At 35.8% G+C, this 57671-nt stretch carries 52 protein-coding genes, 9 tRNA genes, 1 rRNA gene and 3 pseudogenes (1 of these 65 running past the window's edge); 51 read left to right on the forward strand and 14 right to left on the reverse strand.

The annotated features are described in order from the left end of the window. The first annotated feature begins 139 nt into the window (after positions 1 to 139). The 15 genes from rrf (at position 140) to glmM (ending at position 6210) form a co-directional block, all read left to right on the forward strand. Positions 140 to 255 (forward strand): 5S ribosomal RNA (gene rrf, locus D2K62_RS13510). Between the two features lie 57 nt (positions 256 to 312). Next, positions 313 to 387, forward strand: a tRNA-Asn gene (locus tag D2K62_RS13515). A 4-nt stretch (positions 388 to 391) separates the two neighbouring features. Beyond that, positions 392 to 463 (forward strand) — tRNA-Thr (locus D2K62_RS13520). Between the two features lie 20 nt (positions 464 to 483). Then, a tRNA-Glu gene (locus D2K62_RS13525) sits at positions 484 to 555 on the forward strand. Positions 556 to 560: 5 nt separating this feature from the next. Then, positions 561 to 636: transfer RNA gene (locus D2K62_RS13530), tRNA-Val, on the forward strand. A gap of 3 nt (positions 637 to 639) precedes the next feature. Beyond that, positions 640 to 715: transfer RNA gene (locus tag D2K62_RS13535), tRNA-Thr, on the forward strand. An 11-nt stretch (positions 716 to 726) separates the two neighbouring features. Further along, a tRNA-Tyr gene (locus D2K62_RS13540) sits at positions 727 to 812 on the forward strand. Positions 813 to 863: 51 nt separating this feature from the next. After that, positions 864 to 938, forward strand: a tRNA-Gln gene (locus D2K62_RS13545). Positions 939 to 952: 14 nt separating this feature from the next. Continuing rightward, positions 953 to 1028, forward strand: a tRNA-Lys gene (locus D2K62_RS13550). A 30-nt stretch (positions 1029 to 1058) separates the two neighbouring features. Then, positions 1059 to 1131 (forward strand) — tRNA-Ala (locus D2K62_RS13555). Positions 1132 to 1333: 202 nt separating this feature from the next. Further along, the gene (sigW, locus tag D2K62_RS13560) at positions 1334 to 1897 is read left to right on the forward strand and encodes an RNA polymerase sigma factor SigW (RefSeq protein ID WP_117161623.1); all 564 of its coding nucleotides are present in this window, start codon (positions 1334 to 1336) and stop codon (positions 1895 to 1897) included. Between the two features lie 14 nt (positions 1898 to 1911). Further along, positions 1912 to 2523 carry an anti-sigma factor family protein gene (locus D2K62_RS13565; RefSeq protein ID WP_112179344.1) on the forward strand — a complete coding sequence of 204 codons (612 nt, stop codon included), beginning with the start codon at positions 1912 to 1914 and terminating at the stop codon, positions 2521 to 2523. A gap of 175 nt (positions 2524 to 2698) precedes the next feature. Next, a complete protein-coding gene (cdaA, locus tag D2K62_RS13570) occupies positions 2699 to 3523 on the forward strand; it encodes a diadenylate cyclase CdaA (protein WP_112179346.1) in 825 nt (274 codons plus the stop codon). Further along, positions 3516 to 4763, forward strand: coding sequence for a CdaR family protein (locus D2K62_RS13575; protein WP_112179348.1), 1248 nt, complete (start codon positions 3516 to 3518; stop codon positions 4761 to 4763). The genes cdaA and D2K62_RS13575 overlap by 8 nt, the downstream gene beginning before the upstream one ends. Before the next feature lie 100 nt (positions 4764 to 4863). Continuing rightward, positions 4864 to 6210 (forward strand): phosphoglucosamine mutase, encoded by a 1347-nt coding sequence (gene glmM / locus D2K62_RS13580; protein WP_112179350.1) that lies wholly within the window; start codon positions 4864 to 4866, stop codon positions 6208 to 6210. A 49-nt stretch (positions 6211 to 6259) separates the two neighbouring features. Here the strand turns inward: glmM and D2K62_RS13585 are convergent, their stop codons facing one another. The 4 genes from D2K62_RS13585 to D2K62_RS13600 all read right to left on the reverse strand — a co-directional run bounded on the left by D2K62_RS13585 (position 6260) and on the right by D2K62_RS13600 (position 9893). Then, entirely contained in the window at positions 6260 to 6943 is a 684-nt protein-coding gene (locus D2K62_RS13585) for a DUF4956 domain-containing protein (RefSeq protein ID WP_198663183.1), read from the reverse strand. A gap of 36 nt (positions 6944 to 6979) precedes the next feature. Then, positions 6980 to 7687 (reverse strand): polyphosphate polymerase domain-containing protein, encoded by a 708-nt coding sequence (locus D2K62_RS13590; protein WP_117161609.1) that lies wholly within the window; start codon positions 7685 to 7687, stop codon positions 6980 to 6982. A 225-nt stretch (positions 7688 to 7912) separates the two neighbouring features. Then, positions 7913 to 9214, reverse strand: coding sequence for a sensor histidine kinase (locus tag D2K62_RS13595; protein WP_112179354.1), 1302 nt, complete (start codon positions 9212 to 9214; stop codon positions 7913 to 7915). Then, complete coding sequence (locus D2K62_RS13600; RefSeq protein WP_112179356.1) at positions 9207 to 9893, reverse strand: response regulator transcription factor; 687 nt, start codon at positions 9891 to 9893, stop codon at positions 9207 to 9209. Before D2K62_RS13600 ends, D2K62_RS13595 begins: the two co-directional genes overlap by 8 nt. 508 nt (positions 9894 to 10401) lie before the next feature. Here D2K62_RS13600 and glmS point away from each other — a divergent pair. The 3 genes from glmS to D2K62_RS13615 all read left to right on the forward strand — a co-directional run bounded on the left by glmS (position 10402) and on the right by D2K62_RS13615 (position 15203). Further along, complete coding sequence (glmS, locus tag D2K62_RS13605) at positions 10402 to 12204, forward strand: glutamine--fructose-6-phosphate transaminase (isomerizing) (protein ID WP_112179357.1); 1803 nt, start codon at positions 10402 to 10404, stop codon at positions 12202 to 12204. A 291-nt stretch (positions 12205 to 12495) separates the two neighbouring features. Then, positions 12496 to 14127, forward strand: a complete 1632-nt coding sequence (locus D2K62_RS13610) for a TnsD family Tn7-like transposition protein (protein WP_117161610.1) — start codon at positions 12496 to 12498, stop codon at positions 14125 to 14127. Between the two features lie 245 nt (positions 14128 to 14372). Further along, on the forward strand, positions 14373 to 15203 hold the full coding sequence (locus D2K62_RS13615; protein ID WP_117161611.1) for a TnsA endonuclease N-terminal domain-containing protein: 831 nt from the start codon (positions 14373 to 14375) through the stop codon (positions 15201 to 15203). 54 nt (positions 15204 to 15257) lie between these two features. On the opposite strand, the pseudogene istB reads toward D2K62_RS13615, so the two are convergent. From istB to D2K62_RS13630, 3 genes and pseudogenes are all read right to left on the reverse strand, one after another. Beyond that, positions 15258 to 16009: pseudogene (gene istB / locus D2K62_RS13620) on the reverse strand (IS21-like element helper ATPase IstB). Then, positions 16002 to 16475 (reverse strand): annotated as a pseudogene (locus tag D2K62_RS13625) (Mu transposase domain-containing protein); the annotation flags it as partial. The pseudogenes istB and D2K62_RS13625, both read right to left, overlap by 8 nt. A 445-nt stretch (positions 16476 to 16920) precedes the next feature. Further along, positions 16921 to 17463 (reverse strand): CBO0543 family protein, encoded by a 543-nt coding sequence (locus tag D2K62_RS13630; protein WP_112179368.1) that lies wholly within the window; start codon positions 17461 to 17463, stop codon positions 16921 to 16923. A gap of 412 nt (positions 17464 to 17875) precedes the next feature. On the opposite strand from D2K62_RS13630, the gene D2K62_RS13635 reads away from it, so the two are divergent. Continuing rightward, positions 17876 to 18382, forward strand: a complete 507-nt coding sequence (locus tag D2K62_RS13635) for a CBO0543 family protein (protein WP_112179370.1) — start codon at positions 17876 to 17878, stop codon at positions 18380 to 18382. Positions 18383 to 18767: 385 nt separating this feature from the next. Then, positions 18768 to 19178: a CBO0543 family protein gene (locus D2K62_RS19485; RefSeq protein WP_369974653.1), complete on the forward strand. Its 411-nt coding sequence runs from the start codon at positions 18768 to 18770 to the stop codon at positions 19176 to 19178. 621 nt (positions 19179 to 19799) lie between these two features. Here D2K62_RS19485 and D2K62_RS13645 read toward each other — a convergent pair. Continuing rightward, positions 19800 to 20171, reverse strand: a complete 372-nt coding sequence (locus D2K62_RS13645; RefSeq protein ID WP_332871755.1) for a COX15/CtaA family protein — start codon at positions 20169 to 20171, stop codon at positions 19800 to 19802. 134 nt (positions 20172 to 20305) lie between these two features. On the opposite strand from D2K62_RS13645, the gene D2K62_RS13650 reads away from it, so the two are divergent. From D2K62_RS13650 to D2K62_RS19495, 3 genes and pseudogenes are all read left to right on the forward strand, one after another. Continuing rightward, positions 20306 to 20974, forward strand: coding sequence for a hypothetical protein (locus D2K62_RS13650; protein ID WP_112179374.1), 669 nt, complete (start codon positions 20306 to 20308; stop codon positions 20972 to 20974). Between the two features lie 43 nt (positions 20975 to 21017). Continuing rightward, complete coding sequence (locus tag D2K62_RS19490; protein WP_369974654.1) at positions 21018 to 21254, forward strand: alpha/beta hydrolase; 237 nt, start codon at positions 21018 to 21020, stop codon at positions 21252 to 21254. Further along, positions 21223 to 21462, forward strand: a pseudogene (locus D2K62_RS19495) (alpha/beta hydrolase); the annotation flags it as partial. The gene D2K62_RS19490 and the pseudogene D2K62_RS19495, both read left to right, overlap by 32 nt. Positions 21463 to 22382: 920 nt before the next feature. On the opposite strand, the gene D2K62_RS13665 reads toward D2K62_RS19495, so the two are convergent. Both D2K62_RS13665 and D2K62_RS13670 read right to left on the reverse strand, forming a co-directional pair. Continuing rightward, complete coding sequence (locus D2K62_RS13665; RefSeq protein WP_112179379.1) at positions 22383 to 23114, reverse strand: SDR family oxidoreductase; 732 nt, start codon at positions 23112 to 23114, stop codon at positions 22383 to 22385. A gap of 20 nt (positions 23115 to 23134) precedes the next feature. After that, positions 23135 to 23389 carry an Atu4866 domain-containing protein gene (locus D2K62_RS13670; protein WP_112179381.1) on the reverse strand — a complete coding sequence of 85 codons (255 nt, stop codon included), beginning with the start codon at positions 23387 to 23389 and terminating at the stop codon, positions 23135 to 23137. Between the two features lie 193 nt (positions 23390 to 23582). On the opposite strand from D2K62_RS13670, the gene D2K62_RS13675 reads away from it, so the two are divergent. The 3 genes from D2K62_RS13675 (at position 23583) to D2K62_RS13685 (ending at position 25363) form a co-directional block, all read left to right on the forward strand. Then, the gene (locus D2K62_RS13675) at positions 23583 to 24512 is read left to right on the forward strand and encodes an AraC family transcriptional regulator (RefSeq protein ID WP_117149380.1); all 930 of its coding nucleotides are present in this window, start codon (positions 23583 to 23585) and stop codon (positions 24510 to 24512) included. A gap of 131 nt (positions 24513 to 24643) precedes the next feature. Then, entirely contained in the window at positions 24644 to 24844 is a 201-nt protein-coding gene (locus D2K62_RS13680) for a CsbD family protein (RefSeq protein WP_112179385.1), read from the forward strand. 72 nt (positions 24845 to 24916) lie between these two features. Beyond that, positions 24917 to 25363 (forward strand): DUF1801 domain-containing protein, encoded by a 447-nt coding sequence (locus D2K62_RS13685; protein ID WP_112179386.1) that lies wholly within the window; start codon positions 24917 to 24919, stop codon positions 25361 to 25363. Positions 25364 to 25394: 31 nt separating this feature from the next. Here D2K62_RS13685 and D2K62_RS13690 read toward each other — a convergent pair whose 3' ends face one another. After that, a complete protein-coding gene (locus tag D2K62_RS13690) occupies positions 25395 to 25814 on the reverse strand; it encodes a VOC family protein (protein ID WP_112179387.1) in 420 nt (139 codons plus the stop codon). A gap of 248 nt (positions 25815 to 26062) precedes the next feature. Between D2K62_RS13690 and D2K62_RS13695 the strand changes: the two genes are divergently transcribed. The 10 genes from D2K62_RS13695 to D2K62_RS13740 all read left to right on the forward strand — a co-directional run bounded on the left by D2K62_RS13695 (position 26063) and on the right by D2K62_RS13740 (position 40148). Next, entirely contained in the window at positions 26063 to 27478 is a 1416-nt protein-coding gene (locus D2K62_RS13695) for a PTS mannitol transporter subunit IIBC (protein WP_117149381.1), read from the forward strand. Positions 27479 to 27694: 216 nt separating this feature from the next. Next, entirely contained in the window at positions 27695 to 29800 is a 2106-nt protein-coding gene (locus D2K62_RS13700) for a BglG family transcription antiterminator (RefSeq protein WP_232824268.1), read from the forward strand. 20 nt (positions 29801 to 29820) lie between these two features. Next, positions 29821 to 30255, forward strand: coding sequence for a PTS mannitol transporter subunit IIA (locus D2K62_RS13705; RefSeq protein ID WP_117161612.1), 435 nt, complete (start codon positions 29821 to 29823; stop codon positions 30253 to 30255). Further along, positions 30256 to 31419: a mannitol-1-phosphate 5-dehydrogenase gene (locus tag D2K62_RS13710; protein WP_112179390.1), complete on the forward strand. Its 1164-nt coding sequence runs from the start codon at positions 30256 to 30258 to the stop codon at positions 31417 to 31419. Between the two features lie 576 nt (positions 31420 to 31995). After that, a complete protein-coding gene (locus D2K62_RS13715; protein ID WP_112179391.1) occupies positions 31996 to 33645 on the forward strand; it encodes an AraC family transcriptional regulator in 1650 nt (549 codons plus the stop codon). Positions 33646 to 33758: 113 nt separating this feature from the next. Then, complete coding sequence (locus D2K62_RS13720; RefSeq protein WP_157967386.1) at positions 33759 to 34754, forward strand: ABC transporter substrate-binding protein; 996 nt, start codon at positions 33759 to 33761, stop codon at positions 34752 to 34754. A 769-nt stretch (positions 34755 to 35523) separates the two neighbouring features. Beyond that, a complete protein-coding gene (locus D2K62_RS13725; RefSeq protein ID WP_112179393.1) occupies positions 35524 to 36588 on the forward strand; it encodes a FecCD family ABC transporter permease in 1065 nt (354 codons plus the stop codon). After that, on the forward strand, positions 36588 to 37607 hold the full coding sequence (locus D2K62_RS13730) for a FecCD family ABC transporter permease (protein ID WP_117161613.1): 1020 nt from the start codon (positions 36588 to 36590) through the stop codon (positions 37605 to 37607). The genes D2K62_RS13725 and D2K62_RS13730 overlap by 1 nt, the downstream gene beginning before the upstream one ends. Before the next feature lie 521 nt (positions 37608 to 38128). Continuing rightward, positions 38129 to 39205, forward strand: a complete 1077-nt coding sequence (locus D2K62_RS13735; RefSeq protein ID WP_112179395.1) for a PstS family phosphate ABC transporter substrate-binding protein — start codon at positions 38129 to 38131, stop codon at positions 39203 to 39205. Next, positions 39198 to 40148, forward strand: a complete 951-nt coding sequence (locus D2K62_RS13740; protein WP_112179396.1) for a PstS family phosphate ABC transporter substrate-binding protein — start codon at positions 39198 to 39200, stop codon at positions 40146 to 40148. Before D2K62_RS13735 ends, D2K62_RS13740 begins: the two co-directional genes overlap by 8 nt. A 65-nt stretch (positions 40149 to 40213) precedes the next feature. Here D2K62_RS13740 and D2K62_RS13745 read toward each other — a convergent pair whose 3' ends face one another. After that, the gene (locus tag D2K62_RS13745) at positions 40214 to 41167 is read right to left on the reverse strand and encodes an aldolase catalytic domain-containing protein (RefSeq protein ID WP_112179397.1); all 954 of its coding nucleotides are present in this window, start codon (positions 41165 to 41167) and stop codon (positions 40214 to 40216) included. A 344-nt stretch (positions 41168 to 41511) separates the two neighbouring features. On the opposite strand from D2K62_RS13745, the gene D2K62_RS13750 reads away from it, so the two are divergent. From D2K62_RS13750 to D2K62_RS13775, 6 genes are all read left to right on the forward strand, one after another. Next, positions 41512 to 42603, forward strand: a complete 1092-nt coding sequence (locus D2K62_RS13750) for a metallophosphoesterase (RefSeq protein ID WP_112179399.1) — start codon at positions 41512 to 41514, stop codon at positions 42601 to 42603. 196 nt (positions 42604 to 42799) lie between these two features. Next, positions 42800 to 43339, forward strand: coding sequence for an RNA polymerase sigma factor (locus tag D2K62_RS13755; protein ID WP_338418775.1), 540 nt, complete (start codon positions 42800 to 42802; stop codon positions 43337 to 43339). After that, complete coding sequence (locus tag D2K62_RS13760) at positions 43320 to 44063, forward strand: anti-sigma factor (RefSeq protein ID WP_112179402.1); 744 nt, start codon at positions 43320 to 43322, stop codon at positions 44061 to 44063. Before D2K62_RS13755 ends, D2K62_RS13760 begins: the two co-directional genes overlap by 20 nt. A gap of 234 nt (positions 44064 to 44297) precedes the next feature. Further along, positions 44298 to 45644: a copper amine oxidase gene (locus D2K62_RS13765; protein ID WP_112179404.1), complete on the forward strand. Its 1347-nt coding sequence runs from the start codon at positions 44298 to 44300 to the stop codon at positions 45642 to 45644. Positions 45645 to 45704: 60 nt separating this feature from the next. Beyond that, positions 45705 to 46328: a class F sortase gene (locus D2K62_RS13770; protein ID WP_112179405.1), complete on the forward strand. Its 624-nt coding sequence runs from the start codon at positions 45705 to 45707 to the stop codon at positions 46326 to 46328. 209 nt (positions 46329 to 46537) lie between these two features. Then, on the forward strand, positions 46538 to 47734 hold the full coding sequence (locus D2K62_RS13775; protein WP_112179407.1) for a NupC/NupG family nucleoside CNT transporter: 1197 nt from the start codon (positions 46538 to 46540) through the stop codon (positions 47732 to 47734). A gap of 86 nt (positions 47735 to 47820) precedes the next feature. On the opposite strand, the gene D2K62_RS13780 is transcribed toward D2K62_RS13775, so the two are convergent. Both D2K62_RS13780 and D2K62_RS13785 read right to left on the reverse strand, forming a co-directional pair. Continuing rightward, a complete protein-coding gene (locus D2K62_RS13780; protein WP_117161614.1) occupies positions 47821 to 48276 on the reverse strand; it encodes a DUF2188 domain-containing protein in 456 nt (151 codons plus the stop codon). A gap of 172 nt (positions 48277 to 48448) precedes the next feature. Beyond that, positions 48449 to 49087, reverse strand: a complete 639-nt coding sequence (locus D2K62_RS13785) for an NAD(P)-dependent oxidoreductase (protein WP_117161615.1) — start codon at positions 49085 to 49087, stop codon at positions 48449 to 48451. A 264-nt stretch (positions 49088 to 49351) separates the two neighbouring features. Between D2K62_RS13785 and desA the strand changes: the two genes are divergently transcribed. The 9 genes from desA to D2K62_RS13830 form a co-directional block, all read left to right on the forward strand. Beyond that, a complete protein-coding gene (gene desA, locus D2K62_RS13790; protein ID WP_112179411.1) occupies positions 49352 to 50371 on the forward strand; it encodes a Delta(5) desaturase DesA in 1020 nt (339 codons plus the stop codon). 135 nt (positions 50372 to 50506) lie between these two features. After that, positions 50507 to 51625 (forward strand): sensor histidine kinase, encoded by a 1119-nt coding sequence (locus D2K62_RS13795; RefSeq protein WP_112179412.1) that lies wholly within the window; start codon positions 50507 to 50509, stop codon positions 51623 to 51625. A gap of 13 nt (positions 51626 to 51638) precedes the next feature. Next, positions 51639 to 52235: a response regulator transcription factor gene (locus D2K62_RS13800; RefSeq protein ID WP_112179414.1), complete on the forward strand. Its 597-nt coding sequence runs from the start codon at positions 51639 to 51641 to the stop codon at positions 52233 to 52235. A 290-nt stretch (positions 52236 to 52525) separates the two neighbouring features. Further along, positions 52526 to 52789: a hypothetical protein gene (locus tag D2K62_RS13805; protein WP_112179416.1), complete on the forward strand. Its 264-nt coding sequence runs from the start codon at positions 52526 to 52528 to the stop codon at positions 52787 to 52789. A 2-nt stretch (positions 52790 to 52791) separates the two neighbouring features. Then, positions 52792 to 54153 (forward strand): tripartite tricarboxylate transporter permease, encoded by a 1362-nt coding sequence (locus D2K62_RS13810; protein WP_117161616.1) that lies wholly within the window; start codon positions 52792 to 52794, stop codon positions 54151 to 54153. 72 nt (positions 54154 to 54225) lie between these two features. Continuing rightward, entirely contained in the window at positions 54226 to 55170 is a 945-nt protein-coding gene (gene mvk / locus D2K62_RS13815; RefSeq protein ID WP_117161617.1) for a mevalonate kinase, read from the forward strand. Positions 55171 to 55221: 51 nt separating this feature from the next. Continuing rightward, entirely contained in the window at positions 55222 to 56199 is a 978-nt protein-coding gene (gene mvaD, locus D2K62_RS13820) for a diphosphomevalonate decarboxylase (protein ID WP_117161618.1), read from the forward strand. Between the two features lie 42 nt (positions 56200 to 56241). Then, complete coding sequence (locus D2K62_RS13825; RefSeq protein ID WP_112179423.1) at positions 56242 to 57339, forward strand: phosphomevalonate kinase; 1098 nt, start codon at positions 56242 to 56244, stop codon at positions 57337 to 57339. A gap of 62 nt (positions 57340 to 57401) precedes the next feature. Then, on the forward strand, positions 57402 to 57671 hold the 5' portion of the coding sequence (locus tag D2K62_RS13830) for a hypothetical protein (protein ID WP_117161619.1). The gene runs 210 nt beyond the window's last position; only the first 270 of its 480 coding nucleotides appear in the window; the start codon lies at positions 57402 to 57404; its stop codon lies beyond the right edge, outside the window.

Below are 57671 nucleotides of genomic sequence, written 5' to 3' on the forward strand. Positions count from 1 at the left end.
GAACGTAAGTGAATCGATGATGACTTATCGTAGGGAAATTGATGAAGCCACCCAGTTGCTGGACGCTGGAGCTGGATTGATATATGATGTCTTGTTGTAATTCTTATCTAGTTTTGAAGGTACACTATCTTCAAAATGGTTTAGTGACAATAGCGAAGAGGTCACACCTGTTCCCATGCCGAACACAGCAGTTAAGCTCTTCAGCGCTCATGGTAGTTGGGGCTTTGCCCCTGCGAGAGTAGGACGTCGCTAAGCCAGAACTTTTTTAAAATGTTAGCTTTGTGAAGCAATAATTTTATTGTGTCATATTGTTCCACAGTAGCTCAGTGGTAGAGCAATCGGCTGTTAACCGATCGGTCGTAGGTTCGAGTCCTACCTGTGGAGCCATTTTGCTTCCATAGCTCAGCGGTAGAGCACTTCCATGGTAAGGAAGGGGTCGCCGGTTCAATTCCGGCTGGAAGCTCTGTAGCATTTTTATACAATGGCCCGTTGGTCAAGCGGTTAAGACACCGCCCTTTCACGGCGGTATCACGGGTTCGATTCCCGTACGGGTCATCAATGGAGGATTAGCTCAGCTGGGAGAGCACCTGCCTTACAAGCAGGGGGTCGCAGGTTCGAGCCCTGCATCCTCCACCATATGCCGGCCTAGCTCAACTGGTAGAGCAACTGACTTGTAATCAGTAGGTTGGGGGTTCAAGTCCTCTGGCCGGCACCATTTTTAAATCTGGAGGGATAGCGAAGTTGGCCAAACGCGGCGGACTGTAAATCCGCTCCCATCGGGTTCGTAGGTTCGAGTCCTACTCCCTCCACCATTATTCTGTTTCATAGAAATTATGTAGCAGTGTTTTTCACTGTTTTTTTATTGGGCTATAGCCAAGCGGTAAGGCAACGGTTTTTGGTATCGTCATGCGCTGGTTCGAATCCAGCTAGCCCAGCCATTTTCTTAATTAAAGAGCCATTAGCTCAGTCGGTAGAGCATCTGACTTTTAATCAGAGGGTCGAAGGTTCAAGTCCTTCATGGCTCACCATTTTATTAATGAGTATATTTTATTGTATCTGGGGCCTTAGCTCAGCTGGGAGAGCGCCTGCCTTGCACGCAGGAGGTCAGCGGTTCGATCCCGCTAGGCTCCATCATACGTACTAGTAATTAAAAAAAGACTAAATTATGTAAAAGATCCCTTTTTATTAAAAAAGGGATTTTTTTATTTCTATAAAATGGTATACTGATTTTTATAAGAAAATGTAAATTCAACAAAAACATAAAAAAGTGAAACCTTTTATATAGCTAGTTCGTACATAAATTGACCGCAATAAAAGCGGAGGTATTTAGATGATGGATGCAAAAATAAAACAAATAATAAAACAAGTTAAAAAGGGAGATCAATCCGCATTTGAGGATATCGTTATCCTTTTTCAAGATAAGGTGTATCAAATTTGCTATCGTATAATTGGTAATATGCATGAAGCTGAAGATTTGGCACAGGAAGCTTTTATTCGTGCTTATGTTAATATACACTCATTCGATGAAAATCGTAAATTTTCTACTTGGTTATTTCGAATAGCTACAAATTTAACTATTGACAGGATTCGTAAAAAGAAACCTGACTACTTTCTAGATGCTGAAATCAAAGGCACTGATGGTTTAGATATGTATTCACAACTTTCTGCAGACGAAGCACTACCAGAGGAAGAAGTGGAGAGTTTAGAACTGCAGTCTTATATTCAACAACAAATTATGGACCTGCCTACTAAATATCGAAGTGTAATAGCACTTCGTTTTGTTGATGAAATGTCTCTTGCAGAAATAAGTGAAATTCTAAATATCCCGGTTGGGACTGTAAAAACTAGAATTCATCGCGGGAGAGAAGCACTACGAAAGAGGCTTCGTCATGTATAAGGAGTGTGAAAGTTATGGGCTGTAATAAAGAAGTAGTTGCTTTAATGCATAACTATTTAGATGGTGATTTATCCAATCAAGAAGAAACAGAGTTAAGATATCATTTACAAACATGTCAAGCATGTCAAAAATATTTTCAAGAATTAACCCGAACTACAACTTTGTTGAAAAATTCAAATGAGATACAAGTTCCTACAAATTTTACAGCAAATGTGATGAAACAGTTACCAAAAGAAAAAATACGACATGGTTACAAGAGATGGTTTAAAAACCATCCACTTTTAACAGCAGCCGCAATATTTTTTATCTTTATGTTTGGTAGTGTTTTCTCGGTATGGGATGAAGATGGACAATTGTCTGTTTCTAAAGATAGTAATTTAATTATAAAGGAAGATACAGTTATTGTTCCTAAAAATGTAATTATAGAAGGGGATTTAGTTGTTAAAAATGGAGATTTAAAGATAGATGGTCAAGTTAATGGGAACGTTGTATTAATAAATGGAGAACAGTTAATGGCATCAGCTGGAAATATAACGGGAGAAATTGAACAGGTGAACCAAGTATTTGAATGGATGTGGTATCACATTAAAAAGGTGAGTAAAGGTGTATTCAATTTAACTGATTAAAAAGCAAAGGAGTGACTTACAATCATTTCTTTGCTTTTTTTTAAAGAAAACTGTTTTATTATGATAAAGGGATAAAAATTGTGATAGTATGGTAACAATAGAAAATATGTTATAATAAAGTACGTAATATTTTACAGATGGGAAGATAAATTCATGAATAGAAGGATGTGTGACCATGCTTGATGGGGGATTAAACATTTTTAATCTTTTGCGTATCGGAATTGATATTACCCTTATCTGGTATGTTTTATATAAACTTATTATGCTTATTAGAGGCACAAAAGCCATTCAATTATTAAAGGGTATTTTTGTTGTACTAGGTTTTTATCTCGTTAGTTATGCTCTAAATTTACAAACTGTTCAAGTACTCATTGAACAAGTTATTGTTTGGGGACCATTAGCAATCATCATTTTATTCCAACCTGAATTAAGACGTGCATTAGAACAAATTGGTAGAGGTAGTTTTTTCAGTAGAAATAAGAACTCTGAAGAAGAAATATTAAACGAAGTTATTGATGCAATAGTTAAGTCATGTAACTATATGGCAAAGCGTCGGATTGGTGCTTTGATTACGATTGAGCGTGACACGAATATGGGTGATTTTGTGGAAACTGGTATCCCAATTCGAGGACAATTAACCAACCAGTTATTAACTAATATTTTCATCCCAAATACACCTTTGCATGATGGTGCGGTTATAATTAAAAAGGACGAAATTGTAGCAGCAGCATGTTACTTACCATTGTCTGAAAGTCCCTTTATCTCTAAGGAGTTAGGAACTCGTCATAGAGCAGCAATTGGGGTAAGTGAAGTAACAGATGCTTTAACGATTACTGTCTCTGAAGAAACAGGTCAAATTTCTTTTACTAAAAATGGTGAGTTACATAGAGATTTAGATCAAGATAAGTTAATGGATATGTTGAGAAATGATTTAGAAAGTTATTACATGAAGGCCCCTACGATAAAAAGTTGGAATTGGAGGGGGAAGAAGAATGAATGATTGGTTAAATAGACCGTGGGTTATTCGAGTACTGTCATTAATATTAGCTGTGCTGATCTTCATTGTTGTATCATTTGATAATCAGGAGAACAGTTCGAATGAGGTTGGATTTGATGACCTTTTTAGTAGTTCACAAGAAACGCAAATAGTTGAAGACATACCTGTTAATATTCAAATTGATGATGAACAGTACGTTGTTAGTGGAGTTCCTCAAACAGCATCTGTCACATTAGCTGGCACTGTGAGTGTGGTACAATCGACTGCGACACAACAAAATTTCGATGTATTTGTAGATTTGGAAGACTTAGAAGTTGGTACTTATACGGTTCCATTAGAACATGATGGGATATCGGATCGATTAGATGTAAGTATAGACCCAGAAGAAATTGAAGTAACTATTGAAGAGCGGGCTTCAGCAGAATTTGAGGTTATTGCTGATTATACAAATGAAGATGGTTTACAAGCCGGATATGAATTATTGGAAGCTTCTATAGAACCATCAACTGTTCAAATTACTAGTTCTAAGAGTGTTGTTGACCAAATAGCTGTAGTGAAGGCTTTTGTTGATGTAGATGGGATAGGAGAGTCTCTTACAATAGAAGAGGTTCCTGTACGTGTTTATGATAGCGAAGGAAATGAATTGAACGTGCGTATAGAACCAGAAACAGTAAGTGTTACTGTTAACGTAGACAATCCGAATAAAAATGTACCAATTAATATAGATACAACAGGAGAAGCCGCAGAAGGAATCATTATTTCGTCTACTACTTCAGAAACAGAGGAGGTTCAGGTTTTTGCCTCTGCATCTGATTTAGATGAAATAGATGAAATTTCAACGGAACCTATTGATCTATCTGAAATAACGGAAGATACTACTATAGAAGTTGAATTAAATGTACCTGATAATGCAAGGATGCTAAATCCATCTACAATTACGGTGAATGTTGAAACAGATCTGGAATTAGTTGAAACATTTGAAAACGCTCCTATTTCTGTTGAAAATTTGGACAACACCTATACTGCTTCGTTCATAGAGCCGCAAGGTGGAGAAGTTGATTTATCGGTGACAGGTTTTGAAACAGATTTAGAGGGTGTTACTGTAGCAGATTTCCAGTTAACTCTTGATGCCTCAGGACTGGAACCTGGAGAGCATGAGGTACCGATTGATGTGATAGGACCGAACAATTTGGACATTGTTCTATCAGTTGATGATGCCATAATAAGTATAACTTCTGAGTAAGTTCAAAATTGAATTTATATGTAAATACTTGGGTAAAATGATAAGTATGATAGAAAATAAATGTCTATATTTTAATTAGGAAACAAAGGAGAGGTACATTATGGGTAAATATTTCGGAACAGATGGAGTTAGAGGGATTGCAAATGAGCAATTAACTCCGGAACTAGCATTTAAACTGGGCCGATTTGGGGGATATGTACTAACCAAAGATACCAATAAACCGAAAGTATTAATAGGCAAGGATACACGCATTTCTGGGAGTATGCTTGAGGGCGCACTAACAGCAGGTTTACTTTCGATAGGTGCTGAGGTAATGCGACTCGGTGTTATAACAACACCAGGTGTAGCATATCTTACTAAAGCGATGAGTGCGGAAGCAGGAGTAATGATTTCAGCTTCCCATAATCCTGTAGAGGATAATGGCATTAAGTTTTTTGGACCAGATGGGTTTAAATTAACGGATGCACAAGAACAAGAAATTGAGGCTTTATTAGATGCATCAACTGATGATCTACCTCGACCAACAGGAGCGGATATTGGTCAAATCAATGATTATTTTGAAGGTGGACAAAAATATATTCAATACTTAAAGCAATCTGTTGATAACGACTTTGAAGAATTACATATAGCTTTAGACTGTGCACATGGATCAACTTCTTCATTGGCAACACATCTATTTGCTGATTTAGAGGCAGATATTTCTACGATTGGAGCATCACCGGACGGTTTGAATATTAATGCAGGTGTAGGCTCTACGCATCCTGAAACATTACAAGCCTTTGTATTAGATAAAAAAGCAGATATAGGTTTAGCATTTGATGGAGACGGTGACCGCTTAATTGCTGTCGATGAAAATGGTGATATTGTAGATGGTGATCAGATCATGTACATTTGTGCGAAATATCTTAATGAAAAGGGTCTATTACGACACTCAACTGTTGTTTCTACCATAATGAGTAATATTGGATTTTATAAGGCAATTGAAGCACAGGGTATGAAGAGTGATAAAACCTCTGTTGGTGATCGTTATGTCATGGAAGAAATGCGTAGAGGTGGTTTTAATTTAGGTGGAGAGCAATCAGGGCACATCATCTTTCTTGATTACATCACGACGGGTGATGGAATGTTAGCTGCCTTACAGTTAGTTAATGTAATGAAAGAAACAGGCAAAAAACTTTCAGAATTAGCTGGAGAGATGGTTAAGTTCCCACAAGTTCTAAAAAATGTTAAAGTAATTGATAAACACCAAGCCCTTGTTCATCCACGTATTCAAGAAGTGATTGCGAAAGTAGATGGAGAAATGGGTGATAACGGACGTGTGTTAGTTCGACCGTCTGGTACAGAATCATTGGTTCGTGTTATGGTTGAAGCACCTACATTAGAGAGATGTAATGAGGCAGTTGAAAAAGTAGTTACCGTAATAGAACAAGTTCTTGGAATGAAATAAGGAAAAGCGATGTCCTAATTTGGACATCGCTTTTAAATTTAGTATAAAGTTAGGCTGTGAAATTCCCATCATAGCTTAGCATGATAGCAGATTTAACGTTTTCCATATTTGCTATATCATTAACAAAAGCAGTTTTTGAATCTTTTACACGCACCTCATAAGTAACTTCATATTCATGATTTGACATCGATGATTTAGATTTAACTGCATGTTTTGTCGCAAATTGTGAAATGATTTTCTCAAAACCCTTCTCAATTGTAGGATTAGTATACTTGACGATTAGTAAATAAGGATTTTCAATGGTAACACGATTGATAAAGAAAATCATAACCAAACCAATTAAAACTGTCCCTACTATTACAAGTGGAATAAATCCTGCCCCACATAATATACCAGAAACGATTGCCCAAAATAAGTAGACTAAATCCATAGGGTCTTTAATTGGTGTACGGAATCTAACAATTGATAAAGCACCAACCATACCGAGTGACAATAGTACATTAGATGAAATCCCCATAATAATGAGAGCGGTAGCCATTGTCATAATAATAATGGAAACATTAAAGCTGTGGGAGTAAATAACACCAGAAAATGTTTTCTTATATATGAAGTAAATAACCAATCCAATAATAAAAGATGTTATTAAACCGAGTAAGGAATCGATTAGTGAAAATTCCTGTGTTGATTCTAAAAAATTCGAACTAAGTATATCTGAAAAATTAACTGTACCTATCATTGTGTTTTCCTCCAACATAATTTAATTTTATTTTTAGCCATACATTCGACTAAGGTGATACTTTGAATATGTGCCGAGTCTACGGTCGTTTACTTGTAATAGTTTTTTTATTACATCTGGTAGAAATTCATCATATTTCACTTCTAAAACGACTAAGTTTGGATCCAATGCTTCAATCATTGGTAAATCTCTATTTAGAATGTAGGTGTTACGAAAGCTTGTCTTGATTGAACTGTCAAAAGTAATTCGTACGTTTCCGTATGGGTAGATAAATACTTCTCTATTGTAGTCAACAACAGTAACAGGCTTTAATTGGTATAAGTGCATTTGAATATATAACTCACGCATTAATGACCTATCGTCCTCTTCCATCCATCCAACATTACCCATGCAAATTGCTTTGTACTCTTCTGGTGAAATTGGACAACTTATTTTTTGACATAAGTTGTTTCTTTTGCTTTTTCGTTCTAATTTTAAAGTTGTTCTGTCATGATTATAAAGTCGAACGCGATATTTATTTCGGCTAAGATAGCCTTCTTTTTTTTCAGTTAGAACCTTATCTTCACTATTATCAAAGTAAACACTGCGTATGAAGTATTTTCCGTGTTCATCGGCATTGTTATCGTAATGCATAACATGTTTTAAATTTTGGCGCAATAGATGACAATCTAATTTATTAATCGCATGTTTTAATTCTCGTCGTCCTTGTTTTTGTTGAAAGATATTTCGTTTAAATAACATATGTATTCTCCTTTCTGTTAGTTTACTGTGATAGTGCCTACTTCCTATTATATAAATGGAACTTAAAGTTAACTTAAAAAAACTTTACGAAGTTTTAACAGAAGTGTGGAAAAAGCGTGTAACAGGAAAGAAAAAAAACAAAAAACCCCGTCAAGACGGAGTTTTTAGAAAAAATCAATAATGAGAAAGCTCAATAGTGTTAGAAAATAAATAAAAAGGACATGACTACGGTAGCCGAACGTGAAGTACAGTGCCTTTAGGTGCATTCTGTTTTGCAGAAATAGAACCATCATGACTTGCAACAATCCACTGTGCAATCGATAAACCGAGTCCTACTCCACCTTGCTCACGAGAACGGGCCTTATCTTCTCGATAAAAACGTTCGAATATATGATCAAGATTCTCTGACTGCAAGCCTATTCCAGTATCTTTAATTACGATTTCATGATAGCCATCATACCATGATGTCAGAACCTCAATTTTATCACCTTCTTCGGTGTATTTTAAGGCATTGTCTAGTAAGATCACAAGTAGTTGATGCATACGATTTTTATCGGCAACGATCTTCTTCGTTGATTTTAATTTATAGTTTATCTGTTTATCTTGTGATTGCGCAATTTCTCGATAAGGTGCACAAACCCCTTCAACAAATATATCCAAATCAAATTTCTCTTTTTCTAACTGTGTTGCAGTAGAATCTGCACGGGCTAATGTTAGTAAATCACTAGTTAGTTTAGATAATCGATTCGTTTCAGATAAAGACAATGCGATATTTTCAAATACATCCACCACTTTCTTTTGGGGAGAGGTTAATAATAACTCTAATTTATTTTTTATAATCGCAAGCGGCGTACGTAATTCATGCGAAGCATTCTCGACAAATTCAGTTTGCTTATCCCAAGAGTTAATAATAGGTTGCATTGTCTTTTTTGATAAAAAGTAACTTGCCACAAGTGAAACCACTATAAAAATAATGGACACAATGATTAATAACTTTTCAAATCTATTTAAAAGCTGATATTCTGTATCAACATTTAATAGTAATTGTGTGTAAGCGACCCCTGTATCTTCTGTATTAGAAAAGGTGAGGGAACGGAATTGATAGACGTCATCTACTGTGAGTGGTTCAATTACATTCAATGACTCTGCATCGTTATCGACTTGTAAATCTTCTAAATAGCTTTGATAAAATAAACTGCCAATTTGATCTTGGTTAATAATTGTTCCGTCTTCTCCCCATTCAATCATAACAATTCGTGGGCTAGCCATTCTATCTTGTTCATTTGGGCCTCTTTCGATTGGATCTTCAGAAAGCTCTCTATTGTCATCGTCTAGCGGCGAAAAGCGTTCACTAGATGTTATAAGCTCTTGATATTCGATCAATTCTTCATCAGGTAATGAAAAAAGCGATGATTGAATTTGGCTATATATAATCACACCGAATAAAGCAAAGATTAAGCTAAATGCAATAAAGTTATAAATCATAAGCCGTAGCTGTTGTTTTTGAATAATTTTTTCCTTATTCATTTGTATCACCAGTTGCACTTAGCATATAACCAAGACCGCGAAATGTTTTTATATAATGGTGGTAATTGAATTGTTTTAGCTTTTTACGTAAATGACTAGCGTATACTTCAACAACAGTAGTAGAAGTATCTGATTCAAATCCCCAAATTCGATCAAATATTTGATCTTTCGTAACAATAATGTCCTGATTGTGAATGAGGTATTCTAATAAATCGAATTGTTTACCGTTTAATATTAAATTTTCATCATTTATACTGGCAGATTTATTTTGTATATTTAGCTTTAAATCAAGGAATGTTAAAAAGTGATTGTCTAACTCACCTGTAACTCGGCGAACAATTGCTTCAAGTCTTAGTAATAGCTCCTCCCGATGAAAAGGTTTAACTAAATAATCATCTGCCCCAATCTTAAAACCTTTGATCTTATCGTCAATACTATCTTTTGCAGTTAAGATAAGTACAGGTGTCTTAACTTGTTTTTCTCGGAGCTTTTGTAGCACTTCATAACCATGGATGGAGGGAAGCATAAGATCAAGAATAATAACATCAAATATATTCTGTTCGGCTAAAAAAAGACCTTCTTCGCCATCAAATGCTTGTGATACATCAAATTTGATTTTGGTTGTTTCCAGTATTGTGTGAGATAAATTTTTGTCATCTTCTATAATAAGCAATTTCATGTAGGTCACCTCTATGTGTAAATATAATATATGCTTATTAGAAACTTTTTCTGCAAAAATAGCAAGCCTTTCTTGCACGGTTAAATATTTCAAAACATATATTGTATTACCGAGAAAAAGAAGGATTTTGTAAAAATATCTCACTAAAAAAGATTGCTAGTTGATTTATTCTCGGTTAAAATAGGGTGTGTTCTCATTTCTAAAGAGAGCAGTATTCGAGAAGAAAAGGAGGAAAGTAGTTAATAGCAGTTAAAGCGCCTGAACTATTTTTGAACGATAAAAAATAGTTGACGAGGAGGAGGATTATCGAGTTTTCGGCGGATACCTCCCGGTTGCACACATCTCCAACCGAAAAGTTTTTATTCGAAAACAAAGAGGTGACTCTTTGAACAAGAATATTAACCTGATGATGAAAAAAATCATGAGAAAGGGGCAAATAGACGCCTCTAAATCAACTAAAGATATAGGTTTCGTTTGTTTGCCCCTTTATATTAGGAGGAAACAAAATATGTGTGGAATTGTTGGATATATTGGACAAAATGATACGAACGAAGTTTTATTAAACGGGTTAGAAAAATTAGAATATCGTGGTTACGATTCAGCCGGTATTGTAACGCTAAATGATGATGGATTGAACTTGTTTAAAGTAAAAGGTCGGATCGCTGTATTGCGTGATAAAGTAGATGAAAACGTAAAAGCAACTATGGGAATTGGCCATACCCGCTGGGCAACACATGGGGAACCAAGTGAGGAAAATGCCCATCCACACCAAAGCGCGTCTGGTAGATTCACCATTGTTCATAATGGTGTTATCGAAAATTATTACGAACTACGTGATGATTATTTAGCTAATGTAGCATTAGCAAGTGAAACAGACACAGAAATTATTGTACAATTAATGGAAGTCTTGTTTAACAAATATAGTGATGTTACAGAAGCGTTTCGTCAAACGGTTTCTTTATTAAAAGGTTCTTACGCAATTGCTTTAATTGATGCTGAGAATCAGGATACAATTTATGTGGCGAAAAATAAAAGCCCATTATTGGTTGGACTTGGTGATGGTTTTAATTTAGTAGCGAGTGATGCAATGGCAACATTGAAAGAAACAGATCGTTACCTTGAAATCCACGATAAAGAGATTGTTATGCTAAATCGTTCTTTTGTTGAAGTACAAAAACTAAACGGTGCTGTAGTAGAAAGAGAGCCTTTTACCGCTGAAATTGACGCTTCTGATATAGAAAAAGGAACTTATGCTCACTTTATGTTAAAAGAAATTGATGAGCAACCCTTTGTAATGAGAAAAATAGTCCAAGAATATCAAGATGAAAACGATAATATCAAATTAGATCCATCTGTTCGCCAGGCAATGATGAATACAGATCGTATTTATATTATTGCAGCTGGTACTAGTTATAATGCTGGTTTAGTAGGTAAGCAATGTATTGAAAAAGTAGCAGATATTCCTGTTGAAGTGCATATCGCAAGTGAGTTTGCTTATAACATGCCTTTGTTATCTGAAAAACCATTATTTGTATTTATCTCACAAAGTGGCGAGACTGCAGACAGTCGTTCTGTATTAGTTCGAATTAAAGACTTAGGTCATCCGGCACTAACGATTACAAATGTTCCGGGATCTACCCTTTCTCGTGAAGCGGATTATACTTTACACTTGCATGCAGGTCCTGAAATAGCAGTGGCTTCAACAAAAGCTTACACTGCACAAATTGCTGTATTGACCATTTTGGCTGTAGATACTGCACAAGCAAAGAATTTAGATTTAGACTTTGATCCATTACAAGAGTTAGGTATTGTATCTAGTGTAATGGAATCCTTAACAGATCAAAAAGAAGAATTTGAAAAGATAGCGAAAGAGTTTTTTACAGAAACACGCAATGCATTCTTTATTGGACGTGGAGCAGATTATTTTGTTGTCCAAGAAGCATCATTGAAGCTTAAAGAGATATCTTATATTCAAGCAGAAGGTTTCGCTGGGGGAGAGTTAAAGCATGGTACGATCGCTTTAATTGAAGAAGGAACTCCAGTAGTAGCTCTAGCAACACAAAAAAATGTAAATTACTCTATTCGAGGTAATGTGCAAGAAGTAGCAGCACGTGGGGCTAAGACATGTATTATTAGCCTTGAAGGATTAGATCAAGAGACTGACTCGTTTGTGTTACCGAAAGTACATGAACTATTCACACCGTTGGTGAGTGTTATTCCAATGCAACTACTTGCTTACTATGCTGCTTTACATCGTGATTGCGACGTAGATAAGCCGCGTAATCTAGCGAAGAGTGTGACTGTGGAATAAGATGTTTTTAAGAGTGTTTTTACAATGTATCATGAAAAAAAGTTTTATACTTGAAAAAAAAGTTCTATTCTTCGAAAAAAAGTTCTATACCAATTTTTGAGTAATAAAATATCAGGATGTTTAGTTGAAAAAAATAGATTTTAAAAATGTGATTTTAAAACTAAATATTTTTTTACCCTCTGCTCTTAAATAAGAACAGAGGGCTTTTTTATGTAGTTACCACTAATAGTAACCAATAAAGTATACGTTTGATATTTTTTTCGAATTAAATAATAGGAGGAGTATTATAGCATGATTGGATATTTTCCTCACCCATATAAAGATGAGAGTATCTATAGTATTGTTGCACGCTACCATTACCATATGGGAAATAAATCAAAGTATCATACATTAGAAGAATTATTTTCGAAAACTGTCTCTTTAAATACAGAATATATTAATAATCTGGATCAACTTAGTTCTAAAATAAATCATTTTTCTAATCAGCCGGGATATGAGTTGTTAATCAATCATACTACAGTCCCATTATACTATCCGTTTAATAAAACAACATTACTAACTAATAACCCCTTTTTATTACCAAGTATCTACAGGTATAAAAAAAGACATAATGATATAAAGCCAAAAGAGAACCTGCACTTTTGTACGGATTGTTTAAATGAACAAATAGAGGAACTAGGAGAAGGATATTGGAATAGATGGCATCAAATACCCGGTGTTTTTGTTTGTCTCAAGCATAAGATACCGCTATTAAAGCACCAAATGAATGTTGAAAGATTTAAAATAAATGGATTCGTATTACCAGACAATGATTCGTCTAATCAATCGTCTACTTTGTACAAACTGGATGATTTAGAAAAACATTTGGCGCTTGCCGAAGATGTAAAATTTCTCGTTAATTATCGAGCCTGTTTTCTTGAACAGGCATTATACAAGAAGTATCTAACCATTATAAAAATTAAAGGAATTGCTTATCCAATGTCCCAAATGCTAAAGAACTTATCTGATTTATTACTAACTACCTATGGAAATGAATTTTTAAATTATATGGATTCAAATTTAAAAGATGATAATTGGATAAATAGATTATTTCATGAAAAGAAGCTCTTCGACATTCATCCTATTAGGCACATTTTATTAATGAGGGCATTATCTGGATCTGTGGAAAGTTTTATTCATAACAGTGACCAGTTTGAACCCTTTGGTGAAGGTCCGTGGGTTTGTATGAATCCTTTATGTGATCATTACTTAAAAGAGGTAGTAACTAAAGTTGAAGTATCTGTACATCCTTTTAATAGAAAGATTCAAGGAGATTTTATTTGTAACTGTGGTTTTGTATATCGGTTAAGGCAAGGGGAATTTGATCCATGTAAAGTTCCTTATTTTAGCAGTCGTGTAATGAAGAAGGGACATGTTTGGGAACGAAACTTTTACAAGATGGTTAATCAAGGACTGAAAATGAATGAATTAGAAGAGAAAACAAAATTAAGCAGACCTACAATTAGAAAAATATTAAGAGAGGGAATAGATCCTATTCAGAATGCTATACAAAAAAGAGACAAGAAAACAAAAGAATGGAGGAAAAGGAAAACTGCAACTTATCGAAGGGTTTGGATAAATGCTGTGAATAACAATCCAAATCATACAAGGAGCGAGTTAGCGAATCATAATAGAGCTACTTTTGCATGGTTGCACCAATTTGATTCAGAATGGCTTGAAGAAAATTCACCAGTGTCCCAAAAAGGGCATCGACGGAAAGAAAAAGAGGATTTTGAAGAAAAGGATCTTTTCATGGTTAAGGAGGTTCAACGGATAAATGATGAATGGAAGGAGCATGAAAAAGTGGTAGGGAAAATTATAAGAAAAACCTTTTCTGCTATTTGTGATTTATTAGGTAGCAATAGAGAGAGAAAAGTTCCCTAAAACATATAAGTATGTTCAATCAATACAAGAGTCAGTAGAGCATTTTCAGATAAGGAGAGTTGATCTAGTACTTGAAATTCATTTCAAAGATAAGATTGTAACTAAATATCAGTTATTAGAAACGGTTGGAATCCGAAAGAATATTAAGCCAAATGTTGTCCCTTATGTTAATGAAATACTTATCAAGCATAACAACCTGATTACACTAATTAATTAACGTATGTAAATAAAGGAGTAGAGAATTAATGGCAAAACGCAAAAATATTTGGACTGAAGATAAAATTGCGCGGTATATAAAAGAGGGGAGAGGTAGCGGAGAATTAAGCGATTATAAACCATGGCTGACTAATCAGGATTTTCCCTCTTTAGGACGTACACATAGACCCAAAGGTTGGAAAACTAACAGGGAGCATCAGCTGTTTTCAGATATTGAACGAAACTATTTTTACATACTTGATTGGTCAGAAAATGTAATTGATATTAGAGAACAGTATCCTCTTGATAGAGAGAAAACAATCAAAATAGCTGATAAGAAACGAATAAACCATTCATTTGAAAGAGCAAATAAAACACCCATTGTGATGACAACCGACTTTTTAGTAACCGTAAAAGGCCAAGATGGAATAAATTATATTGCAAGGTCCATTAAACCGGCAAACCAATTAAATGATAAACGTGTTATAGAAAAGTTGGAAATTGAAAGGCAGTATTGGGAGGATGAAAATGTTGACTGGAGAATTGTGACTGAGCTTGACATTCCACGTGACCTTTGCAGAAATATTGAACAACTTCATAAACATTACGACTTAGAGGAAAAGGACAAGTTGTTGGCGGAAACTTTGTATAGAGAAATAGTAGAACAGGAGGGCATATTATTAAAAGCTCTAAATTCATTTGATTCCAAATATAATTTGGAGATCGGTAGCGCATTGGCTCTATTTAAACATTTATTGGCTAATAAAAATATCAAATTGGATTTAATGCAGAAAATAAACTACAGGATGGATATGGGAAACCTCAATATTACAGAGTTAAGTGTAGAAGAAGGGACTGTAAAACATGAAAATATACTCTAATTATAAATGTCAAGCTTATCATGTACAATTTTGATTGTTTAAGAATGTACAAAATTACGCATCATCTTGCTTTAAATGATCCTTAATTCTATAAGAAGGTCTACGATATTGACTACTTCTGCGTGGTGTAACACTCTGTCTAATATAGCGTTTGCTAACTTAGTATCTTGGAACACCCCATCCCATTCTTTGAAGCCAATATTCGTCGTTAAAATGGTGCTTTTCTTTTCATATCTCAAATCAATTAATTGGAAGAATAGCTTGGCATCTTCTTTGTCAATTGGTAAATAACCTATCTCATCTATAATTAATAATTTGTATTTCCCGTAGTGTTTTAGTCGCGCCTCTAATCTGTTTTCTAGTTTTGCTTTCATTAGGTTTAGTATTAGTTCGTTACACTTTATAAAATAAGTACTTGTTCTTTTCTTAGCTGCAGCGATACCTATGGAAGTTGCCAGATGTGTTTTACCAACTCCACTAGTTCCCATAAATATAATATTTTGTTTATCTTCGATAAAGCGTAAGGAAGTAAAATCGAGAATCTGTTGTTTACTTATTGCTGGTTGAAAGTCAAAATCAAACGCACTTATTTCTTTTCGGTGGGGGAAACCCGCCACCTTAACCATAGAGTTGATCATACTTTTCTCTCTAACATCAATTTCATAATTCGTTAGCTTAACTAATGTATCAACCAAGGAAAGCTCATTCTTCGTACTGAAGTCTATCGTATCACTTAGATGGATTACCATTTGTTTTAACTTTAAATACTCTAGATTACTTAATAACTGTTGATAGCTGCTATTCAATTTTATACACCTCGTCGATCGCTTGTAGGTTCTTTCTTGCTAACTCATCAATATCAGGATATTTAGGCATACCACGTGATAAAAAATCTACGTAGTGCTCTTTCTTGTAATTTAGTCTCTTTGGACTGAGTTGATGTTGTGCAATCAAATCCATGTTATAATAAATGTGGATTTGATCATCATATACTTGTAAACCAACGGTTTTTCCTTTGTATTCAGCTGGAACTGAATACTGATTTGATTTGTATGTAATCATACATGAAGGATTTACTTTTACAGGTTTATGCTTGATTTTATAAGAGTCTCTTATTTCTTTCCTTGGTAGGGGGAGTAAGTGACTCTTTTCTTGTTCTAAGGCAAGAATTGGAATCTTTCCGTTACCTTGGTTATAGCTGTGATTAACACGTTCATTTAGTTTTAGTACGAACTGATGGAGCTCTTCATAATCAAACTTACCTTGATCAGTTGGTTGAGGATGTACCGTCATTTCAAATTAGGAGAATACACTATATTGTTGATCAATTAAAAGAACAAGGTCAGAATGTAACAGAATGGTTAGTACGGAGAAAAGCTGGTTTAAAAACGAATTTAGATACTAAAGCTGAAAATGTACTTCGAGAACATACTGAGTAGGAATGAAACTATATTACTTATCACAAAAAAATGCGTGTTAGGGAAACCTTATTCAGTGATTTTCAACAATCGGGCCATATTGTTGAGTAACTCAATTATTACGTAGTAGACGAATACTGCGCAGCAAAGATATTCATTTTTAGAGTGCTTTGTAAGGAATGTACTTAAAAACTAGAGAAGTAAGTATAGGTAAGTATATGAGATATTGTAGATAGTGTTTTTTGTGAATAAGAAAGGACATTTGGTAGTCCTTTCTATTATTGTCCTTTGAAAAATCATTAACCATTATATTTTAATTTAACTTTGTCTATGATAGCCTTAGAAATAACAGCCATTATAACTAGACTTATAAAAGACCAATGGGCATTCCAGCTTTTTTCGAGGTAGATGTTTACGGCTTTCATCATGGGAAGAGCGATGTAAGATATAAAAGCGGAAAATACGCCTAAAGCAATCAAAAATGATTTCCAGTTCTCATATCTGTCGTATGTTAATGTAAGTCCAATTGGAATGATAAAAAGATTAGCAGGTAACATTGTTGGGATAATCGGTTCAAGTTGTATTCGATAGTCATACCAATCCATTGCTGTTGCAAGATCATCTAAGTTTCTATTTAATATGTATATGATACCGAGATACGCAATGGAGGGGAGAAGTCTTTCTTTCTTGATAAATAAAAAGAATAGTACTAACATTATAATGCATGCAACAAGAAGCATCCACCATTGCCAAGTGAATAATGTGTACTTGGTCCATAACTCCATTCTTAAGTCAGTCACTTGATTTGTAAGTTTATCTATTTTCTCCCCTAATTCCTCCATGTTTTATTCCCCCATATTTTAAGTTTTCTATTTTAAGTTTTCCCTTATATTAGATTCCTATTCAAATTACTAGGGACTGCTATGGACATGATTTAGTAAAATTGAGTACTAAAAAGGTGTGCGTTTTTAAGGTTGTGAATTAATTTATTTATTTAGAGTTAAGGTGCTTATGTTGATGAAAACAATTAATAAACCAAGTCATTACTACACAGTACAACGCTACTCGTGACTAAATGCTATTTATTCAAGACGATCACTTTTTAGGGTGATCGTTTTGTCGTATTTGACTAAATACTGTGTAGCAAATATTTTTAATTTTTAAATGAATTTGTGAAAAAAGTTATTGTGTATCCCTATAACTATATCTGACTTGGGAAAGGATGGTAATATGATTAGCCGGAGGAATGGTTTAATGTACATTTTAATTAATGTTTTCTACTTAATAGCAGGATATATATGGGGAGATTTGAAAAACTGGAAGAAGTATTATTCAACCATATTATTCCTCATTATTGGAGATTTTCTATATAATTTTCTACTTTATAATAAGTCCATGTGGCTTTTTCATGATTTAATATTACCTAATCATACTCTGATTACAATCTTAGCTATGCTTGTTTCTTATTCTGCGACAGTGTTAATTTATCTGGGAAGATTTCCTGAAGGATGGCAAAAACGTTTCCTATGGTTTTTATTATGGGTTGGAGTATATATGACAATAGAGTTCATAAACAGTAAATTAGGGTTTATCACATATCATAATGGTTGGAACTTGTGGTGGTCTTTCTTATTTACAGGTATTATTTTCTTCATTTCACCTATACACCACAAACGACCTCTCCTAGCTTGGTTAATATCAATTGTAATTATAATCTCTTTATTGGGTATTTTTGATGTAAAAATAAGTGATATGAAATAGAGTAGACTAATCTTAGATTAGTTGAAGATGATAAATCTAAAATACTCTATCATAAAAATACAGAATAAAGATAACTTCTAGTGTAAACATAAAAAGAGCAATTTTTATGAAGGTATTTCTATGCCAGTAAACCCGAAGATTACGCGAACTAGGCACATAATGGACTACATATCAATAGAAAATAATGATAATGCGGATGTTTGTATATTTTATAGCAGATGATAAAAAGCCAAGGGAATTATGTTAAATTTATTATGAAGAACTTGATGTTTATATTAGTAAAATAACAGGGGATTTGAGATATGAACGAGCTACAATACCAGTGGGATACACTTCTGAAGCTGTTAATAAAGAAGTACCGAAGCAAAGCCGACATAGCCATGGGGTGTGTAATTTGTGGATACTAATATTTATTGCATTTATCTTTTTTAACATAATTGCATATTTAACTACTGATATTATATTTGATTTGCATCTTCATCTTTATGGTTATTTTCAGAACGGATTTCAATGGGTGGGACTTCTCGGTATCATTTTATACTTTCCAGCAATAAGTTTTTTGTTTCTAAATCATTATCCTTCCGAAAAAAAGGTCACCCAAAAATGGTTTTATATTTTCCTTTGGTCTTTGTTCGCAGTTATCTTTGAATGGCTCTCTGTAAAAGCGGGATATTTTTATTATAATGGGTGGAAACTTTGGTACTCTGGAGCGCTATATCCACCTATATTTTTAAGTCTTGTGGTGAATCATAAATTGGTTAAAGGACTGATAAAAAGGTTCCAGAACTCTTTTTAAACTTTCGAGATTGATGAAGAAGAAAATACAAAATAGCTACAGAGCATTTGCTGCGAAGTACAAGGCTACTCGTGACTAAATGCTATTTATTCAAGACGATCACTTTTCAGTGTGATCGTTTTGTCGTATTTGACCAATACTGTTCAGTAAAGTTCTTCATTTTTAAAGAATGTACTAAATTAACGGCAGTAAATTTAGTAACAAACAATATTCTGTATCGATTAAAATCAGTTAGACAAGTGAAGATTAATTATAGTGTTAGTCACCAACACTACAATTCGATGTGGAGGGATATTCTGTGAATTCTCTTGTCAGCTTAATCTCAAACTTAATTTTATTGGTGATGAAGCTTGCATTCTCAATTAAGAGGAAGACATCTTGGGTAAAGTCAATATTAAGAAGGCCATCGTTAACCTAAGCATTGGAACTAATTAGAACATCTAAAATCACATCGTACTATGAGAAAGGTAGCTTACATTTTTTTAGCTTATCAAAAAAAACAAATATATAGGAATATTTGACACCCTGCCAATTGTTTAGTTCACTAAATTTAATTTTGCTTTTTTTGTTTTATTAACTTTACTTTATCCATAGTCCCAGGCGGTTGTTTGTTCGAGCCATTCATTTTGAATCATTAAATACAATAGTTCCTTGGCTAAATAAGACGAATTCTCCATTACATAAAGGAAACCCCGTACAAACTTTAGCCGCCCCCATATGCTTTACAAATGCACCTGTATAGATAACAGCATAAGCATAAATAGTAATTACAATGATAAAACGCTTAAAATGTATTCCGACCTGTACGGTGACCTTATTAAATTGTTTTTCAAATGTAAAAAAAGTAATCGTAAATACGGCTGCTAAAGAAATTGCTGAAAAACCAAAATGTAATGCCATAATTAATGGAGGTTGTCCAAATACAACTTGTCCAGCCCCCATTAAACCTTGAATAATAATAGCAGCCGAAGCTAGAATTGCAAAGAATTTTATTTCTTAAATATAATTCAATTTACGCCAAGACCAGAACGATAATATTATTGCAGGAATATTATAGTGCTAATTAAGAAACATCTGAATAGGGATTCTTATATCAATTAGAGTTAACAAAACAGGAGGAGAGTTAATTGGATACATTTCTTTTCAGCTTTTTTACAGTTGCCTATATCGTTCTATTTGTTTTAGGACTATTACTATTTAGAACCTACCACATACAGAGTATATTGTTACTTTTACCTGTAATGGTTGGGCTTATCTATGACAACGGAATTATTGCTATTGGGCGATACATAGGAGCAGGAACTTTATTAGAAGGATTAAACCTTGCTCGCTTTTGGATACATGCATTATTCACTCCCATGCTCGTTCTATATGCTTGGAAAACACTTGAACAAGGAGAAGTCTTATGGGCTAAGCAATCTTTAGGGCGTATATCTGCCTTTTTATTAACCGTATCATTGGTGCTGATAGAACTTTTCACTGAAGTATTCGGACTTAATTTAGTGGCAAGTGTTGAATACGATGTACTAAGTTATAGTTCAAACGAAATATCGAACGGACCTCCCATCATGGTATTAGGTGTATCACTCGTATTGTTTGTTGCTTCTATTATCATCTGGCGGAAACAAAAATGGCCGTGGTTTTTCGTGGGTTCCCTATTAATGATTATCGGAAGCGCTGTGGGGTTACCGATAGAAAGTGGAGCAGTTATAAACTTTTTCGAAGTAGCGTTAATCAGCTCCTTGCTTTGTACAGCCTACTTTCAAAATAAAAGGGGGACCAGAAAAACAGGATAATTGGCTTATTTTCAAGCCAGAAAGGGATCCGAAAACGGGGATCATCTTATATTCAGGAGCGAAGGTGGAGCCAGAAGCCTATAGTTATATCGGACATCAGCTTTCCGAACAGGGCTATCTCGTGGGAAATCCACAAATGCTCTTTAATTTCCCTATCCTTGACACGAATAAGGCAAATGAGATTATTGACAATTATTCATCTATTTCTCATTGGTTTATAGGGGGGCGTTGGGAGGTGTTTCAGCAGCAAACTATGTCTACAATTACCACAAGAAGCTAGCGGCCTTATTTTGTTAGGGGCTTACCCGACAGAAGATACCGACTTTTCAAACACTCAACTCCCAAAACTTTCTATTTATGCTGAACATGACGACCTTACAACACTTCACGATATTAAAGATACACGGAACTTACTGTCAAAGTCCGTGGTTTTCTATCAAATCGACGGGGGATATTGTGGCTTTGAAATAAAGTTCGATAATTTATAATAAAGTCTGATCATTTATAAAAAAGAGTGATAATTTGTAATAAAGTTTGATCAAAATCCTGTATTAATTAAACAAGATTTTTATTTTTTGCTCTTGTTGATACTAAAACTCTCTAGAATGGTATTCAATTAAAGGTCCAGATTGTGGAGTACTCTTGTATTGCGTAGTACAACCATTCTATGCAATAGAAAAAGGATATTTCACAATCGGGCGCAATTATTGAAGATCATTGGTCTAATTTCTCGGTAAATTACAGAAGTATTAGACTTTTTTATCTCTTAAATCCCTTAAAGTTGTAAATCTATATTCTCTTGGTATCACTCAATTGGTAAATGCATTGGGCAAAAAGTGGTAACTCGTTACAATCGCTGGTAAATAACATTGAAGAAGTGGTATATTTATATGGTCGCAATCAGTAAGTATAGAACTTTTTTTTCATGCGCATTAAATAGTATTCCATATAATGAAAGATGAGTATAGAACTTTTTTGTTATATCATTTAAGAAATTAAAGTCATTTTACTATATGGAGCGCATCATAGTATAGAACTTTTTTTTTTTGTAACATACAAATTAATATTCAACAAAGAATCAGGCTGGATCCAATGCGGATCCAGCCTGATTCTTTTTCTCTAATAGCCCTCTTTCGCCTCATTAAAACGGCCTCAGCCCTATGAAAGATAGAATTTAAGCCATTTAGCTCAATTTTATTACTCAACGATCGCAACAGGCCAATCGTCTCCTCCTCCTCCAAATTTTGAATGTTCTCTGGTGATTTTGCTTATCGTTATATACTATTATAAGGATAATTTACTATTGCAAATTTGAAAATATCACTTTTTCTTTGCTGAAAGCAGTTTTAAATACTCTATAGTTAGTCAAGGGAGTAGGCAAGTGCTCCCTTGACTATACAAAAATGTACTAAACCAACGGTCTAATTATCATTTCATTCACATCGACATTAGCAGGTTGCTCAATCGCATAAACAATGGAACGAGCGATAGTTGCGGCTGGTAGTGCATTGCGTCTGTATTCTTTCATAAAATCTATTGCTCCTTTATGTGTAATGCTATCGGCAAGCTCAGACTCCGTTACGCCAGGCGATACAAGAGTCACACGAATGTTCTGTCCCGCCGCCTCTTGTCGCAATCCGTCCGTGATTGCCCGCACTGCATATTTGGTTGCGCAGTAAACTGTTGCTGTAGGTGATACCTCATAGGCGCCAATGGAGGCAATGTTAACGAATTGTCCAAAACCCTGCTTCTTCATAACTGGGAGTCCTGCGGCAATACCATGAAGAAGACCACGGATATTAACGTCAATCATTCTATTCCATTCTTCGATCTTTAGAGCTTCTAATGGTGAGAGAGGCATCACGCCAGCATTGTTTACAATCGCATCTACCTGTCCGAAATGGGTCTGGGCCAATTTGATGATTTCCTGCATTTGTCCAAGCTCTGTCACGTCAAGTCTTTGAAACGTTACAGAACCTCCATTCGTTCGAATTTCGGCTGCCAAGGCCTCCAATCTTTCGACGCGCCTCGCTCCAATAACAATATTAGCACCCTGTCTAGCTAGTAGACGTGCTGTTTCTTCGCCGATTCCACTACTAGCACCTGTAATAATAACTGTTTTCCCTTCAATTGAATACATTAATATTCACCCTTGTCTTTTTATTTTTTCAGATATAGCACCATTCCTGCGTGATAGAGTAAACCGTCGACAAAGTCACCATCAGCCGTAAAGCCTGTGTCATCTACATATTTGATATGGTTGCCCACGATCGTATAACTGCCTTGGTAAGCGCTTGTGCGATCATCGCGGGCTTCATCATATCTTCCGTTTGGCAGTAGTTCATGCCGAATGTTTCTATCTGCGGTGACCCACATGCCGACATAAGGACGTGATATTGTCAGTTCGTTTTTCATATCATTTTCTCCTTTCATTCTCGATTGGAATTTGCGTTCGGGTCTTGCATCATCAATAGATTAAAGAAAGAACTTGTAACAGAACCCTAGTCATTCTTCCTACCACAGCTTTATTATGAATCAATTTGTAAGCAGGACGGTAGCCGAAATATTCACAAGTCTTGCCTAATCCTCTAAAAGATTATAGTATAATATGAAAAAGACATTGAGACAGGATGAAAAGAATGGGGGAGAATCTGTGAAACGAAATCGAGAATTAAAGGAGGTAATTGGACAATTTATTCGAACAGACGGCACGCAGGAGACGGCTATTCCGGGTTTGCGCTTTATTCGTACTTCCAAAATTTCTGAACCAGTTTACTCTGTCTACGAGCCATCTCTCTGTATAGTGGCTCAAGGCTCAAAAGTAGTCATGCTTGCAAAAGAGAGCTTTCAATATGATCCAGCCAGCTATTTGACGGCTTCTGTTCATTTGCCAATCATGGGTCAAGTCGTAGAGGCTTCACCTGAAATCCCTTACTTAAGTTTGCAGTTACAGCTTGATATGAATCAGGTTCTTGATATCCTACAATCATCGGATCAATCGTGGAGTTCTAAATCTGAATCAAGACGTGGTCTGGTAATTAGCCGGATGGGTGACTCGCTCCTCGACGCCGTGTTGCGACTAGTCCTACTTTTAGATACACCACAAGATATTCCTGTGCTTTCTACAGGTCTCAACCGTGAGATCATTTACCGACTTCTACAGGATGAACAGAATGAGACCTTGAAGCACTTTGCACTTATCGGGAGCCAAGCCCAGCGGATTGCAAAGGTGATCAAGCGACTAAATTTTACATTTGACCAGCCTATTCGAGTTGAAGAGCTGGCGGAGGAAGTACGAATGAGCGCTTCATCCTTCTACAGTTATTTTAAGGAGGTCACAGGCATGAGCCCGATTCAGTATCAGAAACAGCTCCGCCTTCAAGAAGCTCGCCGACTGCTCTTTATAGGAGAACTAAATGCGGCAGAGGCTTCGTTTCATGTCGGATACGAAAGCCCCTCACATTTTAGTCGGGAATATACCCGAAAGTTTGGATTGCCTCCGATGCAGGACCTTCAACGTCTACGTGAAACTTTATAAGGAATTATCTTATGTAATTCCCTCTTCTGAAAAGTAGGCACTTGTTATCATTTAGCAAACTGTATCAGTGTTTTAAACAAAAGTTATTCGGGTAAAGTTCTCTAAGATAAGATAAAGGAGACGTGATCATAATGGCAGATAAGAAGGGCCTAAGTGATAAAGTAAAAAGTACTATCAACAAGGCAAAGGGAGAAATTAAAGATCAATTCGGTAATGCTACCGACGATCCGAAGTTGCAAGCAAAGGGAAAGAAGGATAAAGCGAAAGGCGCTATCCAAGATGAAGTTAGTGAATCTAAGAAAGAACGGGAAGATGAAAATAACAAAGAATAGTTGGAAAGAGGCTTTGATCATGATAATTGGTCAAAGCTTCTTTATTGCAGTAGTTGAAGTGGAGGGGTAAACATGTCAATGGTTGAAATTAATAAATATCTAAAGGATAAAGAGGCAAAGTGGCAAGAAGCGTTTTTAGAACTCAATAAAACGATTGCTGAGAATATTCCCAGTGGTTTTGAGTTTGAAATGCAATACGGGATGCCTTCTTTCGTGGTGCCATTATCTATTTTTTCTGAAGGATACCATTGTAAATCGGATACACCGCTTCCTTTTATTAGCATAGGAATAAAAAAGAACCATATTGCTGTTTATCATATGGGGATCTATGCTGATGTGGAATTGCTAGGTTGGTTCCAACAAGAATATCCTAAATTTGTATCAACAAAGCTTAATATGGGGAAAAGTTGTATTCGATTTACAAATCCTAAAAAAATTCCCTATGCATTAATTGGCGAGTTAGTATCCAAAATTACGGTTGAAGAATGGATCGAAATGTATAAGGGCAATAAAGTCTAGCATTATAGTAAGGTTGGCATAAGTTGTGCAATTAATCATTTGTTGGATAATCACAATACTCAATAATAGTCCCTTCCGTATCAGCGGGATTTAAGTAGATTAAGCGACGACCGTGTTTGTTTGTCCGTAATGTATCTTCTAATACACGAATTCCTCGTTCCTCTAATTCAATTCGGGCATTATCCAAATTATCAACTTTGTAAGCTAAATGGTGAACACCTTTTCCCTTTTGTTTAATAAATTTGGCGATAGGAGAGGTTGTGTTATTGGTTGGTGCTAGTAACTCTGTTCGAAAACCATTCACTTCCATAATCGCAATCTCACTTTCTACACCGACAGCTTCACTTTTGTAGTGATCAATCAGTTCCGCACCTAAGACATTTTTATAAAATGAAATGCTATCCTCTATATTTCTAACTGCAACTCCAATATGATCTAGATTTTTTTCCATAACGGTCTCCTTATAATTCAGTTTGCCTCATTATAACATATAACAACTATGCCTCTTTCTTGGCTGAATTTATTTGGATATAATTTTCATCTAATACTGATAAAGTTGTCAATTTATAATTCTGTCAACATTAGTATTGACAAAACTAAATTTTGAAAGCGTTGCTTTAAATATTGTATACGCTTTATTATTAAGGAGAAGGTTCATATGACTCATATTATTTTAAGTTAAGGAAGGGGAAATTTTTTATGGCAGAAAAAGGGGTTCGCGCAAAAATACAACAGTTCGGTAGTTATTTAAGTGGAATGATTATGCCAAATATTGCAGCATTTATTGCTTGGGGGATTATTACAGCTCTATTCATTGAGACTGGTTGGACGCCAAATGCAGATTTAGCAGAAATGGTAGACCCAATGATCAAATATTTATTACCACTCTTAATTGGTTTTACTGGTGGTAAAATGGTTTATGGCGTTCGTGGTGGTGTAGTTGGTGCTACAGCAACTATGGGTGTTATTGTTGGTGCCGATATTCCGATGTTTTTAGGTGCAATGTTAATGGGGCCTCTAGGTGGTTACCTAATTAAGAGTATTGATAAACCACTACTACCAAAAATTCGTTCTGGTTTTGAAATGTTATATAATAATTTCTCGGCAGGTATATTAGCTGCGGTATTAGCAGGGGTAGCGATGAAAATCATTGGTCCCGTTGTAGAAGGATTAAATAATCTTCTAGGATCAGGTGTTGAAGTAATTGTAAATGCAGGTTTATTACCATTAGCGAGTATTTTTATAGAACCAGCTAAAGTGTTGTTTTTAAACAATGTTATAAATCATGGAATTTTAAGTCCTTTAGGTGTTGAAGAAGCAGCAGCAACAGGTAAATCTGTATTGTTCTTATTAGAAACCAATCCTGGACCAGGGCTAGGAATTTTGCTAGCATTCATGGTATTTGGAAAAGGAATGTCAAAGAGTTCAGCTTATGGAGCTTCTGTTATTCACTTTTTAGGTGGTATTCATGAGATTTATTTCCCGTATATATTGATGAAACCAGCATTAATTTTAGCAGCTATTGGTGGTGGAGCAACAGGTGTACTAACATTTACTATATTTAATGCAGGATTGTCTGCTACGCCATCTCCGGGAAGTATTTTTGCATTAATAGCAATGACTCCAAGAGGTAATCATATTGGTGTACTACTAGGTGTTATCGCCGCGACAGCCGTTTCATTCTTAATTGCTTCAGTCATTCTTAAATCAAGTAAAGATGATAAAGAGGAAGATATTGAAACAGCAGCAGGTAAAATGGAAGGAATGAAAGGCAAAAAGAGTTCTGTAGCAGATTCATTTGCAAGTCACAAAGATAATGTTACATCACTAAATGCAGAAAACGTAAATAAAGTTATCTTTGCTTGTGATGCAGGTATGGGTTCCAGTGCAATGGGAGCATCGTTACTAAGAGATAAATTCAAGAAAGCAAATATAGGTATTGAAGTTACTAATACAGCAATAAATGATATACCAAGTGATGCAGATATTGTTATTACACATAAAGATCTTACCGATCGTGCGAAGGCTAAATTACCAGGAGCACAACACATTTCGGTAGAAAACTTTTTGAATAGTCCTAAATATGAAGAACTTGTATCACAATTAAAAAAATAAGTACGTAATTATAGCCTTAACTTTCACTCTCAGTTGAAAGTTAAGGCTTTTTAGAAACAAACAATTTAAAAAGTTATTAAATAATGGCAACAACTTTTAAGACGAAAATAGTTCTGGAACTGATTGAATACTTTATTTTAAAAGGTATAGTATAGACATACGGTGTTGCTTTTCTATTTGTGTCAACATGTTCTGCTTTTAACACACCATTAGGAGGTGATCAGACTGTACATCTCTGGAAGAGAAAGAAAAATCATTGAACTTTTGTTACTGCAAGAAAATGGTGCAACGATTCAACAATTAGCTAGCAATTTAGAAGTTAGTGGTAGAACCATACATCGAGATTTAAAAAGCGTTGAAGATACTTTAGATTATTATCAGCTAAGTTTAAACAAAAAATCCGGTGTTGGGGTAAAAGTAAATGGAAGTAAGGAAAATAAACGAAAACTAAGCTTGGCTATAACACAAGTGGAACACACAGATTATACGCCAGATGAACGCCAGGCAATTATCCTATCTACCTTATTGGAGACAAGTGAACCAATAAAGTTGTTTACATTGGCTAATGAGTTACACGTGACGATTGCAACTGTAAGCAATGATTTAGACAAAATTAGTGAGATTTTAGAAACGTACGAACTAAAGCTTATTCGAAAAAGAGGTTATGGAGTAAATATCTCTGGTAGTGAATCCAATAAAAGATCTGCTTTAAGTTTTCTGATTTCTAAATATGTAGATGAGTTAGATTTTATTATATTTATCAAAGAAAATATCGAAAAAAAATCAAAACAACAATTAGATTCGATCTCAGAGAGACTGTTAGGTCTTGTAGATCAATCAAAGTTAGTCACGATAGAAAAAAGTATAGATCATGTACGTAATGAACTACCTTATGAGCTTGCTGATAGTGCGCACATCGGGTTGGTTGTCCATTTAGCTCTTGCTATTGAACGTTTACAGCAAGGAGAGCGTATTCGATTCGACTTAAACTATTTGAATGAAATAAAAGATACCAAAGAATACGAAATTGCCAAAAACATTATAAATGATTTAGAAGTTGCTTTTCATATGAGCATACCTAAAGATGAGATTGGTTACATTACAATGCACCTTCTTGGAGCAAAAATAAGATCTGATCATGACTATTTAGTTGAGGAATCATCTTTAGATATTGCATTCAAAGCAAGAGAATTAATTAATTATGTTGGCGATAGATTAGAAGTGAATTTAACAGAAAATAAGCATTTATTTAACGATCTAGTTACACATCTAAAACCGACTATGTACAGAATTCAAAAAGGTATGCACATTAAAAATCCCTTATTAACGGAGATATTAAATGATTATAAAGAATTATTCATCACTCTAGAGGATGGTTGTAAAGAGGTATTCCTTGGTACTGAATTTCCGCAAGAAGAGATTGCTTACCTTGTGCTACATTTTGCTTCAGCTACAATCCGTCGTGAGGAACCATCTGAATTAACTGTTTTGGTTATTTGTTCAAGTGGCATAGGAACTTCAAAAATGCTAGCAACACGTTTGATTCAGGAAATTCCTGAAATTGCAAAAATAGATAATCGTTCGTTATTTGAGCTAGATGAAATTAATTTAAATTCATATAATCTTGTTATATCAACTATTGCATTTCGAGAAAAAATAAGTAACTATATCTTGGTTTCACCCATTCTCACAGAGAAAGAGATTGATAGAATTAAAACTATTGTAAGGCAGCAACGTAAAACCGGTGCCAAGAAACAATTGGTTACTGAGTCAATAGTAGAAGGTGATCCGCAAGAACGGATTGTTACAAGATTACAACGTATGCAAAATTATTCAAAAGTAACGCTTGATTTACTTATAGAGTTTAAGGTTCACTCGATCAAAGAGATCTTAACTAAGGAAGAAATTTTAGAAGTTGCCTGTGAAAATTTAAAAGAAGCACAGAACATTAATAATAGCGCAGGCGTGTTTAAAGCTCTTGTTACTCGTGAAAACCTTGGTGGGATAGGTATTCCAGATACTTCTTTAGCACTTTATCATGCAAGAAGTGAATTTGTAAGAAAGCCGTCGTTCACTATATATGCATTAGAACATCCTGTTACTATAGTCGGAATGGATGATCAAGACATGCAAGCAAACACATTTCTTTTAATGCTCTTGCCTGAACATAGTAATAGTGAAAGTATGGAGATATTAAGTTATATTAGTGGATTAATTATTAGTGATCAACAAAGTATTACTACCTTTCAATCACAACAAGAAAGTATAATCAGTCAATTTTTATACCAACATCTAAATTCGTTTATTAATGACAAGTTATAAAATAATAAGGAGTGTCGAAAATGGCAAAAGAAATACTAACAAAAGATAATATTACATTAAATGCTTTATTAACAAATAAGGAAGAAGCAATACGTTTTACAGGGAAAATTTTAGTGGAAAATGGCTATGTCGAATCATCATATGTAGAAAAAATGCTAGAAAGAGAAGAATTAACTACTACTTATATTGGTAATAATGTTGCAATCCCACATGGTACAGAAGATGCAAAAGGTGCTGTAAAAGAAACGGGATTATCTGTTGTTATTTCTCCTGAAGGTGTTGATTTTAATGGCAACACGGTCAATATCTTAATAGGTATAGCTGGAAAGGGAAATGAGCATTTAGAAATTTTATCGAAAATTGCTCTTGTTTGTGCGGATGAAGGAAATATTCAAAAATTAATTAATGCTTCAACTAAAGAAGAAATTATGGAACTATTTAGCGAGGTGAATTAAATGGAAGCTGTACACTTTGGTGCCGGTAATATTGGACGTGGATTTATTGGATCTCTACTCTACAGATCCAATTTCCACACTACATTTGTCGATGTAAACAAAGAAGTGATTAATGCAATTAACGAAAAAAATCAATACAAGGTTATTTTAGCTTCTGAGCAGCAAGAGGAAGAGATTGTTGAAAATATAACAGGGATGAACAGTTTAGAAGACCCAGAGTCAGTTGTAGATCAGATTGTAAAAGCGGATATTATTACTACAGCTGTAGGACCTAATGTATTGTCAATTATTGCAAAACTAATTGCGAAGGGGTTAACAAAACGGATTAAACAAACCACTACCCCTCTTAATATTATTGCTTGTGAAAATATGATTGGTGGTAGTGCCCTCCTTAAGGAAAAAGTGTTAGAGTATATTGATGAAGCAGATAAAGAGACATTTGAAGAATTATTTGCTTTTCCAAATGCAGCTGTTGACCGTATTGTACCAAACCAAACGAATAAAGATATATTAACGGTTTCCGTTGAACCCTATTTTGAGTGGGTTATAGAAGATGATCTCATAAAAGGGGAAAGCCCCCCTATCGATGGCGTAACGTATGTACGTGATTTAGGTCCTTTTATTGAACGAAAACTATTCACTGTTAATACAGGTCATGCAGTTGCAGCTTATCTAGGCTACTATCTTGGTTACCAGACGATTAAAGAGGCAATGGACGCACCTATTGTAAAGTCATTTGTTATGGCAACATTAAAAGAAACTGGTGCTGTTTTAGTGAAACAATATGGTTTTGAAGCAGAAAAGCATCAACAATATATTGATAAAATCATAAATCGTTTCTTAAACCCACACATTTCTGATGAAGTAACACGTGTTGGAAGGGGACCATTGCGTAAATTAGGAGGAAATGATCGTTTAATTCGTCCGGCTAGTTTATACTTAGAAACTTTAGAAAAAGAACCGACGTATTTAGCAAAAGCGATCGCTGCAACTCTTCAATTTGACTATAGAGAAGATGAGGAAGCTGTATCCTTACAAAAAAGCATAAAAGAACAAGGATATGAAAAAGCACTTCTAGCTGTTTCAGGGTTAGATAAAGACCATCCGTTAATTCCAATTGTTTTAAAAGAGTTAGAGACATTAAACGAAATAAAAGCTAACTAAATATAGTTGAAATAGAATAGTAAACAAATAAACCCCATCAAAGGTGCATGATGGGGTTTATTTGTTTACTATTCTCTCTAATAAATGACTGTTGTCTTTTTATAACACAGTTACATTAAAGAGGTAGGAATCAGGGGCAAGTAGGATGAGGGTTTAGTTGGATAGAGTGGTTTAGTGAAATTTAATTTCTTTTCATTCATTATTATATTTCAAAAATCCATAGCTTGCATATAATTTCAATCCAAGAGTTGTCGGATTTAAAAATGTTTCCATTAATCAAATGAAGTGTATTCTTAAAAAATTATCATTGACGGATAGAGGTAGATAAAGATACACTGATACAATCGATAATGATTATCGATATCATTTACATAAAGATCTTAAGAAACTAAACTTGTAGAAAATGAAATTTAATATGAGTGGAAAGAAGGAAATAACCTTTCATCTACCTATGGTTCTAGCTATTATTTAGGAGTGACTAAGTTTAAACACCAAGATAGGTAGACGTATGATTGATGGTAAAAGAAATCGAATAACAAATAATATACAGGCGTCGAGGGAAGAGGGTAATAAGAAATGAACAAGGTTGAAAACGATCAATCAATCTTTTATCAGGCGATGTATGAAATACTGAATGTAGAATGCTTAGATTGTAAACCTGGCTGGCAGTTTGAAGAAAAGACAATTGATCATCATACAATTTTTTTTATTGTAAAAGGAAAAGGTGAAATAGTTATCAATAAACAGCTTATGACGATGTCACAGAAGAATATATTTATACTTCTTCCTGGTATGAAGGTTGAAGCCTATAACACAAATGAGAGTAGCTTAGAATTGTATAGATTGTCTTTTGAAATATTTCGTATATCAGAAAAAACGAACCAGTATAGAGTGTATGAGAAGGATACCACCTTCCCTAAAGAGGGGCAGATTCCTTTAGAGTTACATGGGTCACTTATTCGCCTAATGGAGCTCTTAATAGAAAGTTGGCATTCAACAATTAAAAGTCAGCAATTTAAAGGACAGATTTATTTGCGTGAAATCATCAATGAAATACTTAATAACGATTTCCTTATGACAAATGAGTCGACAACTCGATCATTTGAACAGTCCATTAAGCATATACAAAACATGTACCATTCGGAGTTAAGACTTGATAAGCTTTCTCGATTGGCGGGGATGCATTCAACCTATTTTTCTTCACAGTTTAAGAAAAAAATAGGTAAGGGTCCGATCGAATATATAACCGATTTGCGCATGAATCGGGCCAAAGAGTTAATGCTTTTTTCAAATGACAAAATTCGGGATATTGCTCGGATGGTAGGATACAATGATGAATTTTATTTTAGTCGCCGATTTAAAGCAAAACAGGGAATGGCACCAACCGTTTATATAAAAAATATCCGTAGAAATATTGTGCCACTCTCATATGCATATACGGATCATTTGGTCACTCTAGGTGTCGTTCCTCATGCGGCACATATTGCAAAAGAATTCACTTATATAACAAAGCAGGTTTCGATTCCATTTGAGCGTTCGCAATCATGGGGATTTCAAAGACAAGCACTAATGGAAGTGAAACCAGACTTTGTTGTGTGTAAAGAAAATATCGCTGCAAAAGTGAGAGAAAACTTGGCTGATATTGCCCCAATCATTGTGATTCCTTGGATACGTATGGATATATTTGATCATCTAAAGCAAATCGCACAGTTAGTTAATAAAGAAAAAGAAGCAGAAGAGTGGATTTACAGTTATGAGCAAAAAGTCAAAATTGCAAGAAAAAAAGTGGAGACTGTTATCGGTGGAGCCACTGTAGCCATTTGCAGCATCACCGACAACGGATTTAGAATGTATGGCAATCGAAATATGGGTCATGTTTATTACCGCTCATTACAGCTCCAACCTCCTGAAAAGTTGCGTAAGGAATTAGAGAAATATCCTGTTGGAACGGGTATTAACTGGCTACCTGTTGCTGCAGAAAATGTGATGGATTATGAGGCCGATTATTTATTGATTACGGCCAAGTCGAAAGTACATGCCAGAAATAAGCTAAAGCAACTCCAAGCTTATCAATCGTGGCAGCGGCATCCAGCTGTAAAGGCTAAGCGAATTTACTATTTAAATACCTATCAGTGGATTGTTTACGCACCATATTCAGTTGAGAGGCAACTAGAGGAAGCAGTGTCCTTGTTTACGGAGTCAAAAAAGGTCTCTGCTCTGATCTGAAAATAATCCATGTTAATAATCATAAAAAATGACATGGATTCTATAAGAAATTAACTATACAATAATTGAGAATGATTATTAATCTAAATTATTATAAATTGGAGGGGGAAACAATGAAAAATCATATATTACAATCAAAATCATTTTTACATCAGCTTTTGTTCGCTATAATGGCGGTTCTTATAATAATAATTATAACCGGATGTGGATCAACTTCTTCTAGTAATTCGAGTGTTGAATCAGAATCAACTATGGAAACGAATGAGGGAGAGTATCATGAAATTATTCATCAACTGGGTGTTACACAGGTTCCAGATGAACCAGAACGAATAGCAGTACTAAGTTCCAATTTCGTTGATAATTTATATGTGTTTGATATTATACCAATAGTAGCTGGCGAATCAGCACTGTCGAATGAAAAAATATCTTCACTCTTGCCTCAGGATTTATATGAAGATGTTCAATTCATCAGTGAAGACGAGGTCGACTTGGAAGTAATTCTGGCCGCAGAGCCTGATCTAATTATTGGACAAGAGAAAACTGGAAAAATATACGAGGAGCTTTCTAAAATTGCCCCTACGGTCATTTTGGGGAATGATGATTGGCGTGAAACACATTTTAATTTTGGTGAAATTCTAGGCAGAGATGAGGAAGCTCAGGCTTGGATGGATCAATATGAACAAAAAGCAGAAGAAGCCAAACAAAAAATTTCCGAATCGATAGGAGAGGAAACAGTAGCTTTCATGCGGGTTTTACCTAAAGAGTTTAGGCTTCACGGAACAACTGACCAGCGATTTATTGATGGTACGCTTTTTCAGGATTTAGGATTAAACCCGGCGAACGGAGTCCCAGAGGAACGTCAAGCTATATCACTTGAAGGGATAGCATTAGTTAATGCTGATCATTTTTTCCTTGATTATAATACAGCCTCCCAGGAAAATGATCAGGCAATAGAAAGATATAAGTCACTGACTGAAAGTGTTATTTGGCAACAGCTGACAGCGGTGGAAAATGATAATGTCTATTTAGTTCCTGACTGGTTTATCCAAGTATCTCCTTATGCAAGATCAATGGTAATAGACTATGTGGTTGAGACATTAGTTGAGTAAAGATAGAAAACCAGTGTGATTTGTAATAAAGACAAAGCTATACTGGTTTTCTATTTTGAACTTGGCTTCAGAAAAAAACGTATATATTGAAATTAATTTTCTATTTTCGTTTTCTTTTTCAATTTATCATTTCATTATATGTTCAAGTAACAAGGCCTATCCTTACTTTTTAAAAAGATTAATAGAATGTTCCGTTTTTTGTGATCGGAATATTAATTGCTACATCTGTGCTTCTACCGATCATTTTATGAATCCATATTGGGAGATGAAGTGACTATTGTGGGACTTATAAAACAATCTGTATAGGTAAGCTTATGTTCATTATTTGCAATTGGGCTAGCTGCTATTTTTCCAAAGATTTGAATTTTATTTAGGCCACAGGTTTTGGTAGAATTGGATATGTTTTTTTAGAATTACGTTATGAAAAACAAACACTAAATTTTTAATTTATGGCTTATTAGCCTTACTAGGAGTATCACGTGGGTTAGGTATCTTTGAAATGCTTGGAATATGGACAAGTGTTCCAAAAATTAAGTATGGTTAATATCAGTTGTTTTTAGCAGATTTGACGTATTGAGTAAATTTGTTTCAGTGTTTTGAGAAATGCCTTTCTATTGCTGTTATATCTTGTCTGACTCAACAGTTTAGTAAGAATGCTAGAAAACGTGAATTGGATGAGAAGGGTCAATTATTTAATTCTTACTATGTATGTAGGATCAGACAAAATGATCTTGATTAGAGCTTAATAAGAAAAGGAATGGATTATCATATGGCAACGAAAGAAAGTGAAGAAGAACTGACACTAACACAGGTGGAAAAGAGACAGGATAAAATAACAACTCGTCCTTTTATAGCTACACTTATCCTATGCATTGGGATGGTTTCTCTAGTGTTTTGTTTAGGAGCATCAATTTCCCTAGGAGCTGTAGATATTGATTTTAACACGGTATGGGAATGGTTATTTTATTTTAATCCAGAACTAACTGCTCATCAAATTATACAGGAGATTCGGATGCCACGTGCTCTAGCAGCTGGCTTAGTCGGAGCGTTTCTAGCGGTTTCGGGTGCCATAATGCAAGGAGTAACGAAAAATCCATTAGCATCTCCTTCAATTATGGGGATTTCGGCGGGATCAGCATTTATGATTGCAATTGCTTTTGCCTTTTTTCCTGGAACTTCCTATTTCGGCTTAATGGTTTGGTCATTTGTTGGTGCTGGAATGGCTGCTTGTATTGTGTTTATGGTAGGGGCTTTTTCAAAGGGTGGCTTATCACCGGTGAAGCTTGCCCTTGCTGGAACAGCAGTTACTGCTTTTCTGGGATCAATTTCTTCTGGAATTGCTATTTATTTTAATGTAGCACAAGATATTAGTTTTTGGTATGCGGGAGGCGTTGCTGGGACGCAATGGATTAGCGTTCAGTTAATGATTCCGATTGCAATTATTGGTTTATTACTAGCTTTAATTTTAGCACGTTCGATAACGGTTTTAAACTTAGGTGATGATGTAGCGAAAGGGTTAGGACAACGAACAGCTGTTGTAAGGGTGTTAAGCACGATTGTGGTTTTATTATTAACAGGGGCAGCAGTATCTGTTGCCGGAACAGTAGGTTTTATTGGGCTCATTATTCCCCATCTTACGCGCTTTTTAGTAGGGGTTGATTATCGTTGGATTATTCCTTGTTCAGCAATTTTAGGAGCACTGCTTTTAGTACTTGCTGATATTGGAGCGCGTATGATTAATCCGCCATTTGAAACTCCGATTGGTACTATTACTGCAATGATTGGTGTGCCATTTTTTCTCTACTTCGCTCGTCGTGAAGGGAGAGGATTGTAATGGAATTAGCAAGGAAAACAAGAAAAAAATCTCTAATTACATTGGGAATTCTAGTTGTACTTATATTTATATCATTTTTAATTAGTTTAAATATAGGTTTTAGTCGAATAGCTCCTATTGATGTAATAAAAACGTTGGTTGGAGCTGGAACTGAAAAAAATGCCCTTGTCCTCTTTGATTTCCGGTTGCCAAGAATAGTCATTGCTATATTAATAGGTGCGGGACTGGCGGTCTCAGGAGCAATTTTACAAGGTGTTGCTCAGAATGACTTAGCTGATCCTGGAATTTTAGGGATTAATTCCGGTGCAGGTCTCGCTGTTGTTATATTTATTTTCTTTTTTCAAGGATCAACGACCACACTTGGTGTATTATCAATCTTTATTATGCCGTTAGCTGCTTTAGCTGGTGGGTTGATTGCTGCTTTTCTCATTTATACATTGGCCTGGAAGAATGGTGTTACACCCGTCCGACTTATATTAGTCGGGATAGGGGTTAATGCAGCATTTGGAGCAGCATTAATTATTTTTCAATTAAAGATGGACCCAAGTGATTTTATGCAAACAACGATTTGGTTGTCAGGAAGTATCTGGGGATCTAATTGGAATTTTGTGTTAGCTGTGTTGCCTTGGATCCTGATTCTAATACCTTACACAATTTATAAAGCTAGTTATTTAAATGTCTTAAACCTAGGTGATGAAGTTGCAACAGGACTCGGAGCAGCTGTGGAAAAGGAGCGTAGAATACTTTTGTTTTTAGCAGTGGCTTTAGCGGGATCTTGTGTAGCTGTTGGGGGAGGAATTTCTTTTTTAGGACTTGTCGCACCTCATTTAGCACGACGCTTAGTTGGTCCAAGGTATCAAATCATGTTACCAACTACAGCGCTTATGGGAGCGTTACTGCTGCTTGTAGCAGATACAATTGGACGAAATATACTCTCAACATCAGAAATATCTGTTGGAATTGTAGTATCAACCTTGGGAGCGCCATATTTCATTTATTTGTTAATGAAAACAAATTAAAAAGAAGTGATATGGCTAATGAGACATAGATATTGTTAAGGGATTGAATATTAAACCTAGAAGCAAAGTAATTTATAAAACATCAATGAAATTAATCGCAAAAAAAGATGTCTATTCTTCTCCAAACTTCTCAGCATCAAGGTGTCTAACTGTGTCAGTCATTAGTTCTTAAGGTTTAGCGGAATTATCGAGGAAAGTGAATAATTATACTGTTGCTCATTTGGTACATATGGTAGCGTGTGAAGGTGGAAAGACGGAAAGATTATAAGAGAAGGAATTTAACAAAAGTAAAAGAGATAAACAATTATAGAAAATCTATTTAATATTTTAGAAAATAAGATATTTCAATTTTGTCTAAAGTGCTTTTGCCTAAAGAACTTGAGACGCAATCGTAATGTTAACCGAGCGGAAACAAGGATCAGGCGAGTGCTTTACTTTATTATGATAGTTTCGTTGCACACTCTCTAGTCACAAGATAATCTCAATGTATTATGTAAATTAATTTAGGAGGTTTTATATAGATGAAACATAAATCTAACTCATTCTCAGGTACTGAGCTTACCAAGACGATCGGATCTTTGGCATCGAGTTCGACCGATCAGGATTTACCAGCCTATCAACCCCGATCTATCTTACCGTTGTCAGGAGCGTCTTATTTTGATGACAATGGAAAGGTTCGTCTGTCCGGCACGCAACATGCTGATTTCGTGATGAGAAGATTTGCGGAATCTTTCTCAACTTTCCACCCTGACATTGAATTCAGTCTCGAATTATTTGGGACGCAGACGGCTACTCCCTTTCTAATACATGATCGTTCACTCGCAGTGGTGATGGGACGCGAGATGTCAGACGTAGAAGCGGTACCCTATCGCAAGGGGGTGAGCGCTGAGCCCGCCTTAATACGCATAGCCCATGCTGCGCTCTCATCAAAGAATGGTCTTGCCACCTCGCTTGCTGTCTATGTTCATCACAGCAATCCTCTTGAACACCTGACTATGACGGATTTGTCGCGAATCTTCACGATTGGTAATCCAAAGGGTGATGTGAGTCGCTGGGGGCAAATTGGTCTGAATGACTCATGGGCTGAACGACTCATCCATCCGATCGGCACACCTGAATCCTCAGGCTTTGGTAGCTATATGCAACGCCACCATTTTTCTGGCCGTGCGCTGACACCATTCTACGAGCAATGTGTCGGTGGAAAAGCAGTGCTCGCTCGCCTAGCTGATAACCCTGCAGGCATTGCAGTCGCGGCCATCGGGGGGCAGGACAAGAATCTTAGGCAGATACCACTTGCCTGGAATGAAAGTGATACCTTCTCCGTAGGTAGAAAGGATGAAATCAGTAATTGCAACTACCCGCTCGGTCGTTTTCTCAATCTTTATCTGCGCCATGAAAGCAATAGACCGTTAGATCCACTTGCTGGAGAGTTCGTACGCTTCATCCTGTCGCGGGAAGGACAAGCAATCGTCAAAAATCAGCCTGAAGGTTATTTGCCACTTAAGGCGTCTCTAGCTGCAAGAGAACGTAGCACCCTTGAGGAATGGCTATCCGCTGGACAAAAGCAAATTCAACCGAGGAGGATCGATTATGTTTAATAGATACCAACCTGAGAGCACCGCTAGCTATATACTAGCTGATCATTCCATCGCAATCATAGGAAATGATGGTATGGAGAAACTGATAACACCTTTTAACGATTTGTTTCGACAAAGCAATCCTGACATTCGCTTTACTATTACAATGCGTGGTTCGTCGACTGCTATTCCCGCCCTGATTACTGGAGTGAGCATCTTCGCGCCGATGTCACGGGATCCCTGGGCTGGTGACCGGGCTGCCTTTCGAGCTGTACGTGGCTACGATCCGACGCCTGTTCGTCTTGGTTATACCGGACATGGCCCACGTCCTGGGGCCAAAACTCCTCCTGCTATCTATGTCCATAAAGATAACCCTTTGCCTGGCTTATCGATGGATCAACTGCGTGGCGTCCTTACCTCTGGTTCGCCAGAGGGCGACCTTATGCTCTGGGATCAGCTTGGAATCAAAGGGAAATGGGCTGGTCGAAGAATCCATGTCTATGGGCTCCGCGACAATGGCAAATATGCCTCTGGTTTACGTGAAGGCCATCTTTGCGGACGCAACTATGTAGCACATTATGAACCATTTATAGACCGTTCTTCGGTCATCAGAGCATTATCAGAAGATCCATTCGGTATCGGTACGATTGGATGGTTTGAAGCTGCAAAGGTGTCTAATTCTGTGCGCGTTGTTGGATTGAGCGCAGAGACTGGCAACGAGTTCCACACACCGAATCTGTCCGATGTCGCTGCCGGTAGCTATCCACTTAGTTCATTTGTCAGTATCTATCTGGATCTCCCCCCAGGTCAGCGGCTGGATAGTCTAATCAAGGACTATCTGCGTCTCGCTCTTTCCGACAAAGGGCAGAAGATCGTTGCAGCGCAAACCCATGAGCCAGATGGTTATGTGCCGCTCAGCAGGCAACATCTCGAAGACGAACGTCGTAAATTAGAGATGCTATGAGCTACATTTGTTAGAGTTTAATAAAACAACATCCCATCAAAGGAACTTGGTGGGATGTTGTTTTATTATTTCGGTATTTCTACTGATGTTAATTTATCATAAAAATCTAAGAACTTATCTTTGTCATCACTATTCCTTAATGCCATCGCTGTACGTGGGTGTTCGTTTAATTGACCAGTAATAGCATAAGGGATAATATAACCCCATTCGATTTTCTCTCTTAAAGGAATAAAGAGTTCTTCTAATACACTAAGAAGAGGCTTAATCTCATAATTTGTATTTTTAAGTTGTCCTACTAAAAGTTCAGTTGGACAGTTACCAGCAGCTCGTCCCATCCCATAAACGGATGAGTCTAGAAAGCTTACCCCGTTTTGGGAAGCAAATAATGTATTGGAGAAAGCCATCTGTAAATTGTTGTGTGCATGAATACCAAGTTTTTTATTTGGTAAATGTTTTTTGAATAAATTAATTAAATGTTCAAAATCACGATTAAATAGTGTTCCATAAGAATCAACTATGTAGGCTGTATCCACAGGACTTTCATTAAGTTTATCAAGTGCCTCGGTTAAATCATGTTCCATGGCATTTGAAACGGCCATAATGTTTACACTTGTTTCATAACCTAGCTTATTAAATTTCTTAACTAAGTCAATTGCTTTATCAATGTCTTTTAAATAGCAAGCAACTCTTAATAAATCTAGCTGGCTTTCAGAACAGGGTAAAAGATCTTTATCCTCGACTCTACCGATATCTACAAGTGCAGATAATTTGGTGTTCGCTTTCTCAGGGAAAACATCTTTTAGAAATTCTTCATCTAAAAAACGCCATGGCCCAACACCTTCACTTTGTACAAGGTTTCTAGAATTTTTGTATCCAACTTCCATATATTCTACGCCAGCTTCACTCAAAGACTGGTAAAGCTTTTGAACAAATTCTTTGCTGAAATCCCAATTGTTGATTAAACCTCCATCTCGAATGGTACAATCAAGAACTTTGATATCGTTACTTGCGTCTGTCATATTAATGCCTCCTATAGGATGGTATAAAATGTACGCTAATTTTATCATAAGCATCTCAAGGTTGAAAGCCTAAAAGTCTAAATAGTCAAAAATCATAGACGCTAATGATCCAAGTTCTCTAGTTATTATTACTTTTTAATACGAATCCGCTATTATGCTATACTAGTTTGATAAATCAAACGCGATGATAATTAAGGATGCTTAGGTTCTAACAAGTACTCCATTTTCAATATGTTTTGATGTTTCAGGATAATTATATTTAATATGACAGATCCATATTCAGGGTTCTGGAATTTATATGCTTGACTAAGGAAATTGTAGGACAGAAAAAAGGGGGGTCTCAAGTGGATAAAATTAAACAAATTACAATTCCGGATCATGCTCGAATAATTGTTGTTTCTGATATTCATGGTGAATTAGAGCTGTTAACAAGTGTTTTGGAGAAAGTCTCTTTTAGTTCAGATGATTACTTAATTATTAATGGTGACCTATGTGAAAAGGGGTCTAATAGTAGTGGTGTTGTGAGCTATGTGATGCAGCTTACTGAAGCAAATGACAAGGTACATGTTACAGAAGGAAATTGTGATTCATTGGTAGAAGAACTTCTAAACGAAAGTCCAACGTTTATAGATTACTTAAGGTTCCGACCGCAATCTATCTTCAATGAGTGGTTGAAACAGATTGGTTATAGTATACATGATAATACAACAGTTCAAGAAGTAAAAGAGCTATTGATACCTCACTTTAAAGATGAAATCAAATGGTTAGTTGAATTGCCAACAGCTATAGAAACAAGGGAATATTTATTTGTTCACGCAGGTATTGAGAATAAAAGTAATTGGCAGGAAACCGATCGAGAGATGGCTCTTACTATGCAAGCCTTTTTGGAAAAAGAACATCAAGCGGAGCAGTTTGTTATTGTTGGCCATTGGCCGGTGTCTAATTATAAATCTAACATAGAAGTGAATAATCCAATTATTAACTATGATAAAAAAATGATCGCAATAGATGGTGGGAATATCATTAAAGACACTGGACAATTAAATGTATTTATTATAGATAGACAAAAAGATGGTGACATATTTTCTTATAGTTATGTGGATAGATTCCCAATATCTAAAGTATTAGCTGACTTTTATAGTGATGGTGAAAGTAGCGGTGTAATTAATTATCCATATTATCAAGTAAAACCAATTGAAGTGAGTATTGATTTTACCTTATGTGAGCAAGTAAAAACGTCCAAACTTTTATTGGTAAAAAATGAATACCTGAAACAAGCGGATGATTCGCGTTATTTCGTAAAAACGGATCTTTCTTGTGCACAATTAAGTGTAAAAAAAGGTGATAAAGTTGCGATTATAGATGATACATGTTCGGGTTACATATTAGTTAAAAAAGACGGTATAGTAGGTTGGATTTCAAAAAATGTTATTTGAACAGTTGATGTAAAAAGTTTTTCAAAAAAATTTAAAAGTCAATCGGTAGATCATGTCATAGTGATCCAACGTTATTATATATACGTATACTCATAGTGATGGAATTATTAATTAAGGATGTATGCTAATATAGTTTTATATTAGGGTATTAAGGGAGGTTTCTATCATCAGTCAGGACATAGACTTATATGCTCGTATTCAGACTGGCGATCAACAGGCACTTGAAGAATTATATGATCGTTATGAGAAGCTTGTCTACTCGTTCGCTTATCGAATGGTTAAACACGGAGCAATTGCAGAAGAAATTGTACAAGAAGTTTTTATGAAGATATGGACAAAGAAGGGTCTCTATAAAAGGGACAAGGGGAAGTTATCCTCCTGGATATTAACAGTTACCCGCAATACTAGTATAGATGCTCTGCGTAAGAAAAAGGAAACAACATACACATTAGAAGAAAGAGATGCACTTGAAAGTGATCAGGTCGCTACGGAAGATATTGTCGAATGGAAAGAAGAGGGAGAGAAGCTACGATCAGCAGTCAAAACATTGAATAACGAGCAACAAGAAATTATTACGTTATTTTATTTTAACGGTTTATCACAGCGTGAAATTGCAGAACAATGCAATATTCCCCTCGGAACGGTGAAGGGACGTATTCGTCTGGCACTAAAACATTTAAAACAAAGTTTGAATAGAGAGAAAAGGGGGTCTAACGATGAGACAAGAAGCGTGTAATTTATTAATTGATTATTTTAATCACCAACTTAGTGAAAAAGATAAAGCGTTATTTGAAGAACATCTAAAAACATGTGAATCATGTCAAGAAGAATTGAATGAGTTAGAAGAGTTAACACAGGAATTACCGTTCATGTCTGAGTCGGTGACCCCTCCGGCACAAATGAAGGGACAAGTGCTAGAAAATGTTTTTTCCAGTAAGCAAGAAGAAGAGGAAGAACAGAAAAAAACTACTGTAGCACCAATACAACAAGACAGATTTAATAAACGAAATTGGCTAACACCACTATTAGCTGCGGGATTATTACTATCTGTTTTAGGTAATGGTCTGTTAATGATGAATCAGACGGACAAAGATACAACACAAGAGGAAGAGATTAGTCTTGATAAAACGCAGCTAAGTACGCAGCTGACCCCTTCAGAAGGATTAGAATCTCAGGCAAATGCTACGATGGTTGAACAACAAGATGGTGTAAGCTTGGTTATTCAAGCAAATAATCTCTCCCAATTAGAGGGTGAAGAAACTTACCAGGTATGGGTTTTAGAAGATGGTGAACCATATCGTGCAGGAACATTTGTACCAAATGAGGATGGCTTTGGGGCAGTTTCATATAAAATGGATTTTCCTGAAGAACATAACTGGGATACCATTGCCATTACGATCGAACCAGATGCGACAAGCGAAACACCACGAGGTGATATAATTTTAAGCGCAGCTTTATAGTTAGTTAAAGGGACATCTTTTCACTTAGATGTCCCTTTTGTAATTACTCAACTTTCACTTTCATTTCATCAAGCTTTTAGGTCAATGATTCGCACTTGTTTTATTGATGAGAAAATTGAATGCTTATCAATAATAAAGTTCTTTCAAAAGAATTTCATTAAAAGTGATCCATTTTGAAAAACACTCCGTTAGCTAATTAGAAAATAAAATAAAAACTTTAAGAGGAGTGTTTTAATGAATTGGAAGAAAACAATTTTAGCAGTTTCATTGAGTGTACCATTATTAGTTCCAACAGCAGCAGGAGTAGTAAGTGCAGAAACGGGTGACCAAACACCTACTGTCAAAACAGAAGCTGTGGACTTGCGTTCTGACTTGAGCCATTTATTAAGCGAACACGCATTTTTAGCAATCGAAGCAATGCGTAATGGGGCTGAAGGAACTGCCGACTTTGAAGCATCTGTTGCAGCGTTGAATGCAAATACAGAAGATTTATCAGGAGCGATAGGCTCAGTATATGGAGAAGAAGCGGGACAGGCGTTTAATGAAATGTGGAGTAACCATATTGGATATTTTGTCGATTACGTTAACGCCACTGCAGCAGAAGATGAAGATGCAAAACAAGAGGCTTTAGATGAGTTATCTGAGTACAGACAAGATTTCTCGCAGTTTTTAGAGGATGCAACTGATGAAAGGCTGGAAGCTGATTCATTAGCAGAAGGCTTACAAATGCACGTAAATCAACTAATTGGTGCTTTTGATAGTTATGTGGGTGGTGACTATGAACAAGCATATACACATGAGAGAGAAGCAATTAGTCATATGCATATGGTAGCTAAGGGGTTATCAGCCGCTATTGCAGATCAGTTCCCTGATGATTTTAACAATACAAAAGCAGTAACACCTGCAGGGGATTTACGAGCTAGCCTAGATTACTTATTATCAGAGCACGCTGGTTTAGCAGCAATTACTATGCAAAATGGAATAGACGGTTCAGATGATTTTGAAGCCTCTGTACAAGCTTTAAACATGAATACTGCTGATTTAACAGATGCTATTACTTCAGTCTATGGAGAAGAAGCTGGAGAGCAGTTCAATCAAATGTGGTCTGACCACATCGGTTACTTTGTGGATTATGTACAAGCAACAGGAGCAGAAGATGAAGTGGCAAAAGAAGAAGCACTAGAGCAACTTAGTCAGTATCGTGATGATTTCTCATCCTTTATTGAAACAGCAACAGGTGGAGAAGTTCCTGCTGAAGGTTTAGCAGAAGGTTTGCAAATGCACGCTGATCAACTAATTTCAGCTTTTGATAGCTATGCAATGGAAGATTATGATGCGGCATTTACTAAAATACGTGAAGCATATGCACATATGTATGTTGCTTCTGAGATGCTAGCTGGTGGAATTGTGATGCAATCACCGGAAATGTTTGCTTCCGAAATGCCATCTGACATGCCACAAACAGGTATGGGTGGTACAAGCAACGATTCAATGAGTTGGATTTGGGTCAGCTTGATAAGTTTGACTATGCTTACAGGAGCAATAATTTTAATTCGCCAAAGAAAAGAATCACAACAATAAAGTAGCTTAACCCCATCCAATTAATTGGGATGGGGCTTATATTTTTAGGAGTGTTCTATGATGAGGAAATTAATCTGGTTGGCTTTAATGGTTCTATATGTGACTGGCTGTGCATCAACTTCAGAGGAGAAAGTTTCTGATACAGAAGAAAGAAATAGTGCTATGGTACAGGTGGAAGCAAAGGAAGAAGTCAATGCAACATCCCAAAGTAGTGTACCTGTAATTAAAGATGCAAACCTTGGTGTTGATCCTGTTACTATCGAAATTCCATCTCTTGATATCAATGCAGAAATAGAAGAGGTCGGAAGGATTGAAAATGGGCAAATGGGGGTTCCAGAAAATGTTGATAATACGGGTTGGTTTGAGCCTGGTACAAAACCAGGAAACCGTGGCAGTTCTGTCATTGCAGGTCATGTAGATGATAAGACTGGACCCTCTGTGTTTTTTAATTTAGAAGATATGGAAAACGGTGATAAGATAATTATTACTGGTGAAAATAAAAAAAGGCTTACTTTTAAAGTAGTAGGAAAAGAAGTATTTCCAAAAAATGACGCACCAGTATCCGAAATTTTTGGGTATACATCCCGTCGAATGCTTAACCTTATTACATGTACAGGTGATTTTAATAATTCCGTTGGAACACATAATGATCGATTAGTTGTCTATACAGAGTTAGTGGAATAACAATCAAACATATTTAGATAGATGGTACCTTTTACCCCCCCTTGTGAATTGACATATTAAATGTCTAACCTCTATAATAAAAAACGCAAAAATAATTGCGTGCACTTCTTTCTTACTAGACGTTCTATCACTTTTCTTGGATAGAACGTTTATTATTGTTCCATATTACATAGAGGAGTTCATTCGAAATATAAAGGAGAGTGACATATTTGCATTTACTATGGGGGATATTTGGTATTATTGTTATATTAGCTATTGCATTTCTTTTCTCTAATAAAAAGAGATCAATTAATATCAGAACTATTATTGGTGGATTAGCGATTCAGATACTATTTGCTTTTATTGTTTTAAAGTGGGACTTGGGACAAGAAGGCTTGAGAAGGTTTACATTAGGTGTGCAACATATTATTAATTATGCAAATGAAGGTATTGGTTTTTTATTTGGTTCATTAGCAGATAGTGACGAGTTTGGAACTATTTTTGCTTTTCATATTCTACCAATTATCATATTCTTTTCATCATTAATTTCAGTGTTATATTATCTTGGCATTATGCAATGGTTTATTAAGATAATTGGTGGTGGGCTCTCAAAATTACTAGGAACAAGCAAAACTGAATCGATGTCAGCAGCTGCAAATATATTTGTTGGACAAACGGAAGCACCCCTAGTTGTACGACCTTTTCTGGCTAAAATGACAAATTCAGAGTTGTTTGCCGTCATGACTGGAGGACTTGCTTCTGTAGCAGGCTCGGTATTAATAGGTTACTCCTTGTTGGGAGTACCATTAGAATATTTACTAGCGGCTAGTTTTATGGCTGCACCTTCAGGTCTTATTATGGCTAAAATAATCATGCCAGAGGTAGAGCAATCGAAAACTACTGATAAAATTGAATTGGAGAAGGATACAGAAACCGTCAACGTTATTGATGCAGCAGCAAAAGGTGCATCAGATGGTTTGAGTTTAGCGTTGAATGTTGGGGCGATGTTACTCGCATTTGTTGCATTAATAGCCTTGGTTAATGGAATTCTAGGGATATTTGGAGGAATAACATTGCAAGGGATTCTCGGTTATATCTTCTCTCCAGTAGCGTTTGCAATTGGTGTGCCATGGTCGGAAGCTTTACAGGCAGGTAGTTTTATTGGCCAAAAGCTTGTTTTAAATGAATTTGTTGCCTATGCAGCATTTGCTCCAGAAATGGATTCACTATCACCAAAAACAAACTTAATTGTTAGTTTTGCTTTATGTGGATTTGCTAATTTCAGTTCGATAGCGATTTTATTAGGTGGATTAGGAGGTTTAGCGCCAAATCGACGTAAGGATATTGCTAAAATGGGATTACGTGCAGTAGCGGCAGGTGTATTAGCATCTTTACTAAGCGCAGCAATTGCTGGTATGTTCTTCTAAGAAGAATTGTTAATAAGTGGAGTTAAAAAGAGGCCTTTAATTTAATTAAAGGCCTCTTTTTAACTAAGTATTTATTTTTGGTTTGCTTATTTTGAATAATTAATCTGTTCTTGAATATCCCCATTTTGCTTATGAATAATGAGACTAGTACCTTTATTTTGTGCGATCTCTTTTGCTCGTTTAATAGCATCCTCTTTTTTATCGTAAACAGCCGCAGCTTGTTTGGCGTTCTGTGTTTTCACTGCCCAACCGTCTTTGTATGAAATGACATGTTCCTCTTTTTCCATTAGTTCTGGCCGACTATTTTCCGCATTATCATCGCGAGCTCGAAGCACATCATCACGCATTTGCTTGACCTTATTTATTTCCTTTTCAGCCGCGTTGTTATACCATTCCTTAGCTTGTGATGTTGCGATGGGAATTGCTCGTCCCTCATCATATCCCTCATCGAGCATGGCATTAGCGATATCAATAGCCTTTTTTCGAGTAACAGTATCCAAATTCTTCAATGAACTCGGGTAATCAGTTGTGTCCCAAGGCATTTCAATTCCTCCTTTATTTAATCTGTTGTAAATAGCAACCATCGTTTGTTATTTGTCTTGTAACCTTTTATAACGAAGCTTAAACTTATTATGGAGGCTTTTTAGAATTTATCAAATGTAGTTCAATTTAAAAAAGCGCGAAGGAATTATCCCTTCACGCTTTATAACTTTCTTATTCTTTTTCTCCTACAACTGTGAATCGTTCATCTTCATGAACAGGTTTCTCAATTTCATCAATAACAGCAATTGCATAATCGGCATAGCTAATATAGCTGTCACCTTGACTATTAGTTATAACGTGGTCTTTTCCGGTTTGATAAGAACCAGTACGTTTTCCTTCTGCATCAAACATAATAGCTGGACTGAGATGCGTCCATGCAATGTTATCTGCTTTTTCTAATTCATCTAATGCTTTACTCATATTCGATGCTGTAGGATAAATAAAATCCGGAAAGTCTGGTGTATCCATTAACTTGGTTGTTTTCTCTGGATCAATATAAAGACTTCCTGCTCCACTAACGACAAATAATCGTGTGTTTGTTCCTTTAAATGCATCTATTAACACGCGATGAGAATCTACGTGTAAATGTTCTTCTCCTTGTGGTGCATTGAATGCATCAACGACTACATCAAATTCTTCAATGTCTGCGGTAACAATGTCGAAAATGTTTTTTTTTTTGATTGTGATAGAGGAATCGGTTACTTTTGCAGCATTACGTACAATGGCTGTTACCTCATGTCCTCTATCTTTTGCTTCTTTTAAAATTAGACTTCCTGCTTTTCCAGTTGCGCCTATAATTCCTATATTCATATTTATTGCCTCCTTAATAAAATCTAAAATGATATTGTAACCATTATAGTTACAACATTTTTTGATGTCAATTAATATACTAGTAATCCTACGAATTTTTATGTATTTCTATAAAAAGCTTTTTTAATAAGCCGCCAATTTTTATGAGCCAAGCAGTATGACATTTGTCATATAATATTATTGACATTTGTGTCTATTAAAGAGACTTAGGTACCTTTATAATAGGGTGAAGAAGAGAATGTTTTGTCCGTTAAGGAGGATATTATGAGTAAACAAAAACAAGCAGAGTTAAGAAAAACAATAGCACCTTATGAAAAATCAGACAGAAGGTCAAGTATTAATCAAATTGCAAACACCATTATTCCGTTTTTGATTCTATGGTTTCTTGCATACCAAAGCCTATCGATTTCAATCTTTCTATCAATAGCTGTTAGTATTGTAGCTGCTGGCTTTGTTGTTCGAACCTTTATCATTTTTCATGATTGTGCCCATCAATCATTTTTCAAAAACAAAAAAGCTAACCGGATTTTAGGTACAGTAACAGGTGTGATCACCCACTTCCCTTTTGAAAAATGGAAAAGAAGTCACTCGATTCACCACGCAACAAGTAGTAATTTAGATAAACGCGGTGTTGGTGATGTTTGGGTGATGACGGTAGAAGAATATCTTGCTGCGTCCTTTTGGCAGAGACTGACCTATCGTTTGTATCGTAATCCGCTTGTCATGTTTGGATTTGGTCCGTTTTATCTATTCCTTATATCAAACCGCTTTAATCGAAAAGGGGCAAAACGCAAAGAACGTCTAAATACGTATATCATTAACTTGTCTATTGCTGTAATTTACGCTAGTTTGATTGTTGCAATGGGTTGGCAAGCATTCTTGATTGTACAAGTACCAATATTATTTGTAGCAGGTGCACTGGGGATTTGGTTGTTTTATGTCCAACATCAGTTTGAAGATTCCTACTTTGAAAATGAATCAGAATGGGATTATGTGAAGGCTGCAGTTGATGGTAGTTCCTATTATAAGTTGCCAGGATTTTTGCAATGGTTAACGGGTAATATTGGCTTTCATCATGTACATCACCTAAGTCCACGTGTTCCAAATTATCATTTGGAAAAAGCTCATACATCTACACCGCCACTTCACCAAGCGACAACTATTACGTTATTATCAAGTTTACAATCAATACGTTTTCGTTTGTACGATGAAAAAAACCATGTATTTGTTAGTTTTAAAGATGTGAGCTCATTACTAAAGCAAAAATCAGCTAACAATATTTAAAGTGTAATTGGAAGAATTAAAAGCTAAATAAAGAAAGCACCTTCCAAATTGGGGAGGTGCTTTCTTTATGGGTGTTTTTTTTTTTGGTATACTTAACCAAAGAATGTTTGAATAATGTAATTAAAGGAGTAGAACATGCAAAATTGGTATCAGATTTTCCCTAGAAATACCGGGTTAAGTGTATATGCTTGGATTGCTTTTTGTGTTTTACCATTTTATTTTATTTTAAGATCTTCTTCATTATATGAAGTTATGTTTGGGATCTTGATGGTTATTATGTTTTTTATTTCCTATCGTTTATCCTTTATTTCAAAGGGTTGGGTTGTCTATCTATCCGTCATGATTGAAACAATTATAAGTGTCATAATGATATTATATTTCGTTTATGTTTATTTTTCCTTATTTTTATCTTTTTTTATTGGTAATATTAAAGATAGAGTCCGGTTCTGGACGTTATATGTTATTCATTTGTTAACTACAGTTATAACCGTTAGTGTTGGTTTCTTTACTAAAACAGAGATGTTTTTTGCGCAATTACCGTTTATTGTTATTAGTGTTCTTGGTGTAATCGTTCTCCCGATTAGTATGTATAATCGCAATAAACAAGAAAAGCTAGAAGGAGAACTAGAGGTTGCTAATAAAAAAATCTCTCAATTAATAGTCTTAGAAGAGCGTCAGCGGATTGCACGTGACTTACATGATACATTAGGACAGAAGCTATCTTTAATTGGATTGAAAACGGATTTAGCAGGAAAATTGATCGAAAAAGATCCGAAAGCGGCAAGACAAGAAATGATAGATGTAAGACAAACAGCGAGTACTGCCTTAAAAGAAGTCCGTGAAATGGTTGCGGATATGCGTGGTGTACGACTAGTTGATGAAATAGCACGTGTAAAGGAAATCATGGATGCGGCACAAATGAATATACATTTAGAAGGTACGCCCAAATTACAGAATACACCATTACTAGTAGAAAGTGTTCTTAGTATGTGTTTAAAAGAAGCGATAACAAACGTTATTAAACATAGCAAAGCTAGTAATTGTAAAGTTTCGATCCAACAGTTGTCAAATGAAGTTGTGATTAGGGTACAAGATGACGGTGTTGGTTTGGAAGAAAATGCGCAATATCAAGGGACAGGTTTACAAGGGATGAGAGAACGTTTGGATTTTGTGAATGGTAGTTTTGAGATTTCGCAAACAAATGGAACGTTACTGAAATTTAGTGTACCTACAGTAATACAACAAACATATTAGGGAGGGGTTAATAATGATTCGTATCGTACTTGCTGAAGACCAGCGTATGCTTCTAGGGGCTATTGGTGCTCTACTTGATTTAGAAGAGGATATGCAAGTTGTAGGTAAAGCAAGAAATGGGGAAGAAGCTTTAGCTTTAGTCAAAGAACAAAAGCCAGATATTTGTGTAATGGATATTGAAATGCCAGTGATGACAGGTTTAAATGTTGCAGAAGTGCTAAAAGAAGGTGTTTGTAAAGTTATCATATTAACAACTTTTGCTCGTTCAGGTTACTTTAAACGAGCAAGAAATGCCAATGTTAGTGGTTATTTATTGAAAGATAGCCCAAGTGAAGATTTAGCAAATGCTATCCGTAAAATTATTGCTGGCGAACGTATCTATGCCCCCGAATTAATTGATGTTGCTTTTGGAGAAGCAAATCCATTGACAGAGCGAGAAGAACAGGTTATTAGATTAATGGGTGAAGGGAAAAGTACAAAAGAGATTGCAGGTAAACTTTTTATTACAAACGGAACCGTTCGCAATTATATATCTGTTATTTTAGCAAAGTTGGAAGTAACGAATCGCATTGAAGCGATTGAAAAGTTTAAAGAAAAAGGATGGTATTAAAATAATAAGCGTATATTTTCTGGAACCATTTCCAATGAAAGAAATAATTAGGGGTAAATGGGCTAAGCTTCTCTGAATTAGAAGGGAAGCTTTTTTGTTTGGTGATTAATAATGAAGTTGTGACAATTATCACGGTTTTTCCACTCATATTATTGATAGTGTTTTTTAATTAGATTATAATTAAATGCGAGTCTGAAAAACTCGCAGAATCGACTAGAAATATGCTATCTTTATTTATGAACTATTAATCACTACTGAGGAAGAATGAATTTCAAATAGGAGTGATTATATTGAAAGAAAAAACTACTACTGATAAACAGAAACATACTGAAGAAAACATAGAAGTATGGGCCGATCTTGTAAATATTAAAGATTTAGTAATGGCGCTTGTAATAACAAGTGTTACAACACTTGGTGCTTATTTTATTGCTCCGAATGAAGATCCGCAACCTTTATTCTTTGGCCTCATTGGTGCTCTAATCGGTTTTGTGATTTCTAGTTTCCTCATTAAACCAAAAAGAAATTTTGATGAAGCAGAAAGTGAGGAAGAGTAAGAATGGACGCGGGCTTAATACTTCAAATGGTCATGGCAGCTGTTGCTGGGACGCTTATTTATACGATTATAGGAATAGCTCCAGGTACAGATGAAACAGCTGTTTTAGCACCAGTAACGCTTGTTCTAGTACTGACAGGATTAGAACCAATTGTAATTCTATCATTTTTTATTGCTTCCATTATTGCCAAGAAGCTAACTGACTCGATCCCAGTAGCTGTAGCAGGAATCCCAGGAGGTGTAATGGCAGCACCGATGGTTGAGCATGCACTCGTATTAAAAGCTCATGGGAAATCTGAACTTAGTATTCGTAAAATGGCGTCTGGTTCTGTAATTGGAACGCTTGTTGCAGTTCCATTAAGTTTACTTTTAGCAAATGCACTAATCCCTATTGCTGAGGATATAAAGAATTATGCTGATCCTCTTTTTTTCATTGGAGCAATCTTATTAGCGGTTATCTCCAAAAATAGGTGGATTGCACTTGTGTCTATTGTACCATTTGCTATACTTATACAAGGCCTACGTCATTTGTATTGGGGTATAGGAGTAGTGCCAGAAGGAACGACTGTTTTCATTTCGTTTTTTTTAGGTATTACGATTGGACCTATTATCTTAACGTTATTTGAATTACTGAATAAAGATAAGCGAAATGCGTTAGAAAGCTTTGATAAAAAGACAATTACCATTAACAAAAAAGATCAATATAAAGGAATACCCAACCCCTTTAAAATTCTGACGACTCAGGAATTAGGTGCCAGTACGATCTCTGCCTTTTTCGGATCATTATTTTTTATCCTGAGTCCAGTTGGGATTACAATTTTGTTAGGGGAATTGGTTTCAAGTTTTGTGAAAGATCCGATTAAAAAAAGTTCTTTGGCAATTTCGAGTATGGACGCTTTGACGAATGCGGCGTATATATCTGGAACGCTTATTCCATTAATAGCACTTGGAATCCCGTTATCTCCGGTAGCCATTGGACCAGCAAATGCATTGTTTAATGCTCCACCAGTATTCACATTAGAAAATAATATGCATCATATGTTATCAAGTGGAGATTTTGTCTGGGCGGTATTGATTGGTGCGATTGTAGCAATCGCAATTACTTATTTTATAATAATAAAATATGCGCAACGAATTTGTACGTTTGTTTTTAAATGGATTCCACATGAAGCAATGCTTGGACTTTTCTTTGGTTTAGTCCTATTATTGGCTTTCATGGATGGTGGCTGGATTAATATTGGCGGCGTATTGTTGATCGGTTTAGTAGCAGGTTTTATGCATCGATTAGGCATTAATTACGGGGTTCAATTTATGGTATTATATGCTGCACCATGGATTATTAGTAAATTAGCAGGTTTATCTTAGATAGGCAACGGGAATTTTTAATTTGCATGCCAAAAAAAATCTCGCAGATAGATTAAAAGGAGAGGCATCATCATGTTAGAACTACCACAAAAAACAGTAATAGGTAGCGCGCATAGTAAGTTAATTTTAGTTGGAGAGCACGCTGTCGTTTATGGTGAACCAGCTATCGCGCTACCGTTTCCAGAAATAGAAGTAAAAGCAACGGTTGATCAAGTTGATGGACCAATTCAGATTAATAGCAGTTTCTACTATGGTTTACTCAGCGATATGCCAGATAAGTTAGAAGGACTTGCAATCTGTATAAAAAAAACTTGTAAAGAATTAGATCAAGATGCAACAGGATTTCGTATTCAAATTGAGTCTAGTATTCCTATAGGACGTGGTTTAGGGTCAAGCGCTGCGATAGCAATTGCAATTGTTCGTAGTTTATACGCATATTATGAGCATGATTTATCGAGAAATGATTTAATGAAACTCGTTGATATTGCAGAAACATATGCGCATGGAAGTCCTAGTGGAATTGATATGGCGGCTGCGAGTAGCGAAGTGCCGATTTGGTTTGAAAAAGATAAGGAAATAGAGCATGTCTATATTAATAAGCCTTTTCATTTAGTTGTAGCTGATACTGGACGAATAGGTGACACACATGCAGCTGTCGCTAGTATCAAAGAGCAATATAAAGTAGATTTCACTGAAACGAAACTGTCCATTGCACATTTAGGCAAACTAACAACACAAGCAAGAACAGCACTTCACGATGGAGACCATTCTTTATTAGGCATGTTATTAAATCGAGCACAAGATGAGTTGTCGAAATTGGGCGTAAGTGATGAAGGCATCGATCGCTTAACAAAAGTTGCACGTAAATCAGGTGCTCTTGGTGCAAAACTGACTGGTGGAGGACGTGGGGGATGTATTATCGCCCTAGCGAAAAGTATCAAACATGCTAAAGAGATTGCTGATGATTTGTTGCATGCAGGTGCTGATCAAACATGGTATTTTACAGTTGGTGAATGAATAACAAATTGCTGAATCGAAGAAAGTAAGATTGAAAAGGGGTTTTATATCATGAAAGCTGCTGCAAAGGCACATACGAATATCGCTTTAATTAAATATTGGGGAAAACGTGATGAGCAGCTTTTTTTGCCAACAAATAGCAGTATCTCTCTTACGTTAGATAAGTTTTATACAGAAACCTCTGTTGCGTTTGATCCGGAACTAGACACAGATCAATTTTTTCTGAATGGCCAACAAGCTGACCAAAAGGAAACAGCCAAGATAACAAGCTTTCTTGATCGAATCCGTATTATGTCAGGTAAATCTCTTTATGCAAAAATTGATTCCGAAAACCATGTTCCGACTGCGGCTGGTTTTGCATCGTCTGCATCTGGTTTTGCAGCACTGGCAACAGCTGCAACAAAAGCGATTGGTTTAGATCTTGATGATCGCAAATTATCACAAATTGCCAGACAAGGTTCCGGTTCGGCAAGTCGATCAATCTTTGGAGGATATGTTGAATGGCAAAAGGGTGAAAAAAACGATGGTTCTGACTGTTACGCACTTCCGATTTTAGGTGAACAAGCATGGGATCTTCGCATTTTGTCTGTAGAAGTAACGACAAAAGAGAAAAAGATTCTAAGTAGAGAAGGAATGAAACGAACGGTTGAGACGTCCCCATTCTATTCTGGATGGCTTGAAGCTGTCGAGAAAGACCTAATTACTGCAAGAGCAGCTATTAAAGCAACAGATTTTGAAAAACTAGGACATGTAGTTGAGGCAAATGCATTGAAGATGCATGCGACAACATTAGGTGCTAATCCACCTTTTATGTATTGGCAAAGTGCTACGGTTGAGGTTCTTCAAGAGGTTCAAGAGCTTCGAGCAAGTGGAGTAGAGGCTTATTTTACAATTGATGCTGGACCAAACGTAAAAGTACTTTGTAAGCCAGAAGATGAAGCGAAAATCATGGAGAAGTTATCATTATTACCTGTTGTTCGAGAAATTCATCCTTGCCGTCCTGGACCAGGCATTTCGTATTTATCCTGAGAATGTTAGTTAAAAGTGTGATTGGAAGAGGGAGGCACCATCATGGAAGACGCAACTTATGTCGTCAAAGTACCAGGTAAGTTAATGATTGCTGGTGAATATGCAGTAACAGAACCTAATCAAGCGTCGATTGTTGTGGCAGTAGATCGTTATATTACTGCTAAGATAGTGACCAGTAAGGTAAATCAACTTACTCTTCCACAACTCGGATTGGATCATGTGACGTGGGATATTAAATCTGGTATCGTCAATTTTCCTTCAGAAGACAAACGACTTCGTTTTATTCAAAATGCCTTTCACGTTGTGTATCAATATCTTCACGAAAGAGATATTAGCATAAAGCCTTTTCACTTAGCTGTAACAAGTGAATTAGATGATCCTTCTGGAAAGAAATATGGATTAGGCTCAAGTGCAGCAATAGTTGTTGCAGTCGTAACAACCATGTTAAAGCTCCACGATTCTCATAAAGGAAAGGTTAATCCCGACATTATTTTTAAACTTGCTGCTATTGCACATTTTAAAACACAGGGAAACGGATCGTGTGCTGATATTGCTGCGTCAACTTATGGTGGGTGGTTACATTACACGGCATTTTCTGCTGATTGGTTAGTGGAACAAATACATAAAGTAACTAGTATTTCTACATTAGTTGAGTCACAATGGCCGATGTTACAGGTAGATTCTATTACCCCACCAACAGAACTACACTTTTGTGTTGGTTGGACTGGAGAATCTGCAGCAACTGCCCCAATGGTTTCACATGTGCAACAGTTTTGTAATGAGAATCCAGAAGCCTATCAAAATTTTCTAACTGAGAGTTCTCGCGCAGTAAATAAAATCGCTACTGGTTTTCTGCAAAATGATAGTGATATGGTCATGAGAGGTATGAGGGATAATCGCTTTATCCTATTAAAAATAGCTGAACTAGCACACGTAACAATTGAAACACCTGAACTAAAACGGCTAGCCAATATTGCAGAACAATATGGAAGTGGTAAATCGTCTGGAGCTGGCGGTGGTGATTGTGGTATTGCATTTGTTAAGAAAGAATCACAGGCAGAAAAACTTAAATTAGAGTGGGAAAAGGTAGCCATTCATTCTCTTAATTTAAAAGCGTCTTTACAAGGTGCATATAAATAATGTTTTATTTTCACCTTAAAGAGAAAAATAAAATAAAGTAAGAAAATGGAGTGTCTATTCAAATGAAAAAAATATATGGCTTTTTCACTATTGTTTTTAGTGTCTTTATAATTGCAGCATGTAATTCAGAAGAAGAGACAGATACGACAATAGATAATGAAGAAACAATTGAGCAGGAAAATGAAGATATGAGTGAAAGTGATTCAACTAACGAAACGGAAGAACAAGCAAGTGAAGGAAATGATACGACGGAAGAGTCAGTAAATGAAGAGAATGAATCAGATACAGCCAGTGAAGAAGAGAGTACAAGTAATGAAGAAACTGTTGATGGA

It is taken from the genome of Paraliobacillus sp. X-1268, from assembly GCF_003426095.1.
GTDB classification, from domain to species: domain Bacteria; phylum Bacillota; class Bacilli; order Bacillales; family Amphibacillaceae; genus Paraliobacillus_A; species Paraliobacillus_A zengyii.

Excerpts from the sequence above, each read along its gene's own strand:
- sigW (WP_117161623.1), top strand. The coding sequence starts at position 1,334 with ATGGATGCAAAAATAAAACAAATAATAAAACAAGTTAAAAAGGGAGAT.
- D2K62_RS13565 (WP_112179344.1), top strand. The coding sequence starts at position 1,912 with ATGGGCTGTAATAAAGAAGTAGTTGCTTTAATGCATAACTATTTAGAT.
- cdaA (WP_112179346.1), top strand. The coding sequence starts at position 2,699 with ATGCTTGATGGGGGATTAAACATTTTTAATCTTTTGCGTATCGGAATT.
- D2K62_RS13575 (WP_112179348.1), top strand. The coding sequence starts at position 3,516 with ATGAATGATTGGTTAAATAGACCGTGGGTTATTCGAGTACTGTCATTA.
- glmM (WP_112179350.1), top strand. The coding sequence starts at position 4,864 with ATGGGTAAATATTTCGGAACAGATGGAGTTAGAGGGATTGCAAATGAG.
- D2K62_RS13590 (WP_117161609.1), bottom strand. The coding sequence starts at position 7,687 with ATGTTATTTAAACGAAATATCTTTCAACAAAAACAAGGACGACGAGAA.
- D2K62_RS13595 (WP_112179354.1), bottom strand. The coding sequence starts at position 9,214 with ATGAATAAGGAAAAAATTATTCAAAAACAACAGCTACGGCTTATGATT.
- D2K62_RS13600 (WP_112179356.1), bottom strand. The coding sequence starts at position 9,893 with ATGAAATTGCTTATTATAGAAGATGACAAAAATTTATCTCACACAATA.
- glmS (WP_112179357.1), top strand. The coding sequence starts at position 10,402 with ATGTGTGGAATTGTTGGATATATTGGACAAAATGATACGAACGAAGTT.
- D2K62_RS13610 (WP_117161610.1), top strand. The coding sequence starts at position 12,496 with ATGATTGGATATTTTCCTCACCCATATAAAGATGAGAGTATCTATAGT.
- D2K62_RS13615 (WP_117161611.1), top strand. The coding sequence starts at position 14,373 with ATGGCAAAACGCAAAAATATTTGGACTGAAGATAAAATTGCGCGGTAT.
- D2K62_RS13630 (WP_112179368.1), bottom strand. The coding sequence starts at position 17,463 with ATGGAGGAATTAGGGGAGAAAATAGATAAACTTACAAATCAAGTGACT.
- D2K62_RS13635 (WP_112179370.1), top strand. The coding sequence starts at position 17,876 with ATGTACATTTTAATTAATGTTTTCTACTTAATAGCAGGATATATATGG.
- D2K62_RS13665 (WP_112179379.1), bottom strand. The coding sequence starts at position 23,114 with ATGTATTCAATTGAAGGGAAAACAGTTATTATTACAGGTGCTAGTAGT.
- D2K62_RS13670 (WP_112179381.1), bottom strand. The coding sequence starts at position 23,389 with ATGAAAAACGAACTGACAATATCACGTCCTTATGTCGGCATGTGGGTC.
- D2K62_RS13675 (WP_117149380.1), top strand. The coding sequence starts at position 23,583 with ATGAAAAAGACATTGAGACAGGATGAAAAGAATGGGGGAGAATCTGTG.
- D2K62_RS13680 (WP_112179385.1), top strand. The coding sequence starts at position 24,644 with ATGGCAGATAAGAAGGGCCTAAGTGATAAAGTAAAAAGTACTATCAAC.
- D2K62_RS13685 (WP_112179386.1), top strand. The coding sequence starts at position 24,917 with ATGTCAATGGTTGAAATTAATAAATATCTAAAGGATAAAGAGGCAAAG.
- D2K62_RS13690 (WP_112179387.1), bottom strand. The coding sequence starts at position 25,814 with ATGGAAAAAAATCTAGATCATATTGGAGTTGCAGTTAGAAATATAGAG.
- D2K62_RS13695 (WP_117149381.1), top strand. The coding sequence starts at position 26,063 with ATGGCAGAAAAAGGGGTTCGCGCAAAAATACAACAGTTCGGTAGTTAT.
- D2K62_RS13705 (WP_117161612.1), top strand. The coding sequence starts at position 29,821 with ATGGCAAAAGAAATACTAACAAAAGATAATATTACATTAAATGCTTTA.
- D2K62_RS13710 (WP_112179390.1), top strand. The coding sequence starts at position 30,256 with ATGGAAGCTGTACACTTTGGTGCCGGTAATATTGGACGTGGATTTATT.
- D2K62_RS13715 (WP_112179391.1), top strand. The coding sequence starts at position 31,996 with ATGAACAAGGTTGAAAACGATCAATCAATCTTTTATCAGGCGATGTAT.
- D2K62_RS13720 (WP_157967386.1), top strand. The coding sequence starts at position 33,759 with ATGAAAAATCATATATTACAATCAAAATCATTTTTACATCAGCTTTTG.
- D2K62_RS13725 (WP_112179393.1), top strand. The coding sequence starts at position 35,524 with ATGGCAACGAAAGAAAGTGAAGAAGAACTGACACTAACACAGGTGGAA.
- D2K62_RS13730 (WP_117161613.1), top strand. The coding sequence starts at position 36,588 with ATGGAATTAGCAAGGAAAACAAGAAAAAAATCTCTAATTACATTGGGA.
- D2K62_RS13735 (WP_112179395.1), top strand. The coding sequence starts at position 38,129 with ATGAAACATAAATCTAACTCATTCTCAGGTACTGAGCTTACCAAGACG.
- D2K62_RS13740 (WP_112179396.1), top strand. The coding sequence starts at position 39,198 with ATGTTTAATAGATACCAACCTGAGAGCACCGCTAGCTATATACTAGCT.
- D2K62_RS13745 (WP_112179397.1), bottom strand. The coding sequence starts at position 41,167 with ATGACAGACGCAAGTAACGATATCAAAGTTCTTGATTGTACCATTCGA.
- D2K62_RS13760 (WP_112179402.1), top strand. The coding sequence starts at position 43,320 with ATGAGACAAGAAGCGTGTAATTTATTAATTGATTATTTTAATCACCAA.
- D2K62_RS13765 (WP_112179404.1), top strand. The coding sequence starts at position 44,298 with ATGAATTGGAAGAAAACAATTTTAGCAGTTTCATTGAGTGTACCATTA.
- D2K62_RS13770 (WP_112179405.1), top strand. The coding sequence starts at position 45,705 with ATGAGGAAATTAATCTGGTTGGCTTTAATGGTTCTATATGTGACTGGC.
- D2K62_RS13780 (WP_117161614.1), bottom strand. The coding sequence starts at position 48,276 with ATGCCTTGGGACACAACTGATTACCCGAGTTCATTGAAGAATTTGGAT.
- D2K62_RS13785 (WP_117161615.1), bottom strand. The coding sequence starts at position 49,087 with ATGAATATAGGAATTATAGGCGCAACTGGAAAAGCAGGAAGTCTAATT.
- desA (WP_112179411.1), top strand. The coding sequence starts at position 49,352 with ATGAGTAAACAAAAACAAGCAGAGTTAAGAAAAACAATAGCACCTTAT.
- D2K62_RS13795 (WP_112179412.1), top strand. The coding sequence starts at position 50,507 with ATGCAAAATTGGTATCAGATTTTCCCTAGAAATACCGGGTTAAGTGTA.
- D2K62_RS13800 (WP_112179414.1), top strand. The coding sequence starts at position 51,639 with ATGATTCGTATCGTACTTGCTGAAGACCAGCGTATGCTTCTAGGGGCT.
- D2K62_RS13810 (WP_117161616.1), top strand. The coding sequence starts at position 52,792 with ATGGACGCGGGCTTAATACTTCAAATGGTCATGGCAGCTGTTGCTGGG.
- mvk (WP_117161617.1), top strand. The coding sequence starts at position 54,226 with ATGTTAGAACTACCACAAAAAACAGTAATAGGTAGCGCGCATAGTAAG.
- mvaD (WP_117161618.1), top strand. The coding sequence starts at position 55,222 with ATGAAAGCTGCTGCAAAGGCACATACGAATATCGCTTTAATTAAATAT.
- D2K62_RS13825 (WP_112179423.1), top strand. The coding sequence starts at position 56,242 with ATGGAAGACGCAACTTATGTCGTCAAAGTACCAGGTAAGTTAATGATT.